Origin of the sequence: Flavobacterium kochi (assembly GCF_048286715.1) — a bacterium.
GTDB lineage: Bacteria > Bacteroidota > Bacteroidia > Flavobacteriales > Flavobacteriaceae > Flavobacterium.
In genome coordinates this window covers 1-48,811 of record NZ_JBLVPW010000027.1, presented here as the reverse complement: position 1 = coordinate 48,811, position 48,811 = coordinate 1, and the positions used below count along the sequence as shown (strand labels likewise).

The window sequence follows — 48,811 nt, the reverse complement described above, 5'->3', positions numbered from 1 at the left end:
AATTGAAATATTATCCGTTTACTAAAAAGTCTGTAGTACACAAACTGGAAATAAAAAAAAGTGAATCACTTATAGACAGTGGCAGTTCGGGCTAAAGACCTGCAACTTGGGTTAAAGGAATTTCTTATAATATTTTCTCAATTTCATATTTAACTCTTTTGGGTTGAATGGCTTTATCATATATTCATTTACACCAATCTGTATCGCTTTTTCAAGATAATTAAAAGAAGAGGAGGCTGTCAATGCAATAATTGGAATTAAGGCATTTGTACTTCTTATGATTGCTGTTGCTTCATAACCATCCATTACCGGCATTGATAAATCCATTAAAATAATATCATACGCATTTAATTTAAATTTTTCAATGGCAATAAGCCCATTCTCTGCAGTATCAACATTCACATTCCATTGTTTCAGTATTTTCTCAGCAATTTTGATATTGATCACATTATCCTCAACCAAAAGAACTTTTAATCCCTCTAGATTTTCTTCCTTATAATCATGATAGACAATAGTGCTCTTTAATTCAAAATTTGTTGAAAAAATCGGTAATTCCAAAACAAAACTAAAATTAGAACCAATCCCTATTTCACTTTGCAATTCGATATCAGAATTCAATAAATGGAGTAGTTTCTTTGTTATTGCCAAACCCAGTCCCGTCCCCCCAAATTGCCTGGTGGTTTTTGCCTCTGCCTGTTCAAACTTTTGAAATATCGTTTTAAACTTTGCGATGTCAATTCCAATACCGTTATCGATAATTTGAACTTTAAAAATAGAAATATTATCCCTCTGTTGGATCTGATCTATTTTAATTTGAATCAATCCATTTTTAGTGAATTTTATAGCATTTGAAACTAAATTTGTAATAATTTGACCAATCCTTAAAGGATCGCTAATTACGTTTGGAATAAAATTGTCATCAATAATTACCTCAATTCTATTTAAATTTTCTGATGCCTTTATCTCCAAAGATTTTTCGATATGTAAAACTAATTCCCTAAAATCAAACGGAATTTTTTCAAGATCAATTTTCCCTGCTTCTATTTTATTAAAATCCAGAATATCGTTTATAAGCATGTATAAATTTTGCGCTGAATACTTTAAAACCTCCAGATTTTCCCGAAAACTACTTAACGTATTTTCTTTCTCCATAATGTAAATCAAACCAATGATTGCATTTAAAGGAGTTCGGATTTCATGACTCATGATAGAAAGAAAATCAGACTTGGCTTCATTTGCTTTTTCAGCATTCGATTTTGCCAAATACAATTGATCCTGAAACTCTTTCTTAGATTCTATTTCATTACGCAGGATTTGCAGCAAATCGATTAATCCGTCTCCGCTCTCCAGCTTTATCTCATTGCTGTTTAATTGCTTTATGGCTTGAATTAACTTGTTCTGTATGTTTTCTTTTTTTTCTAGTTCTGATTTTAATTTCTGATTTATTTCATAATATTCCAAATCATTCAAACGGGCAGATTGTTCAAATAATTCAGCATCTTTTTCAAAATTCAAATACGAGAGATTTACAACTTCAATAAAATCTTGGACGGCTTCATTATCCACAATGAAGTCTTCTGAAAAATATTTTTTTATTTGCCTGTTAAGCTGCCTGTGTATGTTTTCTTTCTCCATTACAGTTCTTCATAAATAGTTGCAATTGTCATCGTTTGATTATGTAACTCACAGGCTACCTTCTTAAGTGTTGGCGAAATTTCACCGTAAGAGTAAAAACCACAGACCAGTGTATCTTCGCCAAAAACCTCTTTTACAACTTCAAGTTCTTCTTCAATTCTATTGCCCAGAACAATTTTTCTTCCCACGCAACTCACCAACAATACCAATTCCGGTTTAACTGATTGCTTCGAAAATATTTGCAAAGCGGCGCTGTAAGAAGCATCTATGATTTTATCTAAATTTCCTTTCATCAATCGAACGAAAGATCCTTGAGGAATATTCCCGGCAAATGTCATTGATTTTTTTTCTTCATCTATCGACAAAATAGTCCTTACAATTGGTTCGGCATTTTTATTTTCTTTCATGGAAAGCGGAAAATACAAGGACGAGCCAGGCAATTCTTCGGCATATTTTCCTAAATATTCTTTGTATAGATCTAATGCAAACCTATCCCCTATTTTGTACAACACATTGTTTTCTGAAAGCGTAACCTCTCTTTCCGGACCGAAATCACTCCAGCCACCTTTAGAGCCAAAACCAAAATGAATCGCATTCCCATAAAATCCGACAGCTACAATTTTACCTGGAGAGGCATCGCTGTTTAAACCTACAATAGTTTTTTCAAATTTATATTCATCGCCGGCCAGACCTCCAAAAATAGGAATTATGCCTTTAGTTTGTTTTACTAATTCGTTTATCAGTTCAGTCCCGTTAACAAAACTACCTTCCGAGAGAATAAGTATCGATTTTAAATCTTTATTAAAAAAGTCTCTTTCAATTGTATTCCCCAACTCATGAATATCCGAATTTTTAAAAATGTCAATTTCCGAAACTTTTATAGCTGTTTTTTCAAAGTTTATTGCGGTAGCGACAATGTTATTTTCAATTAAATTGGCATTAGAAATTTGCCCTGAAGTGGAACAAATAACAATATCTGCACCCGGGTATAATTTTTTTATTTTTTTATAGGGCAGTATACCATCTAAAAAAACTCTTTCTCCAAAAGCCAGTACTAGATTTGCTTTTTCGGAGTTAAAACCTTTGGAAGAAAAAAGAACCTTCTCTTCCTTTTTATCATTAATAATGACTTGTTGAAGTTCCATGGTTACCTTTTTTTTCGATTTGGGCTCATAAAGTAACAAAAATGATTTGTCAAAAACAAAAAAAAACCTACAAATTTACTTTGTAGGTCGTTTTTTATATCTGATAATTAACCCGGTATGCTATACATTAAATCTAAAATGCATTACATCGCCATCTTTTACAATATATTCTTTTCCTTCTACTTTGAATTTTCCTGCTTCTTTACATTTTGCTTCTGAACCGTAATGAACGAAATCTTCATAAGCAATAACTTCGGCGCGAATAAATCCTTTTTCGAAATCAGTGTGGATAACTCCGGCAGCCTGTGGTGCAGTTGCCCCAATATTGATAGTCCAGGCACGAACTTCTTTAACTCCCGCTGTAAAATAGGTTTGTTGTTTCAATAATTTGTAAGCTGCACGAATCAATACAGACGCACCCGGCTCCTGTAACCCCATATCTTCTAAAAAAACCTGACGCTCTTCATAGCTTTCTAATTCTGTAATATCAGCCTCAGCACCTACGGAAAGTACAATGACTTCAGCATCTTCGTCTTTAACCAATTCGCGAACCTGATCCACATACTTATTTCCGTTAACGGCTGAACTTTCGTCAACATTACAAACATATAATACTGGTTTTGCCGTAATCAATTGGAAACCTTCCATCAAAACTTCTTCATCATTATTTTGTGGAGTTACAGTTCTGACTGATTTAGCCTGAAGCAGTGTTTCTCTGATCCTGTTTAACAATGCTTCTTCAACAATTGCTTCTTTATTTCCAGTTTTAGCAGCACGTTTTACTTTTTCTAAACGTTTTTCAACATTCTCCAAATCTTTCAATTGCAATTCGATATCAATCGTTTCTTTGTCACGAATTGGATTTACATTTCCGTCAACGTGAACAATGTTATCGTTATCAAAACAACGCAAAACGTGAATAATCGCATTACACTCTCTAATGTTTCCAAGGAATTGGTTCCCTAAACCTTCTCCTTTACTGGCTCCTTTTACCAATCCTGCAATATCTACGATATCTACCGTTGCCATTTGGACACGTTCCGGCTTTACCAATTCTTCCAGTTTTTCAATTCTGGAATCAGGAACATTCACAACACCTATATTGGGTTCGATAGTACAAAAAGGAAAGTTAGCACTTTGCGCTTTTGCATTTGATAAACAATTGAATAATGTTGATTTTCCAACATTCGGTAATCCTACAATTCCTGCTTTCATGTGTCGATAATATTTGTTTTTAATGAAATATGGCAACGCCATTCTTCATGCTATTTTTGTTTACATATAACAGTCTCCTGTTAAAAGTTTTAGAATTCACTTTAAAAGTTTGCAAATATAAGATTTAATAAATGTTTGATAGCATAATCAATACATTTATGTATTGGGCATTGCATTTTTTTACCATTTTATCAATACGCTATTATTCTTTGCAACAATTTATTGGTATAACAATTTTTTTAATATTTTTTAGAATATTAACAGTATTTATAAAAAATCAAACGAAATGCTAATATTTTGTTAAAAAAAAATTATATTGCAATGAATTTCAAACCAAACAAAAACCAAAATCAACTATTTATGAAAAAGTTTACACTATTATTATTTCTATTAAACGTCACGTTTCTTTTTGCTCAAAAAGAAATCTCTGGTGTAGTAAAAGATAATGCTGGCGCCGGATTACCAGGCGTTAACATTACCGAGAAAGGGACAAGCAACGGAGTCGCAACCGATATGAATGGCGCCTATAAAATAAAAGTTAAAGAAGATGCTACTTTAGTTTTTAGTTATGTGGGATTCAATAAAGTAGAAAAAGCAGCTACAAGCCCTACAATAAATGTAGTATTAGCTGAAGAAGGAGGGCAAAACCTTGAAGAAGTAGTAGTTACCGGTACAAGAACTGCTCCAAGAAGTAACACAACAACCGCACTTCCTATTGATGTATTGTCTTCAAAAGACTTGGCTTCTACAGGGCAAGCTACTTTTGACAAAGCACTACAATACAAAATCCCATCTTTTAACACGGTCCAAACACCTGTAAATGATGCAACTTCATTGCTTGATCCATATGAAATTAGAAATATGGGACCAAGCAGAACCTTAATCCTTATCAACGGAAAACGTAAAAACATGAGTGCATTAGTATATGTACAAACCTCTCCTGGGCGGGGGGAAACAGGCGCCGATATTTCTGCAATACCTACTGACGCTATAGAAAGAGTTGAGATTCTGCGTGATGGAGCATCTGCTCAATATGGGTCTGATGCTATTGCAGGGGTTATGAATATTATCTTGAAAAAAAACACAGGGAATGGCTCTGTAACGCTAAGAAGTGGAATTACCGCTGAAGGTGATGGAGAAATGCTAGGCCTGAGTGTCAACAATGGTTCTACTGTAGGAGAAAAGGGATTTGTAAACTATACCATTGATTTCTCTAAAACTGAACTTGCCAACAGACCCGGAAAAGTGGATGCCGCAGCTGAGGCTGATGGAAACACTGGTTTTGGCGCCCCTCTTGCCGACGTACAGGCTTTCCTTGCCAAACATCCTGATGCCGGAAACATCAATGGATCTCCAGAAACTGCCGCTGCAAAATTTGAAGTAAATGGAGGAAATGATTTAAGTGAAAATACCCAACTATATTACAATGCAGCTTACGTATACAAGAAAGTAAATTCCTTTGCCAACTACAGAACCCCTTACTGGAGAACTTTAGATCCATCAAATCCTTATTTAGCTGATTTATTTGGTGATGGGACTCCAGCTTCTTATCAGGGGTACGTACCAACCTTTGTTGGGGACTTGGGAGATTATAATGCCACATTAGGTTTTAAAAACAAAAAAAATGGATGGAATACCGATATCAGTTTGACAACTGGAGGTAACAAACAAACCTACACTGTAGAAAATTCTCAAAACAGATCAGACGTAAGAATTTACAAAATAGATCCTGCAACGGGACTTCCTGAAAAAGATCCAAATACCGGCCTTGCTATTTATACAAATAAATACAAAGAAAATAGTCCAATCTCTTTCAAACCAGGAGGCTCTTCATTTAACCATCTTGTTGGTAATATTGATATTTCAAAAGCAATTTCAGACAAAATAAGTATTGGGTTTGGCTCTGAATTTAGAACTGAGAATTTTGAAGTTATTGCTGGAGATAAAGCATCATATGAAGGTGATTTCGGTGCAGATTCATTCCAGGGAAATACTCCTGAAAATTCAGGAAAATTCAATCGTTACAATGTGGGAGCTTATTTAGACGTTGCAGTCGATTTCACCAAAGACTTTTTAGTAAACGGAACTATTCGTCATGAAGAATACAGTGATTTTGGTGGAGCAACAGTTTGGAAATTAAGTTCAAGATATAAATTTTCCGACGATAAATTTACCTTGAGAGGTTCTATTTCTACTGGTTTCAGAGCACCATCTTTACACCAAATTTATACTCAAAAATCACAATCATCGTTCCAGGCAGGTGGAGCCATTGTTATTACAGGAATCATTAATAACGTATCAACCGCCGCAAGAATAAACGGAATTCCTAAATTAGATGCTGAAAAATCTGAAAACTTGACTATTGGTTTTGGATTTAAACCAACCAGAAACTTCAATTTCACTTTAGATTATTACAACATTAAAGTTAAGGACAGGATTATTTTAGGGGAGAAAATTGACTTTGGTAGTGGAGGACAGGCTTTCTTTGTTAATGCCATGGATACAAAAACATCTGGACTTGACTTAGTTACCGGATATAGAAACATTACACTAGGTTCAGGTAAATTAGGACTTAATTTATCCGGAAACTACACGATCAAAAACGAAAGAGATGGTGCTGTTCATAACCCTGCAAGCGTAGCTGCAATAGGCAAAACGGTATTGAGTGCTACTCAGGAAGCTTTGCTTTTTACCTCTAGACCAAAATTCAAATACATAATAGGCGGAGATTATGAAATTGGCAAATTTGCTTTCTCTTTAAACAATACGGTCTTTGGACCAACAAAATTTAAAAATGACGGTTTAAGTAATGATTTAAGAATTGAATTTAAAACCAAAATGGTTACAGATTTAGGAATTAGTTTTAATGCTACCGAAAAATTAACAGTAGCTTTAAATGTAAACAATCTATTCAATATTACACCAGAATGGCACTTTAAGGCCGAAAATGCCAATGGAACAGCTCTTATCAACAATGCTGTTGCTATCAAAGAACAATCTGACTTGATTACGTTTAACCAACGTTATTCTATGATGACTTATGATGGTTTCCATTTTAGTCAGTTAGGAACTATGTTTAGTTTATCTCTGAACTATAAATTTTAATTCGGTTCACCAATGATTTCAAAAGGGCTATCTTTCGGTAGTCCTTTTTTTATTTCGGTTATTTTTCTTAAATTTATTACTTCAACAAACAAATATCATGACACATCTTTATGACGGAAAAATGGCAGCTATTTTTGATGCTATGTATCAAACCTTCATTGATTATGATGAGGAATATCAGTTTTACAACAATCTAATCTTGGAAAATCATTGTAAAACTATCCTGGAAATTGGCAGTGGCACAGGTAATCTTGCAAAAAGATTTCAGGAAAACAATCAAAATTATATTGGTTTGGATTATAGCCTAAGTATGATTGCGATAGCCAAACAAAGAAACAAAAATTGCCTATTCATTCATGGTGACATGAGACAATTCGAATTGGAGAAACCAGTCGATTCGATACTAATTACGGGACGTTCCACTAGCTATTTAATAACAAATGACGATGTAAACAGTACTTTTGATTCTATTTATAAAAACCTAAATAAAGATGGAATTGTCATTTTTGACTTTATCGATGCTAATCGGTTTATCCCCTTTGCCAAAGAAAATCAGGTTATAGTTCACGAAGCAACCTACGAAGGAATAAAATACTACAGAAACAGCAATTGGAAAACGACTCTATTAGATAATTTTATGCTGGAATGGACCGCACAATATTATGCTTTTAAAAATGATGAAAAAGAAATAATTGCGGACGATTTTTCAACTGTTCGTGTATTTACCCTAAATGAAATACAATTGTTTTTATATTTAAATAATTTTGAAATCATTAAAACAATGGATCGAAAAACATATGCTTATGATACCTATGTGATTGTTGCAAGAAAAAAAACAAAAATAGATTCCGAGTAAACCACTTAGCATTTCATGTGAATAATGTAATTTTTTAAACAAATTCTATAACAATTTTACAATCAACTAATTGTAGGTTTGTTATATATAAATTTTTAAAATAAATATCATGAAAACTATAATTTTAGGAACGGCAGCTTTTTTACTGTCACTAACTATTCAAGCACAAAATCAAAATGTAAAGTCAGAAGTTAAAACAACAATTACAAAGGTTAAAGATTCTGAAGGAGAAAAACAATTAATCAAAACGCAGGAAGTTAAAGAAGTTCAAAATATAGAATTAAAAGATGCCGATTCTAATGTTTTGAATAAAGAAGTAAAAGAATCTCCCGTTCAGGTGACTGCAACAACTGCAGTAACCGCAGATGGAACGACAAAAGTAATTGATGTTGACCGTTCTGCCTATTACAATTTAAATGGTGCAAAATACCAGTTTACAATAGACAACAGCGGCTATACGATGTATTTGCCAAACAGTAAAAAGGCTGCGATTTTAAGAAGAACATCAAATAACAATTATATCTACAAGTCTAAAAATAAAACATCATACGGCTATTTTGATGCTAATGGAAATCTAGTTTTAGAATCTTATGATGATAAAACAGATAAAGTAACTGTTGAAACGTATGTTATTATCAAAAAGTAACATACTTTACTTTAAAGCAAAAAAAATCCTGAGCGAACACTCAGGATTTTTTATGCTTTAAAGAAGAGCTATTCATTATGCAAAAATGCTTGTCTGTTTAGCAGCGTTTCTTCGGTTTCCACGTGATTTTCATCCGGAATACAACAATCCACCGGACATACTGCAGCACATTGCGGTTCATCATGAAAACCTTTACATTCCGTACATTTCCCTGGAACTATGTAATATATTTCGTCAGAAATTGGAGTTTGAGCTTCATCCGAATCAACTGCCGTACCATCAGGTAAAATTACTTTCCCCTTAAGTTTTGTTCCATCCTTATATCTCCAGTCATCCGCTCCTTCATATATTGCAGTATTTGGGCATTCTGGTTCACAAGCACCACAATTGATACATTCGTCTGTTATTATAATTGCCATCTTTTATCTTTTTATGAGTTAAAAGCTATGTCTTTTGAGATAAAACTATTTAACAAATTTTTCTCTTTTGACTTATAACTTATTATAGCTTATTTTTGTGCAAAATTACAATCAAAACTATTCATATACAAGTTACTTATGTTACAAAACGAAAAAAAACAAAGTTTTATCGAATTAGGAAAGTTTATAAGTCAATTTTCCGAAGATAATTCTTGTAAGAAATCAACTGTTTTGCATAACGATCTATTTTTTGATGATTTTATCGAATTAATAAAATTATCACAATCTCACAATGGATGGTATACGCCTGAACAAGTTTTTTTTTCGATTCAGTCCTGGGCAGAAGCGCTAACTGAAGAAAATTTAAACCAATGGCTTTCTGCTTATAATATCCCAACAAATCAGCCTAAAAATATTGCGTTAATTCTTGCCGGAAATATTCCACTGGTTGGTTTTCATGATTTCTTATCAGTTTTAATCACAGGACATAGTGTACTGGTAAAAACATCCTCAAATGACCAACAATTATTGCCGTTTTTAGCAAAGTATCTCATCGCCGTTGACCCACAGCTGGCTAATAAAATAACTTTTGTTGCGGGTAAATTAGAAAATTATGACGCCGTAATAGCAACAGGAAGTACTAATACCGCTCGTTATTTTGAATATTACTTTAAAGACAAACCTTGCATAATCAGAAAAAGCAGGAATTCTATTGCAATTCTGAATGGAAAAGAGACGACAGAACAATTAAGCGCTTTAGGTGAAGATATATTCCGATACTTTGGTTTAGGATGTCGTAATGTCTCTAAAATTTTTGTCCCAAAAGGCTATGTTTTCGATGCCTTTTTTGAAGCCATATTTGAGTATCAGGATGTTATCCACTATGAAAAATATGCCAACAATTATGATTACAATAAAGCCGTTTTCCTGATGAGTAATTTTAAATTGCTGGACAATGGATTTTTAACAATCAAAGAAGATAAAAGTCATGCCTCCCCTATTTCCAGTGTGTTTTATGAATTTTACGACGATATCACTGATTTACAAATGAGACTGGAAGCTGAAAACGAAAAAATTCAGTGTATTGTAAGTAATAATCTGATAGAAAACAGTGTTGATTTTGGACAAACGCAAAAACCTAAATTGTGGAATTATGCAGATAACGTCGATACTATTTCGTTTTTGCTAACAATATAGTCAAAAATTGTTTAATTTTTTCGAATTATTTAACGCTTTTTAAACTCCTATTGCCGAAATTTGCACTTTAATTTTTTGGACTTAAACTACACCATGAAAAAACACAACTACAGCGCAGGACCTTGTATTTTACCACAAGAAGTTTTTGAAAAATCAGCACAAGCTATTTTAAATTTCAACAATTCTGGTTTATCCATTTTAGAAATTTCGCACAGAAGCAAAGATTTCGTTGCCGTTATGGATCAAGCAAGAGCTCTTGTTATTGAACTTTTAGGCCTAGAAGGCAAAGGATATCAAGCTTTATTTCTTGCTGGCGGAGCTAGTTTAGAATTCATTATGGCTCCTTATAACTTGATGAAAGAAGGTGGGAAATCTGCTTATCTTGACTCAGGAACCTGGGCAACAGCAGCTATAAAAGAAGCCAAACTTTTTGGCGATACCGTTGTTGTCGCTTCATCAAAAGAACAAAATTACAATCATATTCCAAAAGGATACACCGTACCTTCTGATGCCGATTATTTCCATTGCACCAGTAATAATACCATTTTTGGCACACAAATGAAGGAATTCCCATCACTTGATATGCCCATTGTATGTGATATGAGTTCTGACATATTTTCAAGAGAACTGGATTTTTCCAAATTTGATTTGATTTATGCAGGAGCACAAAAAAACATGGGTCCGGCAGGAACCACTTTGGTTGTTGTTAAAGAGGAAATTTTAGGTAAAAATGGCAGAATAATCCCAAGTATGCTGGATTATACTAAACATATCAAAGCAGAAAGTATGTATAATACACCACCTGTTTTCCCAGTTTATGCTTCATTACTGACTTTACAATGGCTGAAAAACCTTGGAGGTATTGCTGCAATTGAAAAAATAAATAATGCTAAAGCAGCATTACTTTATGGAGAAATTGACAGAAACCCATTATTCAAAGGGGCTGCAGTTGTTGAAGATCGTTCCAACATGAATGCCACTTTCTTATTGAATGATACTGCTCATGCAGAAACATTTGATGCCATGTGGAAAGCAGCAGGGATATCCGGATTACCAGGACATCGTTCAGTCGGTGGTTACCGAGCTTCAATGTACAATGCACTTCCATTAGAAAGTGTTCAGGTATTGGTTGACGTAATGAAAGAATTAGAAGCAAAAGTTTAGTAAAAGTACTAAATGCCCTTGGCAGTAAAAATCCTTTTTTACTTTTCTTTAAAATAAAAAGAGTGCAACCGATAACAGGTAAGCTCCTAAAAAATAAAATAATAACTTAATATGAGGATGGGATCGCTTCGCTCCTCGCAATGACATAAAAAATGAAAGTATTAGCCAATGACGGAATTTCTAAAAGTGGAATTCTAGCTTTAGAAAAAGGTGGATTTGAAGTTATAACTACAAAAGTAGCACAAGAACAAGTGGCTAATTTTGTAAATGAAAACAATGTGAGTGTAGTGTTAGTGCGTAGTGCAACTAAAGTGCGCAAAGATATTATCGATGCTTGCCCAGGATTGAAAATTATCGGTCGTGGTGGTGTAGGAATGGATAATATTGATGTGGATTATGCTAAAAGCAAAGGAATCCACGTAATCAACACACCTGCGTCCTCATCAGAATCAGTGGCAGAATTGGTTTTTGCGCATTTATTTTCTGGTGTCCGTTTTTTACACGATTCTAATAGAAATATGCCTCTTGAAGGAGATACAAACTTTGAAGGTTTGAAAAAAGCATATGCAAACGGAATTGAATTAAGAGGAAAAACTCTTGGTGTTGTAGGAATTGGACGTATTGGTCAAGCTACTGCTAAAATGGCATTAGGTTTAGGCATGAAAGTGATTGCCGCTGACATGTTTATCCCAGAAGTTGATGTTAAAGTTGATTTTTTTGACGGTCAGTCTATCACTACAAATATCGTTTCTCAATCATTGGAATCTTTATTCAAAGAAGCTGATTTCATAACATTGCACGTTCCTGCTCAAGATGGTTACATCATTGGAGAGAAAGAACTGGCAATTATGAAAGATGGTGTTGGTATTGTAAACTGTGCTCGAGGTGGTGTTATTGATGAAGTTGCATTAGTAAAAGCATTAGATAGCGGTAAAGTATTGTTCGCTGGATTAGATGTTTTTGAAAACGAACCAACTCCGGCAATGGCTCTTTTGATGCATCATAAAATCTCAATGACTCCTCATATTGGAGCTGCAACAGGAGAAGCACAAGATAGAATCGGTACTGAATTAGCGCAGCAAATCATTAGTTTATTAGACTAGTATTTTTTGTATTATATAGTAAAAAGGGATTATTAACTTTCGTTAATAAATCCCTTTTTTTAATTAAATTTGATTTCTAATTTAAATCAAATAACATGTTTGAACAATTAAAACAATTAGCACAACAATTTGGACTCGAGTCAGTTGTTAAAAACAACGCTGTTCCAAATGAGCATAATGAGACGGTTATTACTGAGGCTGGTAGTTCCATTTTTACAGGATTACAAAAAATAGCTTCAGAAGGCGGTGTGGAACAATTGGCAGAATTATTCCAAGGAAATAATGCCCAGGACCCTTTAAATCCGGTGGTTCAAAAATTAACGAAACAGCTTACGGGAAATCTTGGAGAAAAATTCGGACTGGATCATTCCGCAGCTTCTGGAGTTGCAGGAAATTTAATCCCGCAAATTTTAGATTCCCTCATTGGAAAAGCGAAAGATCCAAATGACTCCAGTTTTCAAATTGCTGATATTATTGGATCTATTGCTGCAGATAGTAGTCAAAATGCCGGAATTATGGATGCTATTTCAAAATACGGCAGTCAATTTGGCTTAGACCAAAACGCCGATGGCAAAGTAGATCTGGGGGATGTAATGTCGGCTGTAAACAAAAAAAGTAATGGTTTAGGAGGCACCCTCGGTAAACTCTTTGAAAAACAATAGCAATCAAAAGGCACTATAAAAATCATTTACTTTTAGCAAATGATTTTTTTTGTTAAAACACTAAAAACTAGTCGTTTAATTTTGTAACTTTAGTTCTCAATTTTTTTATCATGAAAAATAGTTTCTACATATTAGTGATTATTTTAATTTCGCTTTTTAGTTGTAAATCTTCAAAATCTACTTTTTCCAAATTAGATAAAACAATTCCTCAAAGCGATACTGTCAGAATTGCCAATGACGAACTACAGTATGAAGTGATAATAATTGACCCCGGCTTTAGCACTTGGATTAATTCAAGAGCTTATCCCAGAGGGTATCATTCCCAAAGCTATCTGGAAAACAAAAATCAAATTTATGTCAGCGAATGGAATAGCCGCGTTTTACAACCACAGCTGTATGACCCCAATCTTTATGAAATGACTATTAACTATGATTCTAACATTAATTATGGTTACGAAGTAAATTATTTGCTATACAATTACTTTATTTATTTTCAAAATACCTACAAACAAAAACTCTTTGGTTATGTTCCCTCAAGATAATGTTGCTATATTTGTAATCATTATAAATAAAAATGAGCGATTTAAAAAAACGTTGGGGAATTGAAACCAATTTCCAACTTACAATTATATTTATTGTTTTTGCAATTACGGGTTCGGCTTCAGCCTGGTTATCAAAACCATTTTGTTTTTGGTTGGGAATTACAAAACCAGATTTAGGCTATTGGTTCACTCCTGTTCGATTATTATTAATTTTTCCTCTATATCAAGTACTTTTAGTCTTAATAGGATTTCTTTTTGGACAATTTAAATTCTTTTGGACTTTCGAAAAAAAAATGCTAAAACGAATGGGATTAGGATTTCTTTTTAATGAATAAAAAATACCTCTACGAGGCATTTTTATTTTTAATTACATAGTTGTAAATCCATGTCAAGGTAAATGTTGGTATAAAATCTGAAAATGGTAGTATTTCTTCCAGGAAAGCAACTACTCCCCCAACTTTTCCAACAGTCCCTTTATACATTGTTGTCATTAAATAACCTGCAATTGGCGCCCAAACTACATCGGAGAACTCTCCAACCAATGGAACCGTAAACGACAACATTCCTATTGCATCAAATAATATACCCAGAAAAAGATTTCTGTTTTTATTAGCTGTTTGGTCAACTTGTATTTTTTTTATCATCTTTTTTAGAATTGTTATTCCAAATCATACAAATCTAATGCCAATTAATTTTTGAGCTTGTCTTTAAAGATTTTCTTCAGTTTTTCAACTTTTGGTGTAATTACATAACTGCAATACCCTTGCAATTTATTCTGATTATAATAATTCTGATGATAATCCTCCGCTTCATAAAATAATGTAGCCGGCGAAACTACGGTAACAATTGGTTCTCCAAATGTATTTTCTCTTCTCATCAAAGCAATATACGCTTCGGCTAACTCTTTCTGATTTTCATTACTATAGAATATTTCACTGCGGTATTGGGTACCAATATCATTTCCCTGACGGTTCAAAGTAGTGGGGTCATGCGTTGCAAAAAATATTTCCAACAGTTCACCATAACCGATCACATCAGGATCAAAAGTAATTTGAATCGCCTCTGCGTGACCGGTATCGCCATTGCAAATATCCTTATAGGTAGGATTAATTGTTGCTCCGCCTATATAGCCCGAAACTACAGTTTTCACACCCTTTAATTCTAAAAAAACTGCTTCAGTACACCAAAAACAACCGCCGGCAAAAGTGGCAACTTCCATTCCTTGTTCCATTTCCATTTATTAGTTTATTTCATTTGAAAAAAATCTCATTTTGGGTTCGTAGTACCAATAATCTAAAACCAAATTTAATCTAATAATCGCAAGCGATTATGGCATATTAACTAAAGTTTATAATTTGCTAATGGAAAATATAGTGCGAACCATTTAATAATCATTAAAATCTTTGTTTCTTTGTGAAAACAGTTTCAAAATGATATACGCCAAAAATCTACATAAATATTACGACCAACTACATGTGTTGAAAGGAGTTGATTTGCATATTCAAAAAGGTGAAATTGTATCTATCGTGGGTGCTTCTGGTGCCGGAAAAACAACACTTTTACAAATCCTGGGAACTTTAGACAAACCTACGGTCGAAAACACAATCGAATTACGCATCAATGACGAAGATATTCTGACCATGAATGACAAAACCTTGTCTAAATTCAGAAATTTAAATTTAGGTTTCATATTCCAATTTCACCAATTATTACCTGAATTTACTGCGCTGGAAAATGTTTGCATTCCCGCTTTTATCGCCAATAAATCCAAAGTGGAAACAGAAATAGAAGCTGAAAAACTCTTAACCTATCTTGGCCTTTCCCATCGTATGAACCACAAACCCAATGAACTTTCTGGTGGTGAACAGCAACGTGTGGCAGTTGCAAGAGCATTAATCAACAAGCCAGCGATCATTTTTGCCGACGAACCTTCAGGAAATCTCGATACAGCATCAGCTGAAAACCTGCATCAATTATTTTTTAAATTACGTGATGAATTTGGCCAAACCTTTGTGATTGTGACACATAATGAAGAATTAGCGAATATGGCCGATCGAAAATTAGTAATGGTAGATGGATTGATTAGTCAGTAGAACCCGCTTCATCAATACACTTTAAATGGAATTTATTGAACATCAAAATAAAATAGAAACTTGGTGAGATAAGCATTTCCTTTTTAAAGAAAAAAGGAAACGGATTTCCACTGCTATAGGGGCCAAACTAGGTGATCATAATCCGTCATTAATTTTAAATCCGTAGCACCTGCGTTTCAATTATGAATCAATCTGAACTAAAATCTTTCCTTGACGAAAAAACGATACAGTACAACACACTTGACTTCATAGAAAGTGATCCGGTACAAATTCCTCATTTGTTTTCACAAAAAGAAGATATTGAAATAGCTGGTTTTCTAAGCGCTATAATTGCTTGGGGAAATCGAAAAATGATTATCAAAAATTCCCATAAAATGATGGATTTAATGGGAAATGCACCGTACGATTTTGTTATGTCGCATACTGAAAATGATATGGAACGATTAGAATCTTTTGTCCATCGGACTTTTAACGGGCAGGACTTTGCCAGTTTTATCAGAAGCCTCAAAAACATCTACCAAAATCATGGCGGATTAGAATCCGTATTTGCTATAAACCAAGAGTTAACAACGATGCAAAAAAGCATTTCGGAATTTAAAAAGACATTCTTCGAAATTCCACATCAGTATAGAACCCAAAAACACATTTCGGATCCCTTGAATAATTCGGCAGCGAAACGAATTAATATGTTTCTCCGATGGATGGTACGCCAGGACAACAAAGGAGTTGATTTAGGAATCTGGAAAAGTATTTCACCCGCTTCTTTATCCTGCCCCTTAGATGTGCATTCTGGTAATGTAGCCCGAAAATTAGGATTGCTTACAAGAAAACAAAATGATGGAAAAGCATTAGCTGAACTGGATCTAAAACTTCGTGAATTCGATGCAAATGATCCCGTAAAATATGATTTTGCCTTATTTGGATTGGGCGTTTTCGAAGGATTTTAATTTTCACTCCAAAGTTTAGCTAATCGAAAATCGATCGTCCCTGTTTTTTACAAATTTTTTTTTTTGATTGAAATACCATTTTTAGTTTTTATAATAAATCTATTTTATATAATCTAAGACAGGCAGATTATTATTTTTACTAAAATTTGTAATACTTATCTTAATTTTAATTATTTTAATGCACTTTATCTGTTTTTTATGCAGTTTATCGAGTTTTTTTAAAAAAATCACATTATATTTGGCTAATAAAATTATTCTAAATTAGAGTTAAAAAAAACACAAAATTTAGAATTGAAAAGGGTAAGAATCAGATAAAAAATTCAACTTTTAAATCATTACAGCAAACAAAAGATTTTAGGTATTTTAAATCTGAATTATTAACCAAATTAAAACCAAAAACAAATGAATACCACAAAAAAAATTGTTCTGGCCGAAGATAATTCGGTCCTCTCTTTGCTACTGAAATTTAGATTAGAAAAAGAAGGATATAAACTTCTTATCGCTGTGGACGGGAAGCAAGCAATCGAATTAATAGAAGAGCACAATCCACAATTAATTTTAACCGATATCATGATGCCTTTTGTCAGCGGATTAGAAGTAATCAGTCATGTAAGGAACAAATTAAATACACAAACTCCAATTGTTGTTTTTTCGTCAGCAGGACAGGAAGAAATCGTACTTAAAGCATTTGACTTGGGAGCTACTGATTTTATGAGCAAACCTTTTAGCCCACATGAATTAGTAATCAGGGTAAAACGATTGTTGATTTAATATTCCAAACGAATAACTTAAAGCTTCTGGTTATGAACGAGAACTTCCACCTTTTAGAATTTTTAAAACACTCCTCACCAATAATTCAATTGGCCTGGGCTTTAAGCAGTGTTTTTTTTATAATTATCATGATGCTAATCATGTATCTGAAGTATTTAAGAAATCATTTAAGGGAGAATGAAAAGATTAAGGCTAAATATCAAGAGGAGTATGAATCTTATCTTGTAACCTATTTGTACTCCGGAAATGAAGATGGTACCTTTAGCTCAGAGCAACAATTAATTATCAATGAATTAAAAAAATGTGTAGCTGATCCTTTTAAAAGAAAAATTATTATTTCAACATTATTAAAATTAAGAAATGAGATATCTGGTGAAATAGCTGAATCTATTGATAAACTCTTTATCAAATTGGGTCTTTTACGTTACTCATTAGCTAAACTGAGAAATGAAAAATGGGATGTTATCGCTATCGGAATTAGAGAACTCACACAATTTAAAATAAAGGGAGTTCATAAAATCATAATGAAAAACATCAACCATCCGAAGAGAGAAGTTCGTAAAGAAATGCAATTATACTTGGTTCATTTGTATGCTTTCAAGGGACTTGATTTTTTGAATGTCTTAGAAACCTCTTTATCTGAATGGGATCAGATTCAATTGTTGGAAATCCTCCAAATTAACAATGATGCACAAATTGCAGACATTAGACCGTGGTTAAAATCTTCAAATGATTCTGTAATCATTTTCAGCTTAAAACTGGCTAAAATTTACAATCAATTTGAAGCAAAAGAAGAGCTTATTGAACTATTACATCATGAGAATGAAGACGTAAGGGTTAACGTAATTTCTGCATTAAGCTATTTGAATATTGTTGAAGCCAAAAACATTTTGAAAAATAATTTTAATGAACGCGGTCATGAAGAACAAATCGCTTTTCTAAAAATGATGGAAAATGTGTACGAGAATAGCGACAAACCCTTTTTACTGGAACACATACATCACAAAAATTTTGAAATTAAGTTATTAATAATGGAGATTTTAAAGAATATTAATTTTGAAGAATATGCTTTATACGAGGTGGAATTAAAAAAAATGTTGACAGCCTAAAAACCAATTGACTATGATGGAAACAACTACTCTACAAATTATAATATCAATCGTTCATTATTTCTTTTTTATTTTTTCTGCCGCTGCAATTGCATCTTATGTTATATTAGCAGTAATTTCAGCAATAGAAACAATTCAATATGTAAAGAAAAACAGCTTTGTTAATTATAAGGAAATATTATCTTCGACGTTCTCCCCTTCAATTTCAATTATAGCACCTGCCTATAATGAAAGTTTAAACATTGTTGAAAACGTACGTTCTCTATTATCGAGTCATTATGTAAATTATGATGTTATCATTATAAATGATGGGAGTAAAGATGATAGTTTAAGTAAGCTTATTGAAGCCTACGACCTCATTCAAATAAGCCATCATATCAATGAACAGATTAAAACAAAACCACTAAGAAAAGGCATTTATAAATCTACAAATCCTGCATTTGATAAATTAACTGTAATTGACAAAGAAAACGGTGGAAAAGCTGATGCTTTAAATATGGGACTGAATGTAAGTAAAAACAAATATGTTGCCTGTATAGATGTGGATTGTTTGTTATTGGAAGATGCACTTCAAAAAATGATTAAACCATTTCTAGAAACAACCGATGCCAAAGTAATTGCCGCTGGTGGAGTAATAAGAATCGCCAATTCATGCATTGTTAAGGATGGTAAATTACTCGATGTAAACTTTCCTAAAACATGGATGGAACAAGGTCAAATTTTGGAATACCTGAGAGCCTTTTTATTAGGAAGGATGGCTTGGAGCAGACTAAATGGTTTGTTAGTGATTTCAGGTGCGTTTGGTCTATTTGATAAAAAAATAGCCATTAAAGTGGGCGGTTACGATACAAATACCGTAGGGGAAGATATGGAAATTATTGTGCGAATGAGAAGATACATGGAAGATCAGAAACAAAAATATAAAGTAGCTTACATTCCTGACCCGCTATGCTGGACAGAAGCTCCAGACAACTATAAAACTTTTATTTCCCAAAGAAACAGATGGACTCGCGGGACTATCGAAACGTTAAGAAGACATCGGAAAATTGGGTTTAATCCAAAATACAATTCCTTGGGACTTTTAAGTTATCCTTATTGGTTTTTCTTCGAAAGAATGGCACCCATTGTTGAAGTTGCCGGTTTAATATATTTCGGAATTCTTATTGCATTAAATCATGTGAGATGGGATTATGCATTAGTCTTTATTATCTTTGCCTATTTATTTTCAGTCTTGTTTTCAATCGTTGCTATAATTACGGAAGAACTTACCTATCATCAATACAAAAAGAAAGGAACAGGTTTCAACCTGTTAAAGATTGCTTTTTTAGAACCTTTTGTTAATCATCCCGTTATTTTATATGCCGCAATTAGTGGAAATGTAGATTACTATTTTAACAAAAAAAAGAAATGGGGAGCTATGACACGAAAAGGAATGACTAAAGCCTAATACTATAAAACATCCAAATGAAACAAAAATTCTCTTACTATAACAGTTTAGAATATATTTACGCCACAATTTCACTAATAATTATTTTTTGTCTCTTAAGCTTGATTGAATTATTCAAAAAATTTGATATACTATTATTTACCTCCAAATTACTAAATGATTTTTTTACGGGATTCCTAATTGGATTATTATTTTTTCCGCTGTATTTATTACTAAAATACATTAAAAATCCTTTAGGAATACTTGTTATTAAAGTACTGTTCTCCATTATTGCAATCATCCAACTTGGTCTGATAGGATACAGCCTCACCACTCACATTAATCTGGGAGCTGATATTTTAGGCTATTCTGTAAGTGACATGTATACTACTGTTACTGCCTCTTTATCGATGTCCTTTTTAATGTTTTTACCATTTATAATACTTCCGATTGTTTATCTGGGACTGATTTGGTTATTCAATTCATTTGGACATAAAATCAATACCAAAATTTTACTTTTAATCGTATTCCTTTTTGGGAGTTTAACTTTTCTAATTGCCAGTACCAACAAAACTACTGCTCAAAACAAATTAAATTTCTTATTGAGTGACATTATAAGAGCTGAAAATGACAAAGCTTCAGCTTCTGAGGGTAATCTGACTTTCAAAAAAGAATTTCCTTTAGAAAAAACAGCTGAAAGCACAAAAGATGTATTGGCGCCATTTTTTAATATTCAAAAAGAAAAACCAAATGTCGTTTTTATTATTGTGGAAGGCCTTGGAAGCGATTTTACTGATGATGGTGAATACGAAGGGTTTACCCCTTACCTAGACTCATTAACCACAAAATCGCTTTATTGGGAAAATTTCGTGAGTAATGCCGGACGAACATTTGGTGCATTACCTTCTTTAATTGGTTCGTTACCGTTTGGAGAAAACGGATTTATGGAATTGAATCCAATTCCGAAACACAATTCATTAATCAGTATTCTAAAATCAAACGGTTATACTACTACTTATTATTCTGGAGATGAATCCACGTTTGACAGAAAAAGTAATTTCTTAGAATATAATGGTATTGATAAAATCATTGATATCAATAAATTTGGCCCTGGATATACTAAGACAAAGGAAAATTCCGGCGGATTCTCCTGGGGCTATCCTGATGCTGAAATATACCGCAAAACATTGTCTGAATTAAAAGGAAAAAAAGAACCCCGATTGGATATCATCATGACACTTACCAATCACGAACCATTTGATTTCCCTTCTAAAAAAATATACTTAGAAAAGGTAACTCGTATTTTAAAAACAAAATCATATTTTGAAAAAAACAGCAGCGAATACAAAGACATATTTGCCTGTCTTCTTTATACTGATAATGCTATCCAAACCTTCATGAAAGCCTATTCTAAAAGACCTGATTACGCAAATACCATTTTTATAATCACGGGAGATCACCGCTTAATTCCGGTTCCCCAAAAAGACAATTTATCCCGTTTTCATGTTCCTCTTTACATTTACAGCCCTATGCTGAAGAGAACTGCAAAATTCAAATCCATTTCTTCACATAGTGATGTAACACCAAGTTTAGTTTCCTTTTTAACGAATAATTATACATTCAACAAATTGGAAAAAACGACTTGGATAGGTCAGGGTTTGGATACGGTTAGAGAATTTAGAAACATCCACAACATTCCATTAATGAGATACAAAGGCAGTATTAATGATTATATCTATAAGGACTATTTTTATTCAGATGGCAGTCTTTTTAAAATTGACGAAAATTTCAATCTTAGCGAAGCAGACAGCGACATGATGGAAACGATAACAGGTTCTTTTAATGATTATAAAAAATTAAATGCTTACTTAACCACAAAGAATAAAATTACCAATACCGCCAACAGCTTTAAAAAACCTACTTATACCTTTACACCTGAGCAACTTTCGCTAATAAAAAAATTAACAAAAGGATTAAATCCTGATCAGATTTTCATTTTAGCCAGAGATTTAGCATTCAAAAAAGAGCGTGAAAAAGCACGATTGCTATGCAATATTATATTGAATAAACTTCCAAATTATGGCGACGTAAGAACATTAAAAGGCAGAACATTAGCATGGGACGGCGACTATAAAAATGCAGAGATAGAATTACTGGAAGTGATAAACAGGACACCCTTTTATGGCGATTCTTATTTAGCAATAATGGATGTATATTGGTGGTCGGGCCAGAATAAAAAAGCAATTGAAATTGGTAAAAAAGGATTAGCAAACCAAATCAACGATGCTGAATTAGGTTATAAACTGGCACAAGCCTATGAAAGGATGAAAAATAAAAATCAGGCTTCTAAAACTATTGACAGCCTTATAAAAATGCATCCTGAGAATAACAATTACTTAACTTTTAAACAATCTTTAAAAAAATGATCCAAAATATAGTCATAAAACTCATTTGTATTTGGACATTTTTAGGGGCCTTACAAATGTCGGGACAGGAAAAGAAATACAATGGAGATCCAGATGCTTCCTTTCAGACTGCTCGTAATTTAGCGTTCAACAAACAGCGTAAACAAGCACAGGACACTTTGCTTTCTATCTTAACTAAATATCCGGACTATCACGAAATCCGTTCTTTTTTAGCAACAACCTATACTTGGGACGAAGAATATAAAAAAGCGCGAAAAGAGTTTACTTATGTTTTAGAAAGAGATCCTAAAAACAAGGGTACATGGATTGCCGCAATTAAAAATGAGTCATGGGCAAATATGCCATTTGCAGCTTTAGAAATGACAAATGAAGCTTTGAAACACTTTCCTGATGATACGGAAATATTGTATTTAAAAGCGACTGCGCAAGAAAGCACAAACAATCCAATAGAAGCATTAAATACCGTTCAATTTATATTGAGTAAAAATCCGGAAGAACAAAAAGCCAAAGATTATAAAGTAAGTTTAAATAAAAAACTGAGCCAAAATTCTATTGGAATTAATTCAACTGTTGATTTGTATTCGGACGTATTTGATCCAATGCAGTACCATACTTTTAAATATGGCCGACAAACGAAATATGGAAGCATACTAGCGAAAGTAAATTTTAGTAGAAGATTCAAGGAAAATGGGGTACAGTATGAAGTCGATTTATATCCTAAAATTTCAAAAGGATTCTATGCCTATGTTAATCTAGGCTTGTCAAATTCTTTTCTATTTCCAGATATAAGATTTGGTGCAGAACTTTACAAATCTTTACCGAAAAGCTTTGAAGTTTCTTTAGGATTCCGAACTTTAATTTACAGTATGACCACTACTATATACACCGGATCTGTGGGCTGGTATTATGGAAATAGTTATTGGTCTTTTCGTCCTTATATAACACCCGGTGGCGCTGGAACCAGTAGTTCTGGAACTATTGCATACCGAAGATACCGCAGTGACGCAGACAATTATTTAGGCCTTTCTTTAGGAATTGGTTTTTCACCTGAAACAAATCAGTTTAATTTTAATGGAAATGAAGCTTCAATCATAAATTTACAGTCACAAAAAATTAATTTGGGATATTATTTTTCTTCGTCAAACAAACAAAATGCTTGGGGAACTCAATTTGCAGTTACGCATCAAGAAATAATATTTGACCCCGGTAAATACTTTTGGATCTATACCCTTAATTTATCTTGGGAATTAAGATTCAAATAAAAAGGTAGATTGTTGAAGTTTAGCATCAAATCTTGTATTACTTTCAAAATGACTATCTTTGCACAAAATTTAAGCAAATGAGTACTTTCGAACAATTCAATCTCCCTAAATCTGTACAAAAAGCAATAGATGATTTAGGATTTACCACACCTACTCCTATTCAGGAAAAAACTTTTTCTGTAATAATGTCAGGAAGAGATATGATGGGAATTGCCCAAACCGGTACCGGTAAAACATTTGCCTATCTATTGCCTTTATTAAAGTTATATAAATTTACCCCGGGACATACCCCTAAAATAGTGATTCTAGTTCCTACCCGTGAGCTTGTAGTGCAGGTAGTGGAAGAAGTAGAAAAATTGACAAAATACATGTCAGTTCGAACTATTGGAATTTTTGGTGGCGTAAACATCAATACCCAAAAAACAGCGGTTTATCAAGGTTGTGATATCCTTGTAGGCACACCAGGACGAACAATGGATTTGACTTTAGACAATGTGATACGTTTTGAAGAAATGCAAAAACTTGTTATAGATGAGTTTGATGAAATGCTTAACTTAGGCTTCAGAACACAATTGACAGCACTTTTGGCGATGATGCCTAAAAAACGTCAAAACATACTCTTTTCGGCAACTATGACCGATGACGTAGATGCTATTTTGAATGACTATTTTGATTATCCAGAAGAAGTTACGCTTTCAGCATCAGGAACACCATTGGAAAACATCAAACAAATCACCTATAAAGTTGCCAATTTCAATACCAAAATAAACCTTCTAAAACACTTATTACAAAACAATGAAGACATGAGTCGTGTTCTGGTTTTTGTAAACAACAAGAAGATTTCAGATATGGTTCACGAACGTATAGAAGAAGATTTTGAAGGTCAGTTTGGAGTGATTCACTCTAATAAATCACAAAATTATCGTTTGAGCACAATGGCTTCATTCCAAGAAGGAAATTTACGTGGTTTGATCACCACAGACATCATGGCAAGAGGTTTGGATATTTCAAATATCACTCACGTGGTCAACTTTGAAATGCCTGAAATGCCTGAATTGTACATGCATAGAATTGGTAGAACCGGTCGTGCCGACGCAACAGGAACTGCAATAAGTCTGATCACGCCTCGTGAAGAAGAATCTAAAGTAGAAGTGGAAGTGTTGATGAATATGGAATTAGAAATCGAACCTTTCCCGGAAACAGTTGAAGTTTCATCTAAATTAATCGAACCTGAAAAAGACAGACAACCGATTAAGTTTATGATGAAAAAGCAAAAACTTGAAGGCGATGGCGCTTTTCAAGAGAAAAGTAAAAAAAATAAGAAAGTCAATTTGGGTGGACCTGGCGTAACCAAGAAAAAAACACATGGCTCGGTGAATAGAAACATGCTAAAAACCAGAGACAAAAAAAGAAAAGATAAGAATAAATAGAATAAAACAAGAATCAAAAAGGCTAAAAATGATTGTTCATTTTTAGCCTTTTTGATTTTTAACTTCTATGAATCTCACCTTAATTCTTTGTAAAAACTAAACAAACCGGAGAACATAAAGCGATTCTTTTTCCTGTATCCGTCAGTGCTCCCGTAGTTACATTTCTTTTAAAAATCACTACCTCATTCGTATATTGATGCGCTACCAAAAGAAATTTCCCCGTTGGATCAATTGCAAAATTTCTGGGTCCTTTACCTAAAGTACTCATTTGTCCTTTCGAAAGTAATTTTCCATTTTTTAGAATTTTAAAAAACGAAATAGTATTCGCTTCACCTCTGTTTGTTGCATATAAAAATTTTCCGTCAGGTGAAATATGAATATCTGCAGCACTGAAAGTCCCCTTGAAATCTTTAGCTAAAATCGTAGTTTCCTCTATTTTTTTCAATATTCCGTTTGAATAACTAAAAACCGTTACTGCTCCGTCTAATTCTTGCAATAAGTAAACAAATTTCCCATCGTTGCTAAACGTCAAATGTCTTGGTCCGCTTCCCGGTTTTACTGAAATACTATCTTTAATTTTTAAAGTTTCAGTCGCAGCATTCGGATTGTATTGATACGAATACACTTTATCATTCCCTAAATCATTAGACAAAATAAACTTTTTATCGGGAGAAAAATAAACCATATGCACATGTGGTCCTTCTTGTCTTTGTACATTAATTCCTTTCCCGTAATGCTGTATTACCTGTTTGGCTTCAGCAATACTCCCATCATTATTTTTACCGAAAACTGAAATATTCCCTCCAGAATAATTGGCTACAATTACATTTTTATCATCATTGATAATATAACAGGGATCAGCTCCTTTGGAACTTTGCTTGTTAATTAAGTTTAATTTTCCACTTGACGGATTATAGTCAAAAGAACTTACCGTACTTTCGGCACCGTTCTCATTTACGGAATAAACATAATTATTATTCTTTGAAACTGTTAAATAACTTGGATTTAAAACATTTTTAGTAGTGTTTTTAACATTAAAACCTCCAGTATCTGAATCGAAATCATAGGTGTAAATTCCTTTACTCTCACAACTGTTCGTATAGGTACCAATCAGCAAATTGAATCTGTTTTTTTGTGCTTGCACGCTTGTAAAAATGAAAATTAAAAGAACAACAACATAGGAATTTTTCATGTTTTTAAATTTTTTTGAAAAGCTAAAATACATAAATATTTTAGAATCAATGCCAATTGTTTGTTCCTTTGAAAAATTACGGCAACTTCAAACAAAACTGTCAACTAATTTGTATTTTTGATCAATGAAATTCAATGAACTCCATTGAAAATAAAATCCAGTGAAGTAAACTTGAAATCAAAATGCATTTTAAACATCCCGAAATTTTATACTTTCTACTCGTATTGATTGTACCAATTTTGGTTCATTTATTTCAGTTACGCCGTTTCAAAAAAGAAAACTTCACTAACGTTCGGTTCCTGAAATCACTTTCGATACAAACCAGAAAAAGCTCCAAAATTAAGAAATGGCTGCTTCTTAGCTGTCGTTCACTATTGCTCACTTGTATTATTCTGGCATTTGCGCAGCCTTTCTTCAATTCAAAAGACAGTAAAAATGCCACTACTAAATTGTATATTGTCTTGGATAATTCCTTTAGTATGCAAGCCAAAGGCAAAAAAGGCGAATTATTAAAACGAGCCATTCAGGAATTACTGGAAGAAACGCCCGAAAATCTAAATTTCTCTTTGCTTACCAATTCTGAGAATTATTGGAATACAGATATAAAGTCGGTTCGAAGTTCGTTACAAAATCTAAAATACAGCGCTGCGCCATTTCAGTTGGATCATATAATGGCAAAAATAAAAGCCCATAAATCAGCTTTTAAAAAAGAAGTTGTCATCATCACGGATGCCGTTGGACTTGATGAAAAACAATTAAAAAACAGTGACAAAAAAGATTCTCCTCAATTCATAATTCCCAAAACTGAACAAAAAAACAACATTTCCATTGACAGCGTCTTTATCAATAAAACACTCGATAATTTTTATGAAATCAGTGTCCGATTATCCGGTTATGGTGAAGATTTTAATCCAGTTCCTATCTCTCTATACAACGACAACAAACTTATTGCAAAGACGGTCGTAGCTTTAAACCCAAAGAAAAAAACCTTTAATTTCACGATTCCAAAACAAGCCTTTCACGGTTATGTTTCCATAGTTGACAATGGTTTGAGTTATGATAACACTTTATATTTTAGCATTTCAAAAACAAAGAAAATAAATATCATCAGCATTGGCGAAACAGAAAAAAGCAACTTTCTTTCCCGAATTTATACCAATGAAGAATTCAATTTTAATAATTACACTTTAGGCGCTCTGGATTATAATAAATTGGAAGAGCAAAATGCGATTGTTTTAAATGAATTGGATGAAATTCCACAAGCACTACAAACCACTTTAAAATCTTTTGTTGAAAAAGGCGGTAATTTAATTGTGATTCCTTCAGCAGAAACTTCGGTAACAAATATCAATTCATTTTTGATGAATTTTGGAAACCTAAAATTCAACGCTTTTGAAAACAAAGAAAAGCTGATTACTAAAATCAATTTCAGTCATCCTGTTTTCAGTACCGTTTTTGAAAATAAAGTTACCAATTTTCAATATCCAAAAACAAAAAGTTCATTTGTATTATCCAGCTCAAATCCGGCCGCTTTATCCTATGAAGACCAAAGTGTTTTCTTGACTTCATTAGCCAATTCGATTGCTACCGTTTATGTTTTCTCTGCTCCAATTAATATGGTAAATTCAAATTTCCAACAATCTCCATTGATTGTCCCTACTTTTTATAAAATGGCGACGAACAACCAAAACAATGCCATAAGTGCTTTGATCATTGGAAATAATAATCCGCATCTGACAGACGCTTCTTTAAATAAAGACGACATTTTAACTGTTAAAGGCTCAGACGAACAATTTATTCCTATCCAACAAATCCTGAATAATAAAGTAAAAATGATTTTCAATGATTATCCGGAACAAGCTGGAAATTTCAGTATTTACAATAAAAAAGAATGGTTAGAGAACATCAGTTTCAACTACAACAGAACCGAAAGTAATTTGACTTCAGCCAATGAAAATATGCTTTCTAATTATAAAACAACCGAGTCCATAACGTCGTTTTTTGAAGCTTTACAAACTGACAGAACGGATAATCAAATTTGGAAATGGTTTGTTATCTTTGCACTGTTATTTCTGCTAACCGAAATGGCAATTATACGGTTGGTCAAGTAAAGCCGAATTTCAAATCATTAAACAATCATTATGAATATAATCATCAGAGAAGCAAAAATTATCGATTCGAAAAGTCCGTTTCATAACAAGACAGTAGATATTTTAATTGTTGATGGTTTTATAAAAAAAATTGAAAAATCACTTCCGAATTTAGAAAAAACAGACGAAGTAAAACTGGATAATTTGCATGTATCGCAAGGTTGGTTTGACAGCAGTGTTTCGCTTGGAGAACCAGGCTTTGAAGACCGAGAAACCATTTCAAACGGACTTGATGTAGCTGCCAAAAGCGGTTTTACCGCAATAGGTTTACAACCCAACTCCTTCCCTGTTACCGACAATCAATCCCAAGTACATTTTTTGGTAAATAAAGCGTATGGTTTTGCCACACAACTTTTCCCTATTGGTGCTTTGACAAAACAAAGTGAAGGAAAAGATATGGCGGAATTATATGACATGAAAAATGCGGGTGCAATTGCTTTTGGAGATTATAATAAAAGTTTGAACAATGCTAACTTGCTAAAAATAGCTTTGCAATATGTTCAGGATTTTGATGGATTGGTCATCGCATTTGCACAGGACGAAAACATAAAAGGAAACGGAGTAGTTAATGAAGGTATCGTTTCTACGAGATTGGGTTTAAAAGGAATTCCAAATCTTGCAGAAGAATTACAAATCGCAAGAAATTTATTTCTATTAGAATACACCGGCGGAAAATTACACATTCCAACTATTTCGACTAAAAAATCAGTTCAATTAATCAAAGAAGCGAAAGCCAATGGATTGAATGTAACGTGTAGTGTAGCAGTGCATAATTTGGTTTTAACGGATGAGAAACTGGAAGAATTCGATACAAGATATAAAGTTTCGCCACCTTTAAGAACAGAAACAGACAGAAAAGCATTGTTGAAAGGAATAAAAGACGGAACAATTGACATGATCACTTCCGACCATAATCCAATTGACATTGAACATAAAAAAATGGAGTTTGATACGTCCAAAAATGGGACAATCGGTTTAGAAAGTGCTTTTGGTGCATTGATGACAGTATTACCATTAGAAACAGTAATAGAGAAATTGACATCTGGGAAAGCTACGTTTGGTATCGATATACAAACCTTTAATGAAGGCTCAAAAGCGAACATTACCCTATTCAATCCAGAACCAAAAAGTATTTTTACAAAATCTTCCATTCGATCGAAATCGAAAAACTCTGCTTTTCTGGGAACAGAAATTAAGGGTACCGTATATGGAATTGTAAATCAGGGAAAACTAATTTTAGCATAAATAATAAATCTCACAAAACCCAAAGTGAGAAAAATAAAAAAAAATGAATAACACTATCGAAGCAGGAAAAACTGCTGCAATTACAAGTTATATCTTAGGAATTGGCGTATTTATAGCCTTGTCAATGAATTCGGAAGACAAAAACACTTTTGCTTCCTTTCACATTCGCCAAGGATTAGGACTCACTTTAACTTTCATATCGTTGGGATTAATCATTAGCAATTTCGACAGCTTAATGATTTCCGCCCCTATGTGGATTTTTGTATTTGTTTTATGGTCCTATGGAATTACCAGTGCGATAAAGGGGGAAACAAAACCAATTCCTTTATTAGGAACCTATTTCCAAAAATGGCTTAAAAACATATCATAACCAAATGAATTTATCTTTAGAATATAAAATACGAGAGCCAAAAATAAAATTGGACAAAAATCCTCTTTTACTTTTATTACATGGTTACGGCAGCAACGAGGAAGACTTATTTTCATTTGCAACCGAACTTCCCGATGAATATTACATTGTTTCAGCACGAGCTCCTTATAACATGCAATATGGTGCTTATGCTTGGTATGCTATCAATTTTGATGCTGATGAAAACAAATTCTCAGATCACGAACAAGCCAAAAAATCGAGGGATCTAATCGCAGGATTTATTGATGAATTGATTCAGACCTATCCAATTGATTCTACAAACATTACTTTGATTGGCTTCAGTCAAGGTTCCATTTTAAGTTATGCCATTGCATTATCGCATCCTGATAAAGTGCAAAAAGTAGTTGCGTTGAGTGGTTATGTAAGTGAACCTATTTTAGAAGAAAATTACTTAAGAAACGATTTTACAAAACTTAAAATATTCCATTCTCATGGAACTGCAGATCAGGTAATACCTGTTGAATGGGCGCGAAAAACAAAACCATTTTTTGAGAAATTAGGTGTAAAATCTACCTATAAGGAATATCCTGTAGGTCATGGTGTCGCACCACAAAATTTTTATGATTTCAAGAATTGGCTTCTTGAAAATTAATATTCAGTTTCAGCCGCAGTGAACGGGAAACTGCGACTGAAATATACTTTATTTTTGATACAATAATGATTGATTTACTTCAAAGGTAATGCTGTCATCATCATTGACAAAATATTTCAATAATACTTCTCCCCAAATTTCACCATCACTAAAATCAGCAATAATCCACCGATGATTTAGAATTTTAACTTTATTAATGATGAATTTATTAGCCCCAATTTTATCCTGACCTACATAGGGATTTCCACTAGGATTTGAATTGTAATCCAATAATTTCTCGGTTACAAAGGGGATTAATTTTTCATATTGAATTATTTTTCCTGAGTTTGAAGATTCAAAATAATTTTGGGCATTTTCATTTTTTTCCAAAGAAAAATAGTTGGCGTCCGTTAATTTATTTTTGACCAAATTCAAACTATCTTTCAACTTTGTTGTTACCTTTTTATATCGCTCCTGTTCAAAAACTACTTCCTTACTCAAAAACATATACGTGTAAACATTAAATAGTAAAGCGAGAATAAAAGCGTAAAGCAATAATGATTTTTTCATTTTAAGACTGATTAAATTGTAATTTCCAAATTATCATATGCCAGGAAAACGTTTTCAGGGAGTCTTTTTTGCACTTCCTCATGAAAACCAAGAATATGACTGATGTGAGTAATATAGGCTTTTTTAGGCTGGACCAAAGTTATAAAATCTAATGCTTCCTGCAAATTGAAATGCGCAATATGAGATTCTTCACGCAAAGCATTAATAACCATTACCTTTAGATTTTTTAATTTTTCGATTTCACCACTTTCAATTGTTTTCACATCGGTCAAATAGGCAAAATCATCTATTCTATACCCAAAAACCTGCAGTCCCGCATGCATCACATCTACAGGAACAGCAATTTTATTACCAATAGGAAAGGGCTGATTATTAACTACTTCAATTGTTTTAACACAAGGCGCTCCCGGATACCTGTTTACAGTTTCAAAAACATAATCAAAACGTTTTTTTAGATTATCAATTACCCTTTGATGCGCATAAATTGGAATCTCGCCTTGTTTAAAGTTAAACGGACGAATATCGTCCAAACCGGCAGTATGATCGGAATGCTCATGAGTAAACAGGATACCGTCGACTTTTTGGCAATTTGAAGAAAGCATTTGCTGTCTAAAATCAGGTCCGCAATCGATTACGAATGAGTAGTTTTCCCAAGAAACCCAAACCGAAACCCTAAGCCTTTTATCCTTAAAATCAGTACTTTTACATACCGGGTGATTACTCCCAATAACAGGAATTCCTTGTGATGTGCCAGTACCTAAAAAATATACCTTCAATTCTCTTAGATTTTTTTACAAAAATAGGGTTAATTCTCTTTCATTAGAAACCTATTTAATTAACTTTGTAACATATTAGCCATATTTAAAATAAAATGGGTACTGAAATAAAATTAAAAGGTGACAAAGTCATCGAGCAAATTCCTTCCATAAAAGACAAAGCACTTCGTATCAACTTGAATGAGAATATCTACGGAACTTTCGCGGAAATTGGTGCCGGGCAAGAAACTGTAAGACATTTTTTTAGATCAGGTGGATCTTCCGGTACTATTGCAAAAGCGATGTCAGCATATGATAAAGATTTTAGTGATGCCGTATACGGTATCGAAAAAGACGGACGGTATGTTACGGAAAGCAGGTTAAAGAAAATGCTTTCTCATGAAGTCAACTTAATAGAGCAGCGTTTAAGCAGAGAAAAGCATCCTAACAAAATGTTTTTTAGTTATGCCAATACCGTAGCCACTATTGATTTTGCCAAACAATTTAAAGGACATGGATGGGTTGGAATCAGTTACCAAATTGAACCGGATGAGGATTATAATGAAATTATTATTCATATTCGTTTTAAGGAAACAGATGTTAGATTGCAACAAGAAACTCTTGGTATCCTTGGTGTGAATTTAATTTATGGCGCTTACTATAAATACAATGATCCGAAGCGCTTGTTGCGTTATTTATACGATCACCTGGATAAAGATCAGCTAGAAATAGATACTATTAATTTCTCAGGACCTCGTTTTGCAGATGTAGACAATCGTTTGATGAGTTTACAGTTAGTAAAAAATGGAATGACTGATGCGGTTATGTTTAATCCAGACGGAAAAAACATACTTCCTGCAGCCATCTTATACAAAAAAAATATTCTTGCTTTCAGAGGAAGTTTTCGTCCGGTTACAAAAGTAAATATGGACATGTATGAGAAGTCATTAAAAATGTTTCTGAAAGAAAATAAGGTAGAAGTCGATAATACTCTTGTTGTTTTTGAAATTACTCTTTCGAATTTGCGATCGGATGGTGAAATTGACGAAAGAGATTTTATGGATCGTGCCGAATTACTTTGTTCGCTAGGACAAACGGTAATGATATCTAATTTCCAGGAATATTATAAAGTGGTTGAATATTTTGCCAACTACACCAAAGCTCGAATGGGATTGGCTATGGGTGTAAATAATTTGGTTGATATTTTTGATGAAAAATACTACCGCCACTTAAGTGGTGGAATTCTGGAAGCTTTCGGTAAATTATTTTACCGTGACATGAAAGTCTTTTTATATCCAATGATGGGCGAAAACGGTGAAATTATCACTTCAGACAATTTGAAAGTACATCCTAGAATGAAAGAATTGTACAAATTCTTCAAGTTCAATGGGAAAGTTGTCGATATTGTAGATTACGACCCTAATATTCTGGAAGTATTCTCTCGTGAAGTACTTAACATGATAAGTCAAGGAAAACCAGGTTGGGAAACGATGCTTCCTTCCGGTATTGCTGAAATTATAAAAGAACATCACCTTTTTGGCTACGATCCAAGTAAAGTATTGAAAGCAAGCAATTAATAGTTTACATAGTAAGAAGAAAGACCAAGAAAAAAGACATTAAAATAGTCCTTTTTCTTGGCTTTTTTGTCTTTAAAATATCGGAAAAAACTTAAAACATTAAAAAGTTATATATATATATATATATATATATATATATATATTTGATACAAAGTATTAAAAACCAAAATAATTTAAGTACCGATAACAAAAATGAAATTCCCAATTGTAATTCATCAAAAGCCAACTATACTGGAAATATTTTTTATTACAATTATACTTTCAATTACTTTTATTCCTTTCGTTTACGGGATAAAAAACAAACACCCCATATTTTGTCTTAGTATGATTTTGGGTATTATCTGCTTTAAATTATTTAATATATTTACAGAAGGCAAATTCACTCTTTTAAAAATCATTCAAAAAACGACAGCAGTTAGTTTTTCTAAAAACAACGTTGAAATTAACGAAAATCAAAACAGTACAATTCACAAATGGAGCAATTTACAAGAAATCGAAATCGACATATTTGCTTATAAAGGCCGATTTTATGCCAAAAAAAGACAGTATCAAGGAATTGAGAATTCAATTAAATTTAGCGAAAACGGACAAAAATTTAAATATCGATTTTACATCGAAAATGTTAATCAATTTAAATTATTAAAAGAACAATTTAACGAAACAATTCTGCCCCAATTAAAACAATTCCAAAATTTAAAAGAAGAAAGCTATTTAAAATCTCAATTAAATTTTTCCAGAAATTACAACAACCTTAATGATGATACTGATTATCTATAAAAAAACACCACAAAGAGAATTCTCTTGTGGCATTTTTGATTTATTTTAAAATCTGAGCTGCATGCGCTTTGGTTTTCACATCAGAGATTACCTCGTCTATAATTCCATTTTCATCGATCACAAATGTGGTTCTGTGAATCCCTTCATATTCTTTCCCCATGAATTTTTTTGGTCCCCAAACCCCAAAAGCTTGAATTACTGATTTATCTTCATCGGCCAATAACGGAAAAGGGAAGTTATATTTTTCTTTGAACTTTGCCTGAGCTTTCTGCGGATCTGCGCTCACACCAAGAAGTTCATAATTATTCGCTTTGAAACGCTCAAAATTATCCCTAAGATCACAAGCTTCAGCTGTACATCCCGGAGTATTAGCTTTTGGATAAAAGAAAACGACTAGTTTTTTTCCTTTATAATCGGCTAATTGATGTGGTTTTCCGTCCTGATCCAGGCCAGAAAAATTGGGTGCCTTATCTCCTTTTTTTAATGTTGTCATTAGCTCTATTTTTAGTTTATTAGATTTTCTATTTGTGCTTTCATCAGATTCGTGCCCTACCCCTTTTTAAATACCTCAGTTCTCTTTCTTGAAATAGTAAATGGATCAAAGGAAGTTTTTGCAATTCCTTAAAAAACCAATACAAGAGAAACAGCTTCAATCCAAAATCGGATTAGGCACATAATAGAATTTACGCTATTTTTACGTTTTATAAAAATACAAAAATGAACAAACAGGAACGTGTACGATTTGTTATAAATACGTTAAAAGAATTGTATCCAACGATTCCTATTCCGCTGAACCATAAAGATCCTTATACGTTACTGATTGCGGTTTTACTTTCGGCACAATGCACGGATGTTCGTGTGAATCAAATTACACCTTTGCTTTTTGCTAAAGCGGATAATCCGTATGATATGATAAAAATGTCAGTGGAAGAAATTAAGGAAATCATACGACCTTGCGGCTTGTCACCAATGAAATCCAAAGGTATTCACGGCTTGTCCCATATTTTAATTGATAAACATGGCGGAAAAGTGCCCCAAAGTTTTGAATTCCTGGAAGAACTGCCGGCGGTTGGACATAAAACTGCAAGCGTGGTGATGTCTCAAGCCTTTGGCGTTCCTGCTTTTCCTGTTGACACCCATATCCATCGATTAATGTACCGATGGAATTTGACTAATGGAAAAAATGTGGTGCAAACGGAGAAGGATGCCAAGCGCATTTTTCCAGAGGAAATATGGAATGATTTACATTTGCAAATGATTTGGTACGGCCGGGAATATTCACCGGCACGTGGTTGGGATTTAGACAAAGACATTATTACCACAACGATTGGACGAAAATCGGTTTTAGACGATTACTACAAAAAAAAGCCCATCTCTAAATAGTAGATTCCACTAATTTTTAGTAAAAACTAGTGGAATCCGGTTATTCAAGTCCTAAAAAATAGAACCTTGAATTTTTTCAATACAATATCATCCAATCTTAAATTGATTTTTTTAATTCGCTATAATTTCGAAACTTTTATCTTCAATTTTTATTACGCTTAACGCTTTTGAATAATTCAATAAAAAAGAAACGACTTCTTTCTCGGGCTTCATGCTCTTAGTAACTAATGATTTTCTGGAGTAAATTTTTGCCATATTGTAATAAATTTGTTTTTATATTACAACGGAGCAAGTTTCGATTTATTGTTAATTAGTTAAAACAATTTGATGTTTATCTATAACTTTTCTTAAATTCATCAATGCATAACGCATTCTACCTAAAGCAGTATTGATACTGACTCCGGTTGTTTCAGAAATTTCTTTAAAACTCATATCCTGATACATTCTCATGACCAAAACTTCTTTTTGATCTATAGGAAGTTCTTCGATAAGTTTTTTCAAATCCATTTCGACTTGTTCGGCAATTATTTTGTTTTCTATTGTCAGGGAATCGTCGGACATTATTGAAAAAATAGAAAATTCCTCTGTTTCTCTAAACATTGGCATTTTTTTAGTTTTTCGGTAATGATCCACAATAAGATTATGAGAAATTCTCATTACCCATGGTAAGAACTTTCCTTCTTCATTATAGGAATTTGATTTTAAGGTTCTTATTACCTTAATAAAGGTATCTTGAAAAATATCATTCGATATATCTCTATCAGAGATTTTAGAATATATAAAACCATAAATTTTTGATTCGTGCCTTTTGATTAATGATGCTAAGGCATCTTCATTACCTGCAACATAATCCTGAACCAATAATGCGTCTGGAAGTTGTGTACTAGCCATAGTTATACTTTTTAGTTTTTAATTAAATGGAGATCTTTCTCTAAAAAGTAGTTTTGTAGTATAGGCTAATGGATTAATTAGGGTTATTTAATGGTCAAATTTAGCAAATAATTATTTTAACAAACAAATAAAATAAATAAATATTAACATCTAAAGAATAAAAATGTTAAAATTCAGGCTAAGATTTTACATTCGGGTGCTATAAATTTACACAATAATAGTTTAAAAAAATATTTTTTTTTAAACTATTATTGTGTAAAGAATTAAAAAACAGCCAAATAAAACTATTTCACACGAAATTTAGTGCTATTAAAGAATTCCAAAAAAAAACCGTATTTCTGATTTCATTCCGTTTGTTCAACCTCTTTACTCCGATGAAAATTGATTACTTTTGTGAAAATTAATTGTTTTTATGCAAGTTGACCTTTCTACATTAGATCCTAAGAAAAATATTATTATCAAAGGCGCACAAGTACATAACTTAAAAAATGTAGATGTTGCGATTCCTCGAAATAAATTAGTTGTCATCACTGGACTTTCCGGATCAGGAAAATCAAGTCTGGCATTTGATACTTTATATGCCGAAGGACAACGCCGTTATGTAGAAAGCTTATCCTCATATGCAAGGCAATTTCTTGGTCGTTTGGACAAACCGAAAGTGGAATATATTAAAGGAATTGCTCCTGCAATTGCCATTGAACAAAAAGTAAATACTACGAATGCACGTTCTACGGTAGGAACTTCAACGGAAATTTACGATTATATAAAATTATTGTTTGCCAGAGTAGGAAGAACTTACTCTCCTATTTCAGGACGAGAAGTCAAAAAAAATACAGTTACCGATGTGGTTACCGATGTGAAGCGTTTCGACATAGATAGCAAATGGCTACTCTTAGCTCCTGTTCACCTGGAAGAAGGCCGAAAACTGGAAGACAAACTAAAAGTCCTTCTGCAACAAGGTTTTGCAAGGATTCTGGTTAATAATCAAATGGTTCGTTTAGACGAAATCGATCAGCACACTTTAGACAATAAAGATATAAAGCTCATTATTGATCGAATTGTTGTCAAAGACGAAGAAGAATTCTACAATCGACTGGCGGATGCAGTTCAAACTGCTTTTTTTGAAGGAAAAGGAATTTGTTTTTTACAGGAATTAAATTCGGATAAAACATTTTCTTATTCCAATAATTTTGAACTGGATGGTATTACCTTCCTGGAACCAAATGTACATTTATTCAGTTTCAATAATCCTTATGGAGCTTGCCCCATATGCGAAGGTTACGGAAATATAATAGGAATTGATGCTGAATTAGTAGTTCCTAACACAACTTTATCCGTATTTGAAAACGCTATTTTTCCCTGGAGAGGCGAAAGTATGAGTTGGTTTCGGGACCAATTAGTAAACAATGCCTACAAATTTGACTTTCCAATCCATAAACCTTTTTATCAATTATCTGAAGATCAAAAAGAGTTGATTTGGAATGGAAACAACTACTTCCAAGGTTTACATGATTTCTTTAAGGAATTAGAAGAAAAAAATTATAAAATTCAAAACCGTGTGATGCTTTCTCGTTATCGTGGTAAAACCAAATGTTACTCCTGTAAAGGGAAACGATTGCGAATCGAAGCTTCTTACGTAAAAATTAATGACAAAACTGTTTCCGATTTAGTTGATTTACCTATTAAACATTTGGTTACCTTTTTTGAAAGCATTGATTTAGATATTTACGAAAAGCAAATTGCAAAGCGATTATTGGTAGAAATCAATAATAGATTATCTTTTTTAACTGAAGTTGGTTTGGATTATCTTACTTTAAACAGAAATTCAGCAACACTTTCAGGGGGAGAATCACAACGCATCAACTTAGCAACCTCATTAGGAAGCAGCTTAGTGGGATCCATGTATATTCTTGATGAACCCAGCATTGGCTTACATCCGAAGGATACAGAACGATTAATAAAAGTATTGCTGTCGCTCCGTGATTTAGGCAATACTGTTATTGTAGTAGAACACGACGAAGACATCATGAAAGCAGCTGATATGATTATCGATATTGGCCCTGAAGCAGGAACCTTAGGGGGTAATTTAGTCGCTCAAGGCACTTATGACGAAATTCTAAAATCGACTTCACTTACAGCAAAATATTTGAATGGTGATCTAGCAATCACCGTTCCCAAGAAACGAAGAGCTTTCAAGAATTTTATAGAAATAAAAGGAGCCAGAGAAAACAATCTACAAAATATAGACGTTACATTCCCATTGGACGTATTGACGGTAATTACAGGCGTTTCAGGAAGTGGAAAAAGCACGCTGGTAAAAAAGATTTTGTTTCCTGCCATGCAAAAAAAGCTGGAGAATGTAGGAGAAAAAGCAGGGCAATTTACTGAAATGACAGGTTCATTTTCACAAATCAAGCATATTGAGTATGTGGATCAAAACCCAATTGGAAGAAGTTCCCGTTCTAATCCGGTGACTTACATTAAGGCTTATGACGACATTCGGGAATTGTATGCCAAGGAAAAATTATCAAAAATAAGAGGATTTCAGGCCAAACATTTTTCTTTTAATGTTGATGGCGGGAGATGCGAAACCTGCAAAGGGGAAGGTTCTATAAATGTAGAAATGGTTTTTATGGCTGATGTGCAATTGCCTTGTGAAACCTGCAATGGAAAACGATTTAAGAAAGAAGTTTTGGAAGTTGCCTTTGAAGGCAAAAATATAAACGATATTCTAACGATGACTATAGATGATGCCATTGCATTTTTTATTGCTCATAAGCAAGCTAAAATCACTCAAAAACTTCAACCGCTGCAAGATGTTGGATTGGGGTATGTGCAATTGGGACAATCGTCTTCTACACTTTCAGGCGGAGAAGCCCAACGTATAAAACTTGCTTCGTTCTTAGTAAAAGGAGCCACAAAAGACAAAGCCCTTTTTGTTTTTGACGAACCTACAACGGGACTGCATTTTCATGACATCAAGAAACTATTGGCTTCATTTGATGCTTTGATAGACAAAGGGCATTCGATAATTGTAATCGAACACAACCTTGATCTTATAAAATGTGCCGACTGGATTATTGACCTGGGTCCTGAAGGAGGGGAAAATGGCGGAAAATTATTAGCCGTGGGAACTCCTGAAGAAATAGTGAAAATAAAAAAATCAATTACTGGAAAATACCTAAAGGATAAATTATAAAAAATTTATTCAGAATAGCACTTTTCTTCAAATGTATTTCCATCCTCATCTATGGCAACTAGTATCTTTTTCTCTCTGGAAGACACATACGTTAAATAAATCCAAGCTACGGACCATAAACCTAGTGTAACGCAACAAAGTAAAAAATTGAAACTGTGATCCACTTCTTTTGCATCTTTTGATAAGACTGCAAATGGCAGCGCATCATTTCTCTCGGTAATAACAAATCCATTATGAATTTTATTAGCTATGATACTAGAAAATTTTTGTAGGCTTTCTTCGTTGATGTATTGGTTGCTTTGCATAATTATTGGGGTAAATTACTTTAGCTATTTATTATTCTTTTCAAAAATATTTTGTAAAAATATCATCTGCAAAAATAAGGACCACCCCTCGTTTCCACAATACCCACTTTTAGTGATTTTTCAATTATTTTCACAATTTGATTTTTATGTTTAAAACTCTAAATAGAGTACAAATATATTTTTAAAAACGCTTTTACATATTACATAATACTTGAAAAATATTATATAATTCACACTATTCTGAATTCCTTGTTAGTTAAAAAAACTATTTTCAGACAAAACAATAGTAATAACCTAAAGAACAACTGAAAAGACAACAAACTGAATAAAAACTTACAGTTGCTATTTTTCAGCTAATTTATATAAAAAAATGCTGTTAAAGATTAAAAAAAAATTATTATTTAAGCGATTTTTAATAATAAAATTGATTGGAGTAATTAATTTAAGCACCCTTAAAGGCTGTATGTAAAATAAAATCAGAACCTAAATGCGGTAAAGACTCCAAAATTTCATAATCCTTTTTAGGATAACTTAATTTTGTAGCAGGAAAAATTATTCTAAATGTACTTTCTAAACTTTTTCAATACGTTATCAATAACCTGGTTTATTTCAGCAGAAACAACAAATTTATAATTAATATAAACATATAAAACGGTCACCAAAGCAGATTTCAATCCAATACTGATTATAGGATGAAAAGGAAACTTCCAGAAATAAAATAGCAAAAACAGTACAAACGTAATTACTATCGAATACAATGTCTGACCGGTAAAAGGATATAAATCCAGACGCTTAACAACAAAAAGCAATTTGGCAAGGCTGTATAATGTTATCGATAGTAGCGTGGCAAAAGCAGAACCCATAATGCCATAAATTGGAATAAAAATCATATTCAGGACTATGGTTAAGACTACTAATGCCACACCCAAAAACAAAACTGTTCTATAATATTTAGTATTAAAAATAATGGCATTATTGTTCCCTAAAATCAAGTCGAAATATTTAGAGATACCAATCATAAAAACAACCAAAATACCCCCGCTGTAATCCTTAGGAACCATTTCGTACAATTGATTGATATTCACAAAAATCCCCAACATCACCAAACCGCCTACCACTTGCAAATTAATCGAAGTTTTTTTGTAAAGATTATTCAGTTCATCATGTTTATTTTCATGCATCAATCGCGCAGTAATAGGGTAAACAATCTGATGCATGGCACGACTTGGAACAGATATCACTAATGCAATATAAGTCGCGACAGAATAAAAGGCAATATTCTCGATATGCATATATTGATTCAGTATCATTTTATCTCCATCCAAAAGTAAATTTGCAACACTTCCAGACAAAATAATATAAAAAGTATAGGTCAATATTTCTTTTGTATTTCCTGGAATTGTAAACTGAAAAGTGGGTTTCTGAATACTAAACGCATAGAACATAGTTACCAAAAACGCCAAAAAATACAATCCTGCTGTTGCATATACGAAACCTTCCACAGTAAGCCAATTATAGTACACTCCTATTAATAGAAATAATGAAAACAATCGCAAACCTACTTCCTTAATAAAATTTCCGAAAACAGAATGCATGTGTACACGCAGCCAGGCATAAAAAATTTCAAAATATGCCATGCACAACCCGATAAATGGTATCAACCAAATATAATTTTTGACAATTGCATTCTTTTTTGATAAAAAGAATAAAATCTCGTCATAAAAGAAAAGTCCAATTAATAACATTGGAACTATTAATAGAAAAGGGAATAAAACCGTAAAGGATAAAAACCGGGATTTCTCCTCTTCGGTTTCATATTGAGAATAAAATTTTACCAACGTATTTTGCATTCCTATGGCAAACAAAGGCATAATGACATTAGCGCAAGAAGTTACGTAATTAGTCAAACCATAAAAAGTTGCTCCGAGAAAAACAGGATACAAATAAATGGTATTGATACCACCAATTCCAAAACCAATATAGGTTATTATCGTATTTTTTAAAGACTGATTTAATACTATTCCCATTATTGAGGTTAGAAGTTAGAGATTGTTTGTCTGTTTAAACTAATCAATTGTGATAATTCTTTGGTAAGGTTTTTTCTGGAATAACGTTGTAAACCCACTCCATTTGCTTGTAATTTTCCTGTCAAAAACTGATTATAAAAATCCAAAATTACACTTTTTAGTTTCACTTTCTCAGAATAATCAAAAAACACACCTGTATTGGTTTGGGTAATGATTTCGGCAAAATCAGATCCGCTGGGTCCAATCGCGATAATGGGCCTGTTGGAAACCATATATTCGAATAATTTTCCTGGAATAATGCTTTTGGTATCCTCAGAATCTATTTCAATAAGCAGTAAAACCTGTGATTTTCTTTGATGGGCAATCGCTTCCGCATGAGAAACATAGCCCAAATTATTCAAATAGGAATTCAAACCAAACTGAATCAGGGTTTCCAATACTTCCTGACTTACTGCGCCAATTAATTTAATTTCTAAATGCGATTTGAAATCCGGAATCTCATCGAGCAATTCAACCAAACTCTCCCATAGCATTATTGGATTTCTTTCAGAAAGCAAGGAACCGATGTGCGCTAAGCTAAATTTCGCATCCAATGCTTGTTTTTCGACATTTTCTGTATCGTAACCATTGGTTATTACAGTAATTGGTTTACTTGTAATGGCCTGAAATTCAGTTTTAGTAGTTTTACTCGTTACAATAATGGCATCCGCAGCATTTAAAACCAGATCTTCTAATGCTTTGTGTTTTTTGACTGCATAATCTGACAATCGCAAGGATTTGTGATAGCCAATGGTCGTCCAGGGATCTCTGAAATCAGCAAACCATTTTAAATCTAATTTTTGTTTTAATGCTAAACCAATGAGATGCAAACTGTGTGGAGGCCCCGAAGTAATAATCGTATTTATATTATTTTCTTGAATGTATTTTTCTAAATAAGAAACGGATGGCTTTACCCAAAAAACACGAGCATCCGGAATAAAAAGATTCCCACGAATCCAAAGAAAGGCTTTATCAAGAAGGCTCTGCTTTTTTTGATTGGGAATAATTCCTGAACTGATTTTTTTTGTTTTATTTTTTGAAAAAAACGAAGCTAATTGGTACGGTTCAAAGATTTTATGTTTCAGAATAATTGCCTTATCCGAAACCTCCTTTACTAAATTTTCATCAACAATGGGATACGTTGGGTTCTCTGGAATAAATACAATGGGTTGAATTCCAAAATCCGGCAGGTATTTTACAAACTTGAGCCAACGTTGAACACCTGGTCCTCCTGCCGGTGGCCAATAGTAAGTAATTATTAATAGTTTCTGTGGTTCCACGTTTAAGGTTTCAAGGTTATTGCACTAATTTAAATTCTAAAATCTTAAATTGTTAATCAACAGTCTTAAATCCTTTTTTTCTTTCAAAATAAATTCCACCAGCTAAAAGTAACAGCATTCCAACTGAACTAAAAAGTGCAATTGAACTTCCCGTTTTTATAACTTGTGGCTCAAACTTAAATTCCACAGTGTGTTTTCCTGCAGGAATAACAAGCGCTCTTAGGGTATAATCGACTCTTATATGAGGAGTCAATTTGCCATCAACATAAGCATTCCAGCCTTTTCCATAATATATTTCAGAGAAAACGGCCAAACCTTCCTTCCCATTGTTCGAAGTATATTTCAAGTGGTTCGGTTTGTACAAATCTAACATTATTGTAGCTGAACTGTCTTTGGCGAAAGCCTTATTTTTAACTTCAAATTCCTTTTGATTTACAACTGCCACATTTTTAGAATCTAACCTGTCCAATGCTTTCATTTCTTCATCTGCAGAACTTACTACTTTTACCTGACTCACAAACCAGGCGTTGCCATTGGTATTAGAATTTTGAGTCGGGAGAGAATTGCCTGTAGTATCTTTTTGAATCACATACTTAACATTAAGCATGTTAAGAACTTCCATATTATTTTTAGCAATTTGATAATCAATTAATTCCTGCATTCTTCGAGGTCTTACAGCACTATAACCACCAATAGATTTATGGAAATAAGAAGTTCTTGCACCTAATAAATCCCCAACTTCAAAAACCCTGTAATTAGTCGTATCTTTTAGAATCTGTGTATCTGCACCGGTTTCCTGAAAAGGCACTTCTACCTCTCTTCCATTGACAAAATCTTTACCCGAAACATATTTTTTATCAACAAAAAATAAATCAAAAATCATTAGAAGCCCCACCAAGATTATCGTTGTATTTTGAGCCAATTTATTTTTTATAAAAAACCATAAAACACCTGCTGAAAGCAAAATAAAGAACCCCGAACGCAATAAATCCGCACTGTACAAACTCATCCGGTCTCCTTTGAGCGCATTTATAAAATCTGGTCCATAATTTTGTAAATAATAGTCATCATTACCCCCAGAAAAACTAAAAAGGCTTTTACACAAGAATAAAATCAGAATCACTCCCAAACTAAAAGTTCCCGCTTCTAATAAACCTTTCTGCTGCAGCTTCGCGTTCTCTTTCCCTAATTTAAAAAAAGACTGCAATCCCACGATCGCCAAAACAGGGAAACACAACTCTAAAATTACCTGTATCGAAGAAACCGCTCTAAACTTATCATACATTGGAACATAGTCAATAAAAAAGTCAGTTAAACTCGGAAAATTTTTACCCCATGAAAGAACTAATGCTACAATGGCTCCCGAAAGAAATACGTACTTAATTTTTCGTTTGTCAACAAACAAAGCCAAGATTCCTAAAAAGAAAACTACAGCTCCAATATAGGCAGGTGCAGCTACAATAGGCTGGTCGCCCCAATAGGTTGGCATTCCCGAAACAAAATCGCTCGCCTGTGCTTCCGGTACACCTTTACCGATCATGAAATTATACATCTCGCTATCTTTGCCTAGAGCTTCATGATTTGAACCTCCAAAAAGTCTTGGGGCAATAAGATTGAAACTTTCAGCGATTCCATAGCTGTATTCTGTGATATACTCATGCGTCATAGCACTATTGCTAGTCGTTTTTGTCCCGTCAGGATTAAAGGTTAATTCACTTTTGCCACGAATACTAAAATTAGCATATTCTGAAGTAGCTAATAAATTTGTTGCATTAGCTCCCAAAGCTAAAATTCCGGCTACTGCCAGAACTCCAAAAGAATACAAAAGTGATTTATATTCCTTCTCTTTTACAGCCATATAAATAAAATAACCGGTAAGTATCAATAAGAAAATCAACAAATAGTATGTCATTTGGAAGTGGTTCGCATTAATTTCTAATGCCGTGGCAAACATCGTAAGTAAACCACCAAAAATATATTTTTTTCGAAACACCAAAATAAAACCGGCAATAACAAGCGGCATATAAGCAATGGCATGTGCTTTGGCATTATGCCCAACACCAAGTATAATAATCAAATATGTAGAAAAACCAAAAGCCACTGCGCCAAAAAAGGCTTTCAAAGGATCGATTTTTAAAACCAGCATTAACCCATAAAAACCTAGAAAATACAAAAACAAATAGTCGGCGGGACGAGGTAAAAATCGCACTGCATCATCAATCATTCCGATATAATCGTGAGGATACTTTGCGCCTAATTGGTAGGTAGGCATCCCTCCAAAAGCTGAATTTGTCCAATAAGGTTCCACATGGTCTGAGGCTCTAAAGTCGTTTTGCTCTTTGGCCATTCCCGTGTATTGGGCAATATCCGATTGGAAAATTTGTTTTCCCTGCAATACAGGATAAAAATAGATTAGAGATAGTAGTACAAAACCAATTATGGCCAGCGCGTGCGGATAGAACTTATTTATTATTTTCAATTTTTGAAGGTTAGGTTTACAGTATGAGAGCTACGTTTTACGGGCAAATTTAATCTATTTCTTCGTAATCAACATATTCTCCTACTTTCTTGGTTTCACGAGGATTTTTGGCATTCGCGGAATTGTAAATCACTTCGTCTTTACTTTGAGTTGTATTCCAAGAACTGCCCTGCGCATTTTGTTGCTGTTGTTGAAAATTTTGCCCCGCTTTCTCCACTACTTTTTTAACTAATAAAGGCAAGAATAACTTCGCCAAAAATTTAAAAATGTAATAGAAAGCAAGCATATAAAAAAGTGCTTTTATAAAACCGGAAAATGAAGCAGTTTGCATAAATGTATAATTTTTTTCAAAATTAATAAATCCAACGTTCAAAATTAAAATATCATTCTTAAATAAATAATAAAATATAGTACATTTGAAAAGCGTTATTACTTTTTAACCAAAAAAAATAATATGTTCAAATTCAAAATCTTCATTGCTGCAGCTATTTTTATGATTCCGTGCATTCATTATGGCCAACACACCGATCAGATCAACTCCAACCGACCTGGCGAAACGATGTCGGCTTTTGCGGTTGGAAAGTCTGTTATCCAGATTGAAACAGGCATTTATGGTATCAAAGAGAAACATAATTTATTGAATTATGACGCCAATGGTTTTGGGATTGATGCCACATTAAGGTATGGATTGTTCATGGAAAAATTAGAATTAATAGCCGATTTGCAATACCAAAACGAGCAATTCACAACATTATTCAGTAACACCAATCGATCAGCACTAAAACAAACCGTTTTAGGAGCCAAATATTTGATTTATGATCCCTTTAAAAATTATGAAAAAAAGGTGAATGTATACAGCTGGAAAGCCAATCACACTTTTAATTGGCATCAATTAATCCCTGCTGTTTCCGTATTTGCAGGAGCTAATTTCACCATGGCGGATAATCCGTATTCTTTTTCTCCCAAATCCAGTATATCTCCAAAAATCATGTTGATTACACAGAACCATTTGGGCGACGGAACATGGGTTTTTGTAACTAATATTATTGCCGACTACGTAACAACTGATTATCCAAGTTATGGTTATGTATTGACTTTGACTAAAGGATTCAATGATAAATGGTCCGGTTTTCTAGAAAACCAAGGCTTCAAAAGTGATTTTTACAGCGATGCGATTGTTCGTGGTGGAGCTGCTTACTTATTGAATAAAGACATGCAAATTGATGCATCAATAAGCACTAATTTCAAAGATACGCCTTCCGTTCTTTATGGCGGAGTTGGTTTTTCATGGCGCTATGATGCTAACTACCAGGAAGTGCGAATGAGTATTGACAGCGGTGATAAATCCCAAACAAAAGCGGAGAAAAAAGCAAAAGCAAAAGCAAAAGCAAAAAAACGCAAAGACGAAATAGAAACTACACCCTAAATAATAATGATTACAGTACAAGAAGCAAAGACAAAAAGCGAATTAACGGAATACATTAAATTCCCTTTTTCGTTATATAAAAACAATAAAAACTGGGTTCCTCCAATCATCGCAGATGAACTGGAATCATTTGACAAAACCAAAAATCCTGCTTTCGAAAATGCCGAAGCCTATTTCTATATTGCCTACAAAAACAATGAAATTGTAGGCCGAATTGCTGCCATAATTAATTGGAGTGAAGTGAATAATCAGCAAAAAAAGAAAGTGCGTTTTGGTTGGTTCGATGTTATTGATGATATTGAAGTGACGAAAGCACTTTTAGAAAAGGTCTACGAATTAGGTCGGAAAAACAATTTAGAACATGTTGAAGGACCAATGGGATTCTCCAATTTAGATAAAGTAGGTATTCTAACGGAAGGTTTTGACGAAATGGGAACCATGATTACATGGTACAATCATCCCTACTACGCGACACATTTTGAGCAATTGGGTTATGTTAAAGAGAAAGAATATATAGAAAGTAAATTTCCTTTTTCAAATGTAAAAACGGAATTTTTTGAAAAAGCGAATGATTTGGTTAAAAGAAGATACCAATTAAGTCCGCTTAATTTCAAAACTACCAAAGATGTGATGCCACATGTGGATAAAATGTTCGATTTATTCAATAAATCGTATGCTTCTTTATCCTCTTTCGTAGCCATTTCAGATACGCAAAAAGAATATTTCAAGAAAAAATACATCAGTTTTATCAATCCTGAATTCATCAAATTTGTTGAAGACAAAGACCACAATATTATTGCTTTTAGTATCGTTATGCCTTCTTTTTCGGAAGCATTGCAAAAATCCAAAGGAAAACTATTCCCCTTTGGATTCCTGCATTTACTGAAAGCAAGAAAACAAAGCAAAGATGTTATCTTCTATCTTATAGGGGTTCTCCCAGAATACCAAAACAAAGCGGTTACAGCAATCATATTTAAAGAATACTACGAAACTTTTAAAGAAAAGGGAGTTATTAATTGTTTTAGAACACCTGAATTAGCCGAAAACATGGCTGTTCACAACTTGTGGAAACATTTTGATCCTGTAATTCACAAACGCAGATGTACTTTTTTAAAGAATTTGTAGCAATTATAATAATTAAAACTAAGAAATCCATCGGCCGCAGCGAGGGCACTGAAAAAGTCTTTTTTAAGGATTAATTGTTAATAAAAAGGAGTAGAAAACCTCGGTTTTTCTGCTCCTTTTTTCGTACATTTAACTGTAACCATAAGGCTTTTTAGATGTTAGTTCAGCAACAAAAAATTCAATTCAGTCCGTATTCTTCGTTATATGATTTAATCGTTCCCCAGGATAATTTGCTAA

Annotated in this window: 44 protein-coding genes; 27 read left to right on the top strand and 17 right to left on the bottom strand. The window is 33.3% G+C overall.

From position 1 onward, the window contains the following. Nucleotides 1-111: 111 nt before the first annotated feature. The 3 genes from ACNQGH_RS18675 to ychF form a co-directional block, all read right to left on the bottom strand. Nucleotides 112-1,635, bottom strand: coding sequence for a response regulator (locus tag ACNQGH_RS18675; protein ID WP_417957536.1), 1,524 nt, complete (start codon nt 1,633-1,635; stop codon nt 112-114). Continuing rightward, nucleotides 1,635-2,780 (bottom strand): FIST signal transduction protein, encoded by a 1,146-nt coding sequence (locus ACNQGH_RS18670; protein WP_417957535.1) that lies wholly within the window; start codon nt 2,778-2,780, stop codon nt 1,635-1,637. The genes ACNQGH_RS18675 and ACNQGH_RS18670 overlap by 1 nt, the downstream gene beginning before the upstream one ends. A gap of 120 nt (nt 2,781-2,900) precedes the next feature. After that, nucleotides 2,901-3,995, bottom strand: coding sequence for a redox-regulated ATPase YchF (gene ychF / locus ACNQGH_RS18665; RefSeq protein WP_417957534.1), 1,095 nt, complete (start codon nt 3,993-3,995; stop codon nt 2,901-2,903). A gap of 360 nt (nt 3,996-4,355) precedes the next feature. Between ychF and ACNQGH_RS18660 the strand changes: the two genes are divergently transcribed. The 3 genes from ACNQGH_RS18660 (at nt 4,356) to ACNQGH_RS18650 (ending at nt 8,602) form a co-directional block, all read left to right on the top strand. Then, complete coding sequence (locus ACNQGH_RS18660; protein WP_417957533.1) at nt 4,356-7,100, top strand: TonB-dependent receptor; 2,745 nt, start codon at nt 4,356-4,358, stop codon at nt 7,098-7,100. Nucleotides 7,101-7,197: 97 nt separating this feature from the next. Next, complete coding sequence (locus tag ACNQGH_RS18655; protein ID WP_417957532.1) at nt 7,198-7,956, top strand: class I SAM-dependent DNA methyltransferase; 759 nt, start codon at nt 7,198-7,200, stop codon at nt 7,954-7,956. 109 nt (nt 7,957-8,065) lie between these two features. Further along, the gene (locus tag ACNQGH_RS18650) at nt 8,066-8,602 is read left to right on the top strand and encodes a hypothetical protein (RefSeq protein WP_417957531.1); all 537 of its coding nucleotides are present in this window, start codon (nt 8,066-8,068) and stop codon (nt 8,600-8,602) included. A 68-nt stretch (nt 8,603-8,670) separates the two neighbouring features. Here the strand turns inward: ACNQGH_RS18650 and ACNQGH_RS18645 are convergent, their stop codons facing one another. Further along, the gene (locus tag ACNQGH_RS18645) at nt 8,671-9,021 is read right to left on the bottom strand and encodes a 4Fe-4S dicluster domain-containing protein (protein WP_417957530.1); all 351 of its coding nucleotides are present in this window, start codon (nt 9,019-9,021) and stop codon (nt 8,671-8,673) included. 138 nt (nt 9,022-9,159) lie between these two features. Between ACNQGH_RS18645 and ACNQGH_RS18640 the strand changes: the two genes are divergently transcribed. The 6 genes from ACNQGH_RS18640 to ACNQGH_RS18615 all read left to right on the top strand — a co-directional run bounded on the left by ACNQGH_RS18640 (nt 9,160) and on the right by ACNQGH_RS18615 (nt 14,024). Beyond that, nucleotides 9,160-10,218, top strand: coding sequence for an acyl-CoA reductase (locus ACNQGH_RS18640; RefSeq protein ID WP_417957529.1), 1,059 nt, complete (start codon nt 9,160-9,162; stop codon nt 10,216-10,218). 93 nt (nt 10,219-10,311) lie between these two features. Beyond that, entirely contained in the window at nt 10,312-11,382 is a 1,071-nt protein-coding gene (gene serC / locus ACNQGH_RS18635; protein WP_417957528.1) for a 3-phosphoserine/phosphohydroxythreonine transaminase, read from the top strand. Nucleotides 11,383-11,534: 152 nt separating this feature from the next. After that, entirely contained in the window at nt 11,535-12,485 is a 951-nt protein-coding gene (locus tag ACNQGH_RS18630; protein WP_417957527.1) for a D-2-hydroxyacid dehydrogenase, read from the top strand. Nucleotides 12,486-12,580: 95 nt separating this feature from the next. Then, nucleotides 12,581-13,147, top strand: coding sequence for a hypothetical protein (locus ACNQGH_RS18625; protein ID WP_417957526.1), 567 nt, complete (start codon nt 12,581-12,583; stop codon nt 13,145-13,147). Nucleotides 13,148-13,257: 110 nt separating this feature from the next. Then, on the top strand, nt 13,258-13,689 hold the full coding sequence (locus tag ACNQGH_RS18620) for a DUF6146 family protein (RefSeq protein ID WP_417957525.1): 432 nt from the start codon (nt 13,258-13,260) through the stop codon (nt 13,687-13,689). Nucleotides 13,690-13,721: 32 nt separating this feature from the next. Continuing rightward, the gene (locus ACNQGH_RS18615; protein ID WP_417957523.1) at nt 13,722-14,024 is read left to right on the top strand and encodes a DUF6787 family protein; all 303 of its coding nucleotides are present in this window, start codon (nt 13,722-13,724) and stop codon (nt 14,022-14,024) included. A 9-nt stretch (nt 14,025-14,033) separates the two neighbouring features. Here ACNQGH_RS18615 and ACNQGH_RS18610 read toward each other — a convergent pair whose 3' ends face one another. Both ACNQGH_RS18610 and msrA read right to left on the bottom strand, forming a co-directional pair. Then, nucleotides 14,034-14,333 carry a hypothetical protein gene (locus tag ACNQGH_RS18610; RefSeq protein WP_417957521.1) on the bottom strand — a complete coding sequence of 100 codons (300 nt, stop codon included), beginning with the start codon at nt 14,331-14,333 and terminating at the stop codon, nt 14,034-14,036. Nucleotides 14,334-14,377: 44 nt separating this feature from the next. Beyond that, complete coding sequence (gene msrA, locus ACNQGH_RS18605; protein WP_417957520.1) at nt 14,378-14,926, bottom strand: peptide-methionine (S)-S-oxide reductase MsrA; 549 nt, start codon at nt 14,924-14,926, stop codon at nt 14,378-14,380. A gap of 193 nt (nt 14,927-15,119) precedes the next feature. On the opposite strand from msrA, the gene ACNQGH_RS18600 reads away from it, so the two are divergent. The 8 genes from ACNQGH_RS18600 to ACNQGH_RS18565 all read left to right on the top strand — a co-directional run bounded on the left by ACNQGH_RS18600 (nt 15,120) and on the right by ACNQGH_RS18565 (nt 25,153). Beyond that, on the top strand, nt 15,120-15,782 hold the full coding sequence (locus tag ACNQGH_RS18600) for an ABC transporter ATP-binding protein (protein WP_417957519.1): 663 nt from the start codon (nt 15,120-15,122) through the stop codon (nt 15,780-15,782). 182 nt (nt 15,783-15,964) lie between these two features. After that, nucleotides 15,965-16,729 carry a TIGR02757 family protein gene (locus tag ACNQGH_RS18595; RefSeq protein ID WP_417957518.1) on the top strand — a complete coding sequence of 255 codons (765 nt, stop codon included), beginning with the start codon at nt 15,965-15,967 and terminating at the stop codon, nt 16,727-16,729. A gap of 402 nt (nt 16,730-17,131) precedes the next feature. Continuing rightward, nucleotides 17,132-17,500, top strand: coding sequence for a response regulator transcription factor (locus ACNQGH_RS18590; protein ID WP_417957517.1), 369 nt, complete (start codon nt 17,132-17,134; stop codon nt 17,498-17,500). 32 nt (nt 17,501-17,532) lie between these two features. After that, nucleotides 17,533-18,609 carry a HEAT repeat domain-containing protein gene (locus tag ACNQGH_RS18585; RefSeq protein WP_417957516.1) on the top strand — a complete coding sequence of 359 codons (1,077 nt, stop codon included), beginning with the start codon at nt 17,533-17,535 and terminating at the stop codon, nt 18,607-18,609. Nucleotides 18,610-18,625: 16 nt separating this feature from the next. Then, entirely contained in the window at nt 18,626-20,056 is a 1,431-nt protein-coding gene (locus ACNQGH_RS18580; protein WP_417957537.1) for a glycosyltransferase family 2 protein, read from the top strand. Nucleotides 20,057-20,073: 17 nt separating this feature from the next. Beyond that, on the top strand, nt 20,074-22,461 hold the full coding sequence (locus tag ACNQGH_RS18575) for a sulfatase-like hydrolase/transferase (RefSeq protein ID WP_417957515.1): 2,388 nt from the start codon (nt 20,074-20,076) through the stop codon (nt 22,459-22,461). Further along, complete coding sequence (locus ACNQGH_RS18570) at nt 22,458-23,723, top strand: YaiO family outer membrane beta-barrel protein (protein ID WP_417957514.1); 1,266 nt, start codon at nt 22,458-22,460, stop codon at nt 23,721-23,723. The genes ACNQGH_RS18575 and ACNQGH_RS18570 overlap by 4 nt, the downstream gene beginning before the upstream one ends. Before the next feature lie 77 nt (nt 23,724-23,800). Next, the gene (locus tag ACNQGH_RS18565; RefSeq protein ID WP_417957513.1) at nt 23,801-25,153 is read left to right on the top strand and encodes a DEAD/DEAH box helicase; all 1,353 of its coding nucleotides are present in this window, start codon (nt 23,801-23,803) and stop codon (nt 25,151-25,153) included. Between the two features lie 79 nt (nt 25,154-25,232). Here the strand turns inward: ACNQGH_RS18565 and ACNQGH_RS18560 are convergent, their stop codons facing one another. Beyond that, on the bottom strand, nt 25,233-26,345 hold the full coding sequence (locus tag ACNQGH_RS18560; RefSeq protein WP_417957512.1) for a lactonase family protein: 1,113 nt from the start codon (nt 26,343-26,345) through the stop codon (nt 25,233-25,235). A 182-nt stretch (nt 26,346-26,527) separates the two neighbouring features. Between ACNQGH_RS18560 and ACNQGH_RS18555 the strand changes: the two genes are divergently transcribed. From ACNQGH_RS18555 to ACNQGH_RS18540, 4 genes are read left to right on the top strand one after another with little or no spacing between them, the layout of a single operon-like run. Further along, nucleotides 26,528-28,456, top strand: coding sequence for a vWA domain-containing protein (locus ACNQGH_RS18555; RefSeq protein ID WP_417957511.1), 1,929 nt, complete (start codon nt 26,528-26,530; stop codon nt 28,454-28,456). A gap of 30 nt (nt 28,457-28,486) precedes the next feature. Further along, on the top strand, nt 28,487-29,740 hold the full coding sequence (locus tag ACNQGH_RS18550) for a dihydroorotase (RefSeq protein ID WP_417957510.1): 1,254 nt from the start codon (nt 28,487-28,489) through the stop codon (nt 29,738-29,740). Between the two features lie 43 nt (nt 29,741-29,783). Beyond that, the gene (locus tag ACNQGH_RS18545; protein ID WP_417957509.1) at nt 29,784-30,110 is read left to right on the top strand and encodes a hypothetical protein; all 327 of its coding nucleotides are present in this window, start codon (nt 29,784-29,786) and stop codon (nt 30,108-30,110) included. Between the two features lie 4 nt (nt 30,111-30,114). Next, the gene (locus ACNQGH_RS18540; RefSeq protein ID WP_417957508.1) at nt 30,115-30,762 is read left to right on the top strand and encodes an alpha/beta hydrolase; all 648 of its coding nucleotides are present in this window, start codon (nt 30,115-30,117) and stop codon (nt 30,760-30,762) included. 48 nt (nt 30,763-30,810) lie between these two features. Here ACNQGH_RS18540 and ACNQGH_RS18535 read toward each other — a convergent pair whose 3' ends face one another. Together ACNQGH_RS18535 and ACNQGH_RS18530 are read right to left on the bottom strand one after the other, a co-directional pair. Beyond that, nucleotides 30,811-31,311, bottom strand: coding sequence for a hypothetical protein (locus ACNQGH_RS18535; protein WP_417957507.1), 501 nt, complete (start codon nt 31,309-31,311; stop codon nt 30,811-30,813). An 11-nt stretch (nt 31,312-31,322) separates the two neighbouring features. Further along, nucleotides 31,323-32,087: an MBL fold metallo-hydrolase gene (locus ACNQGH_RS18530; protein WP_417957506.1), complete on the bottom strand. Its 765-nt coding sequence runs from the start codon at nt 32,085-32,087 to the stop codon at nt 31,323-31,325. Between the two features lie 95 nt (nt 32,088-32,182). On the opposite strand from ACNQGH_RS18530, the gene ACNQGH_RS18525 reads away from it, so the two are divergent. Both ACNQGH_RS18525 and ACNQGH_RS18520 read left to right on the top strand, forming a co-directional pair. Next, a complete protein-coding gene (locus ACNQGH_RS18525) occupies nt 32,183-33,643 on the top strand; it encodes a TonB-dependent receptor (RefSeq protein WP_417957505.1) in 1,461 nt (486 codons plus the stop codon). Between the two features lie 192 nt (nt 33,644-33,835). Then, nucleotides 33,836-34,420: a hypothetical protein gene (locus ACNQGH_RS18520; RefSeq protein WP_417957504.1), complete on the top strand. Its 585-nt coding sequence runs from the start codon at nt 33,836-33,838 to the stop codon at nt 34,418-34,420. A 40-nt stretch (nt 34,421-34,460) separates the two neighbouring features. Here ACNQGH_RS18520 and bcp read toward each other — a convergent pair whose 3' ends face one another. Further along, nucleotides 34,461-34,913, bottom strand: a complete 453-nt coding sequence (bcp, locus tag ACNQGH_RS18515) for a thioredoxin-dependent thiol peroxidase (protein ID WP_417957503.1) — start codon at nt 34,911-34,913, stop codon at nt 34,461-34,463. A gap of 224 nt (nt 34,914-35,137) precedes the next feature. On the opposite strand from bcp, the gene ACNQGH_RS18510 reads away from it, so the two are divergent. Further along, a complete protein-coding gene (locus tag ACNQGH_RS18510) occupies nt 35,138-35,803 on the top strand; it encodes an endonuclease III domain-containing protein (protein WP_417957502.1) in 666 nt (221 codons plus the stop codon). A gap of 111 nt (nt 35,804-35,914) precedes the next feature. On the opposite strand, the gene ACNQGH_RS18505 is transcribed toward ACNQGH_RS18510, so the two are convergent. Further along, nucleotides 35,915-36,058, bottom strand: coding sequence for a hypothetical protein (locus ACNQGH_RS18505; RefSeq protein ID WP_417957501.1), 144 nt, complete (start codon nt 36,056-36,058; stop codon nt 35,915-35,917). 51 nt (nt 36,059-36,109) lie between these two features. After that, nucleotides 36,110-36,694, bottom strand: coding sequence for an RNA polymerase sigma factor (locus ACNQGH_RS18500; protein ID WP_417957500.1), 585 nt, complete (start codon nt 36,692-36,694; stop codon nt 36,110-36,112). Between the two features lie 412 nt (nt 36,695-37,106). Here ACNQGH_RS18500 and uvrA point away from each other — a divergent pair, with 412 nt between their 5' ends. Then, nucleotides 37,107-39,893, top strand: coding sequence for an excinuclease ABC subunit UvrA (gene uvrA / locus ACNQGH_RS18495; protein WP_417957499.1), 2,787 nt, complete (start codon nt 37,107-37,109; stop codon nt 39,891-39,893). Nucleotides 39,894-39,898: 5 nt separating this feature from the next. Here uvrA and ACNQGH_RS18490 read toward each other — a convergent pair whose 3' ends face one another. From ACNQGH_RS18490 to ACNQGH_RS18470, 5 genes are all read right to left on the bottom strand, one after another. Further along, complete coding sequence (locus ACNQGH_RS18490) at nt 39,899-40,198, bottom strand: hypothetical protein (RefSeq protein WP_417957498.1); 300 nt, start codon at nt 40,196-40,198, stop codon at nt 39,899-39,901. A gap of 557 nt (nt 40,199-40,755) precedes the next feature. Further along, on the bottom strand, nt 40,756-42,225 hold the full coding sequence (locus ACNQGH_RS18485; protein WP_417957497.1) for a lipopolysaccharide biosynthesis protein: 1,470 nt from the start codon (nt 42,223-42,225) through the stop codon (nt 40,756-40,758). 8 nt (nt 42,226-42,233) lie between these two features. Beyond that, complete coding sequence (locus ACNQGH_RS18480) at nt 42,234-43,544, bottom strand: glycosyltransferase family 4 protein (protein ID WP_417957496.1); 1,311 nt, start codon at nt 43,542-43,544, stop codon at nt 42,234-42,236. Between the two features lie 52 nt (nt 43,545-43,596). Continuing rightward, nucleotides 43,597-46,023, bottom strand: coding sequence for a YfhO family protein (locus tag ACNQGH_RS18475; RefSeq protein WP_417957495.1), 2,427 nt, complete (start codon nt 46,021-46,023; stop codon nt 43,597-43,599). Nucleotides 46,024-46,072: 49 nt separating this feature from the next. Next, a complete protein-coding gene (locus ACNQGH_RS18470) occupies nt 46,073-46,354 on the bottom strand; it encodes a DUF4834 family protein (RefSeq protein ID WP_417957494.1) in 282 nt (93 codons plus the stop codon). Between the two features lie 123 nt (nt 46,355-46,477). On the opposite strand from ACNQGH_RS18470, the gene ACNQGH_RS18465 reads away from it, so the two are divergent. Next, nucleotides 46,478-47,449: a transporter gene (locus ACNQGH_RS18465; RefSeq protein ID WP_417957493.1), complete on the top strand. Its 972-nt coding sequence runs from the start codon at nt 46,478-46,480 to the stop codon at nt 47,447-47,449. A 6-nt stretch (nt 47,450-47,455) separates the two neighbouring features. Beyond that, nucleotides 47,456-48,574, top strand: coding sequence for a GTP cyclohydrolase (locus tag ACNQGH_RS18460; RefSeq protein WP_417957492.1), 1,119 nt, complete (start codon nt 47,456-47,458; stop codon nt 48,572-48,574). The last annotated feature ends 237 nt before the right edge of the window (nt 48,575-48,811 follow it).

Excerpts from the sequence above, each read along its gene's own strand:
- ACNQGH_RS18675 (WP_417957536.1), bottom strand. The coding sequence starts at position 1,635 with ATGGAGAAAGAAAACATACACAGGCAGCTTAACAGGCAAATAAAAAAA.
- ACNQGH_RS18670 (WP_417957535.1), bottom strand. The coding sequence starts at position 2,780 with ATGGAACTTCAACAAGTCATTATTAATGATAAAAAGGAAGAGAAGGTT.
- ychF (WP_417957534.1), bottom strand. The coding sequence starts at position 3,995 with ATGAAAGCAGGAATTGTAGGATTACCGAATGTTGGAAAATCAACATTA.
- ACNQGH_RS18660 (WP_417957533.1), top strand. The coding sequence starts at position 4,356 with ATGAAAAAGTTTACACTATTATTATTTCTATTAAACGTCACGTTTCTT.
- ACNQGH_RS18655 (WP_417957532.1), top strand. The coding sequence starts at position 7,198 with ATGACACATCTTTATGACGGAAAAATGGCAGCTATTTTTGATGCTATG.
- ACNQGH_RS18650 (WP_417957531.1), top strand. The coding sequence starts at position 8,066 with ATGAAAACTATAATTTTAGGAACGGCAGCTTTTTTACTGTCACTAACT.
- ACNQGH_RS18645 (WP_417957530.1), bottom strand. The coding sequence starts at position 9,021 with ATGGCAATTATAATAACAGACGAATGTATCAATTGTGGTGCTTGTGAA.
- ACNQGH_RS18640 (WP_417957529.1), top strand. The coding sequence starts at position 9,160 with ATGTTACAAAACGAAAAAAAACAAAGTTTTATCGAATTAGGAAAGTTT.
- serC (WP_417957528.1), top strand. The coding sequence starts at position 10,312 with ATGAAAAAACACAACTACAGCGCAGGACCTTGTATTTTACCACAAGAA.
- ACNQGH_RS18630 (WP_417957527.1), top strand. The coding sequence starts at position 11,535 with ATGAAAGTATTAGCCAATGACGGAATTTCTAAAAGTGGAATTCTAGCT.
- ACNQGH_RS18625 (WP_417957526.1), top strand. The coding sequence starts at position 12,581 with ATGTTTGAACAATTAAAACAATTAGCACAACAATTTGGACTCGAGTCA.
- ACNQGH_RS18620 (WP_417957525.1), top strand. The coding sequence starts at position 13,258 with ATGAAAAATAGTTTCTACATATTAGTGATTATTTTAATTTCGCTTTTT.
- ACNQGH_RS18615 (WP_417957523.1), top strand. The coding sequence starts at position 13,722 with ATGAGCGATTTAAAAAAACGTTGGGGAATTGAAACCAATTTCCAACTT.
- ACNQGH_RS18610 (WP_417957521.1), bottom strand. The coding sequence starts at position 14,333 with ATGATAAAAAAAATACAAGTTGACCAAACAGCTAATAAAAACAGAAAT.
- msrA (WP_417957520.1), bottom strand. The coding sequence starts at position 14,926 with ATGGAAATGGAACAAGGAATGGAAGTTGCCACTTTTGCCGGCGGTTGT.
- ACNQGH_RS18600 (WP_417957519.1), top strand. The coding sequence starts at position 15,120 with ATGATATACGCCAAAAATCTACATAAATATTACGACCAACTACATGTG.
- ACNQGH_RS18595 (WP_417957518.1), top strand. The coding sequence starts at position 15,965 with ATGAATCAATCTGAACTAAAATCTTTCCTTGACGAAAAAACGATACAG.
- ACNQGH_RS18590 (WP_417957517.1), top strand. The coding sequence starts at position 17,132 with ATGAATACCACAAAAAAAATTGTTCTGGCCGAAGATAATTCGGTCCTC.
- ACNQGH_RS18585 (WP_417957516.1), top strand. The coding sequence starts at position 17,533 with ATGAACGAGAACTTCCACCTTTTAGAATTTTTAAAACACTCCTCACCA.
- ACNQGH_RS18580 (WP_417957537.1), top strand. The coding sequence starts at position 18,626 with ATGGAAACAACTACTCTACAAATTATAATATCAATCGTTCATTATTTC.
- ACNQGH_RS18575 (WP_417957515.1), top strand. The coding sequence starts at position 20,074 with ATGAAACAAAAATTCTCTTACTATAACAGTTTAGAATATATTTACGCC.
- ACNQGH_RS18570 (WP_417957514.1), top strand. The coding sequence starts at position 22,458 with ATGATCCAAAATATAGTCATAAAACTCATTTGTATTTGGACATTTTTA.
- ACNQGH_RS18565 (WP_417957513.1), top strand. The coding sequence starts at position 23,801 with ATGAGTACTTTCGAACAATTCAATCTCCCTAAATCTGTACAAAAAGCA.
- ACNQGH_RS18560 (WP_417957512.1), bottom strand. The coding sequence starts at position 26,345 with ATGAAAAATTCCTATGTTGTTGTTCTTTTAATTTTCATTTTTACAAGC.
- ACNQGH_RS18555 (WP_417957511.1), top strand. The coding sequence starts at position 26,528 with ATGCATTTTAAACATCCCGAAATTTTATACTTTCTACTCGTATTGATT.
- ACNQGH_RS18550 (WP_417957510.1), top strand. The coding sequence starts at position 28,487 with ATGAATATAATCATCAGAGAAGCAAAAATTATCGATTCGAAAAGTCCG.
- ACNQGH_RS18545 (WP_417957509.1), top strand. The coding sequence starts at position 29,784 with ATGAATAACACTATCGAAGCAGGAAAAACTGCTGCAATTACAAGTTAT.
- ACNQGH_RS18540 (WP_417957508.1), top strand. The coding sequence starts at position 30,115 with ATGAATTTATCTTTAGAATATAAAATACGAGAGCCAAAAATAAAATTG.
- ACNQGH_RS18535 (WP_417957507.1), bottom strand. The coding sequence starts at position 31,311 with ATGAAAAAATCATTATTGCTTTACGCTTTTATTCTCGCTTTACTATTT.
- ACNQGH_RS18525 (WP_417957505.1), top strand. The coding sequence starts at position 32,183 with ATGGGTACTGAAATAAAATTAAAAGGTGACAAAGTCATCGAGCAAATT.
- ACNQGH_RS18520 (WP_417957504.1), top strand. The coding sequence starts at position 33,836 with ATGAAATTCCCAATTGTAATTCATCAAAAGCCAACTATACTGGAAATA.
- bcp (WP_417957503.1), bottom strand. The coding sequence starts at position 34,913 with ATGACAACATTAAAAAAAGGAGATAAGGCACCCAATTTTTCTGGCCTG.
- ACNQGH_RS18510 (WP_417957502.1), top strand. The coding sequence starts at position 35,138 with ATGAACAAACAGGAACGTGTACGATTTGTTATAAATACGTTAAAAGAA.
- ACNQGH_RS18505 (WP_417957501.1), bottom strand. The coding sequence starts at position 36,058 with ATGGCAAAAATTTACTCCAGAAAATCATTAGTTACTAAGAGCATGAAG.
- ACNQGH_RS18500 (WP_417957500.1), bottom strand. The coding sequence starts at position 36,694 with ATGGCTAGTACACAACTTCCAGACGCATTATTGGTTCAGGATTATGTT.
- uvrA (WP_417957499.1), top strand. The coding sequence starts at position 37,107 with ATGCAAGTTGACCTTTCTACATTAGATCCTAAGAAAAATATTATTATC.
- ACNQGH_RS18490 (WP_417957498.1), bottom strand. The coding sequence starts at position 40,198 with ATGCAAAGCAACCAATACATCAACGAAGAAAGCCTACAAAAATTTTCT.
- ACNQGH_RS18485 (WP_417957497.1), bottom strand. The coding sequence starts at position 42,225 with ATGGGAATAGTATTAAATCAGTCTTTAAAAAATACGATAATAACCTAT.
- ACNQGH_RS18470 (WP_417957494.1), bottom strand. The coding sequence starts at position 46,354 with ATGCAAACTGCTTCATTTTCCGGTTTTATAAAAGCACTTTTTTATATG.
- ACNQGH_RS18465 (WP_417957493.1), top strand. The coding sequence starts at position 46,478 with ATGTTCAAATTCAAAATCTTCATTGCTGCAGCTATTTTTATGATTCCG.
- ACNQGH_RS18460 (WP_417957492.1), top strand. The coding sequence starts at position 47,456 with ATGATTACAGTACAAGAAGCAAAGACAAAAAGCGAATTAACGGAATAC.